General features: G+C 71.8%; 41 protein-coding genes, 1 tRNA gene, 1 pseudogene and 2 CRISPR repeat arrays. Of the genes and pseudogenes, 15 read left to right on the top strand and 28 right to left on the bottom strand.

What is annotated here, in order from left to right:
* The 6 genes from EIO00_RS20170 to EIO00_RS20195 form a co-directional block, all read left to right on the top strand.
* Window positions 1–838 (top strand): WD40 repeat domain-containing protein (locus EIO00_RS20170; protein ID WP_140181320.1); only part of this gene is annotated, 838 nt, incomplete at its 5' end.
* A 529-nt stretch (window positions 839–1,367) separates the two neighbouring features.
* A complete protein-coding gene (locus tag EIO00_RS20175) occupies window positions 1,368–1,595 on the top strand; it encodes a hypothetical protein (protein WP_140181322.1) in 228 nt (75 codons plus the stop codon).
* Between the two features lie 210 nt (window positions 1,596–1,805).
* Window positions 1,806–1,985: a hypothetical protein gene (locus tag EIO00_RS20180; protein WP_140181324.1), complete on the top strand. Its 180-nt coding sequence runs from the start codon at window positions 1,806–1,808 to the stop codon at window positions 1,983–1,985.
* Window positions 1,986–2,124: 139 nt separating this feature from the next.
* Window positions 2,125–4,002, top strand: coding sequence for an ABC transporter ATP-binding protein (locus EIO00_RS20185; RefSeq protein WP_140181326.1), 1,878 nt, complete (start codon window positions 2,125–2,127; stop codon window positions 4,000–4,002).
* 141 nt (window positions 4,003–4,143) lie between these two features.
* Window positions 4,144–4,704, top strand: a complete 561-nt coding sequence (locus EIO00_RS20190) for a hypothetical protein (protein WP_140181328.1) — start codon at window positions 4,144–4,146, stop codon at window positions 4,702–4,704.
* Window positions 4,705–4,900: 196 nt separating this feature from the next.
* Complete coding sequence (locus tag EIO00_RS20195) at window positions 4,901–5,674, top strand: SGNH/GDSL hydrolase family protein (RefSeq protein ID WP_140181330.1); 774 nt, start codon at window positions 4,901–4,903, stop codon at window positions 5,672–5,674.
* A 115-nt stretch (window positions 5,675–5,789) separates the two neighbouring features.
* Here EIO00_RS20195 and EIO00_RS20200 read toward each other — a convergent pair whose 3' ends face one another.
* Both EIO00_RS20200 and EIO00_RS20205 read right to left on the bottom strand, forming a co-directional pair.
* Entirely contained in the window at window positions 5,790–6,776 is a 987-nt protein-coding gene (locus tag EIO00_RS20200; RefSeq protein ID WP_140181332.1) for an asparaginase, read from the bottom strand.
* Window positions 6,773–8,170, bottom strand: a complete 1,398-nt coding sequence (locus tag EIO00_RS20205; protein ID WP_140181334.1) for a purine-cytosine permease family protein — start codon at window positions 8,168–8,170, stop codon at window positions 6,773–6,775. Before EIO00_RS20205 ends, EIO00_RS20200 begins: the two co-directional genes overlap by 4 nt.
* A gap of 94 nt (window positions 8,171–8,264) precedes the next feature.
* Here EIO00_RS20205 and EIO00_RS20210 point away from each other — a divergent pair, with 94 nt between their 5' ends.
* Complete coding sequence (locus EIO00_RS20210) at window positions 8,265–9,821, top strand: PucR family transcriptional regulator (RefSeq protein WP_206664211.1); 1,557 nt, start codon at window positions 8,265–8,267, stop codon at window positions 9,819–9,821.
* A gap of 21 nt (window positions 9,822–9,842) precedes the next feature.
* On the opposite strand, the gene EIO00_RS20215 is transcribed toward EIO00_RS20210, so the two are convergent.
* From EIO00_RS20215 to EIO00_RS20230, 4 genes are all read right to left on the bottom strand, one after another.
* Window positions 9,843–10,709, bottom strand: coding sequence for a polysaccharide deacetylase family protein (locus EIO00_RS20215; protein WP_140181336.1), 867 nt, complete (start codon window positions 10,707–10,709; stop codon window positions 9,843–9,845).
* Window positions 10,709–11,821, bottom strand: a complete 1,113-nt coding sequence (locus EIO00_RS20220; RefSeq protein WP_140181338.1) for an oxidoreductase — start codon at window positions 11,819–11,821, stop codon at window positions 10,709–10,711. Before EIO00_RS20220 ends, EIO00_RS20215 begins: the two co-directional genes overlap by 1 nt.
* Before the next feature lie 19 nt (window positions 11,822–11,840).
* Window positions 11,841–12,443: a DUF1989 domain-containing protein gene (locus tag EIO00_RS20225; RefSeq protein WP_140181340.1), complete on the bottom strand. Its 603-nt coding sequence runs from the start codon at window positions 12,441–12,443 to the stop codon at window positions 11,841–11,843.
* Between the two features lie 444 nt (window positions 12,444–12,887).
* A complete protein-coding gene (locus EIO00_RS20230; RefSeq protein WP_140181342.1) occupies window positions 12,888–13,586 on the bottom strand; it encodes a hypothetical protein in 699 nt (232 codons plus the stop codon).
* Between the two features lie 317 nt (window positions 13,587–13,903).
* Here EIO00_RS20230 and EIO00_RS20235 point away from each other — a divergent pair, with 317 nt between their 5' ends.
* The gene (locus EIO00_RS20235) at window positions 13,904–14,542 is read left to right on the top strand and encodes a GNAT family N-acetyltransferase (protein ID WP_140181344.1); all 639 of its coding nucleotides are present in this window, start codon (window positions 13,904–13,906) and stop codon (window positions 14,540–14,542) included.
* Window positions 14,543–14,789: 247 nt separating this feature from the next.
* Here the strand turns inward: EIO00_RS20235 and EIO00_RS20240 are convergent, their stop codons facing one another.
* From EIO00_RS20240 to abc-f, 3 genes are all read right to left on the bottom strand, one after another.
* On the bottom strand, window positions 14,790–15,686 hold the full coding sequence (locus EIO00_RS20240; RefSeq protein ID WP_161602759.1) for an oxygenase MpaB family protein: 897 nt from the start codon (window positions 15,684–15,686) through the stop codon (window positions 14,790–14,792).
* Window positions 15,687–15,828: 142 nt separating this feature from the next.
* On the bottom strand, window positions 15,829–16,851 hold the full coding sequence (locus EIO00_RS20245; protein ID WP_140181348.1) for a Vgb family protein: 1,023 nt from the start codon (window positions 16,849–16,851) through the stop codon (window positions 15,829–15,831).
* A gap of 126 nt (window positions 16,852–16,977) precedes the next feature.
* Complete coding sequence (gene abc-f, locus EIO00_RS20250) at window positions 16,978–18,603, bottom strand: ribosomal protection-like ABC-F family protein (protein ID WP_175596290.1); 1,626 nt, start codon at window positions 18,601–18,603, stop codon at window positions 16,978–16,980.
* Between the two features lie 106 nt (window positions 18,604–18,709).
* Between abc-f and EIO00_RS20255 the strand changes: the two genes are divergently transcribed.
* Window positions 18,710–19,342 (top strand): TetR/AcrR family transcriptional regulator, encoded by a 633-nt coding sequence (locus EIO00_RS20255; protein WP_140181352.1) that lies wholly within the window; start codon window positions 18,710–18,712, stop codon window positions 19,340–19,342.
* 161 nt (window positions 19,343–19,503) lie between these two features.
* Here the strand turns inward: EIO00_RS20255 and EIO00_RS20260 are convergent, their stop codons facing one another.
* Window positions 19,504–19,911, bottom strand: coding sequence for a MerR family transcriptional regulator (locus EIO00_RS20260; protein WP_140181354.1), 408 nt, complete (start codon window positions 19,909–19,911; stop codon window positions 19,504–19,506).
* A gap of 446 nt (window positions 19,912–20,357) precedes the next feature.
* Here EIO00_RS20260 and EIO00_RS24270 point away from each other — a divergent pair, with 446 nt between their 5' ends.
* Complete coding sequence (locus tag EIO00_RS24270) at window positions 20,358–20,498, top strand: hypothetical protein (RefSeq protein WP_161602760.1); 141 nt, start codon at window positions 20,358–20,360, stop codon at window positions 20,496–20,498.
* A 591-nt stretch (window positions 20,499–21,089) separates the two neighbouring features.
* On the opposite strand, the gene EIO00_RS20265 is transcribed toward EIO00_RS24270, so the two are convergent.
* On the bottom strand, window positions 21,090–21,311 hold the full coding sequence (locus tag EIO00_RS20265; protein WP_161602761.1) for a hypothetical protein: 222 nt from the start codon (window positions 21,309–21,311) through the stop codon (window positions 21,090–21,092).
* A gap of 262 nt (window positions 21,312–21,573) precedes the next feature.
* Window positions 21,574–22,533 carry a DUF1963 domain-containing protein gene (locus EIO00_RS20270; protein ID WP_206664212.1) on the bottom strand — a complete coding sequence of 320 codons (960 nt, stop codon included), beginning with the start codon at window positions 22,531–22,533 and terminating at the stop codon, window positions 21,574–21,576.
* 150 nt (window positions 22,534–22,683) lie between these two features.
* Between EIO00_RS20270 and EIO00_RS20275 the strand changes: the two genes are divergently transcribed.
* Complete coding sequence (locus EIO00_RS20275; RefSeq protein ID WP_140181358.1) at window positions 22,684–23,505, top strand: acyl-CoA thioesterase; 822 nt, start codon at window positions 22,684–22,686, stop codon at window positions 23,503–23,505.
* A 135-nt stretch (window positions 23,506–23,640) separates the two neighbouring features.
* Here the strand turns inward: EIO00_RS20275 and EIO00_RS20280 are convergent, their stop codons facing one another.
* The gene (locus EIO00_RS20280; protein ID WP_140181360.1) at window positions 23,641–24,915 is read right to left on the bottom strand and encodes a methyltransferase family protein; all 1,275 of its coding nucleotides are present in this window, start codon (window positions 24,913–24,915) and stop codon (window positions 23,641–23,643) included.
* On the bottom strand, window positions 24,912–25,808 hold the full coding sequence (locus EIO00_RS20285; protein ID WP_140181362.1) for a hypothetical protein: 897 nt from the start codon (window positions 25,806–25,808) through the stop codon (window positions 24,912–24,914). The genes EIO00_RS20280 and EIO00_RS20285 overlap by 4 nt, the downstream gene beginning before the upstream one ends.
* A 147-nt stretch (window positions 25,809–25,955) precedes the next feature.
* On the opposite strand from EIO00_RS20285, the gene EIO00_RS20290 reads away from it, so the two are divergent.
* Together EIO00_RS20290 and EIO00_RS20295 are read left to right on the top strand one after the other, a co-directional pair.
* Window positions 25,956–26,585, top strand: coding sequence for a TetR/AcrR family transcriptional regulator (locus EIO00_RS20290; RefSeq protein WP_140181364.1), 630 nt, complete (start codon window positions 25,956–25,958; stop codon window positions 26,583–26,585).
* Window positions 26,586–26,844: 259 nt separating this feature from the next.
* Window positions 26,845–27,384, top strand: coding sequence for a pyridoxamine 5'-phosphate oxidase family protein (locus tag EIO00_RS20295; RefSeq protein WP_140181366.1), 540 nt, complete (start codon window positions 26,845–26,847; stop codon window positions 27,382–27,384).
* A 207-nt stretch (window positions 27,385–27,591) separates the two neighbouring features.
* Window positions 27,592–28,841: a CRISPR direct-repeat array (repeat unit 29 nt; unit sequence CGGATCACCCCCGCTCGCGCGGGGAGGAC).
* A gap of 21 nt (window positions 28,842–28,862) precedes the next feature.
* Here the strand turns inward: EIO00_RS20295 and cas2e are convergent.
* The 9 genes from cas2e to EIO00_RS20340 all read right to left on the bottom strand — a co-directional run bounded on the left by cas2e (window position 28,863) and on the right by EIO00_RS20340 (window position 41,436).
* Window positions 28,863–29,177 (bottom strand): type I-E CRISPR-associated endoribonuclease Cas2e, encoded by a 315-nt coding sequence (cas2e, locus tag EIO00_RS20300; RefSeq protein ID WP_140181368.1) that lies wholly within the window; start codon window positions 29,175–29,177, stop codon window positions 28,863–28,865.
* A gap of 1 nt (window position 29,178) precedes the next feature.
* The gene (gene cas1e / locus EIO00_RS20305; protein WP_140181370.1) at window positions 29,179–30,162 is read right to left on the bottom strand and encodes a type I-E CRISPR-associated endonuclease Cas1e; all 984 of its coding nucleotides are present in this window, start codon (window positions 30,160–30,162) and stop codon (window positions 29,179–29,181) included.
* Complete coding sequence (cas6e, locus tag EIO00_RS20310) at window positions 30,159–30,803, bottom strand: type I-E CRISPR-associated protein Cas6/Cse3/CasE (protein ID WP_140181372.1); 645 nt, start codon at window positions 30,801–30,803, stop codon at window positions 30,159–30,161. The genes cas1e and cas6e overlap by 4 nt, the downstream gene beginning before the upstream one ends.
* A complete protein-coding gene (gene cas5e, locus EIO00_RS20315) occupies window positions 30,800–31,630 on the bottom strand; it encodes a type I-E CRISPR-associated protein Cas5/CasD (RefSeq protein WP_140181374.1) in 831 nt (276 codons plus the stop codon). Before cas5e ends, cas6e begins: the two co-directional genes overlap by 4 nt.
* Window positions 31,627–32,823, bottom strand: a complete 1,197-nt coding sequence (gene cas7e / locus EIO00_RS20320) for a type I-E CRISPR-associated protein Cas7/Cse4/CasC (protein WP_140181376.1) — start codon at window positions 32,821–32,823, stop codon at window positions 31,627–31,629. Before cas7e ends, cas5e begins: the two co-directional genes overlap by 4 nt.
* 35 nt (window positions 32,824–32,858) lie before the next feature.
* The gene (gene casA, locus EIO00_RS20325) at window positions 32,859–35,027 is read right to left on the bottom strand and encodes a type I-E CRISPR-associated protein Cse1/CasA (RefSeq protein ID WP_206664213.1); all 2,169 of its coding nucleotides are present in this window, start codon (window positions 35,025–35,027) and stop codon (window positions 32,859–32,861) included.
* 501 nt (window positions 35,028–35,528) lie between these two features.
* Window positions 35,529–38,375, bottom strand: a complete 2,847-nt coding sequence (cas3, locus tag EIO00_RS20330; protein ID WP_161602762.1) for a CRISPR-associated helicase Cas3' — start codon at window positions 38,373–38,375, stop codon at window positions 35,529–35,531.
* 172 nt (window positions 38,376–38,547) lie between these two features.
* Window positions 38,548–40,070: direct repeats of the CRISPR family, unit length 29 nt; unit sequence GTCCTCCCCGCGCGAGCGGGGGTGATCCG.
* 295 nt (window positions 40,071–40,365) lie between these two features.
* Window positions 40,366–40,439: transfer RNA gene (locus EIO00_RS20335), tRNA-Pro, on the bottom strand.
* A gap of 94 nt (window positions 40,440–40,533) precedes the next feature.
* Complete coding sequence (locus tag EIO00_RS20340; protein WP_241661485.1) at window positions 40,534–41,436, bottom strand: metallophosphoesterase; 903 nt, start codon at window positions 41,434–41,436, stop codon at window positions 40,534–40,536.
* A 131-nt stretch (window positions 41,437–41,567) separates the two neighbouring features.
* On the opposite strand from EIO00_RS20340, the gene EIO00_RS20345 reads away from it, so the two are divergent.
* The gene (locus EIO00_RS20345) at window positions 41,568–42,026 is read left to right on the top strand and encodes a GatB/YqeY domain-containing protein (RefSeq protein WP_140181384.1); all 459 of its coding nucleotides are present in this window, start codon (window positions 41,568–41,570) and stop codon (window positions 42,024–42,026) included.
* A gap of 168 nt (window positions 42,027–42,194) precedes the next feature.
* Here EIO00_RS20345 and EIO00_RS20350 read toward each other — a convergent pair whose 3' ends face one another.
* Window positions 42,195–44,444 (bottom strand): penicillin-binding protein, encoded by a 2,250-nt coding sequence (locus EIO00_RS20350; protein ID WP_140181386.1) that lies wholly within the window; start codon window positions 44,442–44,444, stop codon window positions 42,195–42,197.
* Window positions 44,445–44,980: 536 nt separating this feature from the next.
* On the opposite strand from EIO00_RS20350, the gene EIO00_RS20355 reads away from it, so the two are divergent.
* Entirely contained in the window at window positions 44,981–45,289 is a 309-nt protein-coding gene (locus EIO00_RS20355; protein ID WP_140181388.1) for a WhiB family transcriptional regulator, read from the top strand.
* 635 nt (window positions 45,290–45,924) lie between these two features.
* On the opposite strand, the gene bagB is transcribed toward EIO00_RS20355, so the two are convergent.
* The 4 genes and pseudogenes from bagB to EIO00_RS20375 form a co-directional block, all read right to left on the bottom strand.
* On the bottom strand, window positions 45,925–47,088 hold the full coding sequence (gene bagB / locus EIO00_RS20360; protein ID WP_140181390.1) for an ATPase BagB: 1,164 nt from the start codon (window positions 47,086–47,088) through the stop codon (window positions 45,925–45,927).
* Window positions 47,089–47,121: 33 nt separating this feature from the next.
* Window positions 47,122–48,117: an ATPase BagA gene (bagA, locus tag EIO00_RS20365; RefSeq protein WP_140181392.1), complete on the bottom strand. Its 996-nt coding sequence runs from the start codon at window positions 48,115–48,117 to the stop codon at window positions 47,122–47,124.
* Window positions 48,118–48,538: 421 nt separating this feature from the next.
* Window positions 48,539–49,558 carry a PLP-dependent cysteine synthase family protein gene (locus EIO00_RS20370; RefSeq protein WP_140181394.1) on the bottom strand — a complete coding sequence of 340 codons (1,020 nt, stop codon included), beginning with the start codon at window positions 49,556–49,558 and terminating at the stop codon, window positions 48,539–48,541.
* Between the two features lie 122 nt (window positions 49,559–49,680).
* A pseudogene (locus EIO00_RS20375) lies at window positions 49,681–50,314 on the bottom strand (DNA polymerase III subunit gamma and tau); the annotation flags it as partial.

Genomic DNA, 50,314 nt, shown 5'->3' on the forward strand with positions numbered 1-50,314 from the left:
CTCCCTCGCCACCGCCGGGTACGACGGCACCGCAAAGCTGTGGAACGCCAAGACCGGCGATCTCATCACCACCTTCACCGGGCATCGGGAGCGGGTGCTCTCGGTGGCGTTCAGCCCGGACGGCACCATCCTCGCCACCGCCAGCCACGACAGGACCGTGCGGCTGTGGGACACCGCGTCCGGGACGCTCATCACCACCTTGACCGGGCATCGGCGTTCGGTCGGCTCGGTGGCGTTCGGCGCGGACAGCGCCACCCTCGCCACCGCCGGTCACGACGGCGTGGTGCGGCTGTGGGCCATCAGGACGAGGAGGCTGTGGGGCGGCAGGATCGGCAAGGTCCTCGCCTCCTTCACCGCGCACAAGGACTCCATCCGTTCGGTGGCGTTCAGTCCCGACGGCGCCGCCCTGGTCACCACGAGCGAGGACGGCACCGCGAAGCTGTGGTCCGTGCGGCCCGGAGGGCTCATCACCACGTTCACCGGGCATCAGCATTGGGTCTTCTCTGCGGCGTTCAACCCCAACGGCGCCATCCTCGCCACCGGGGGCGGCGACAGGACCGCCAGGCTCTGGAACGTCCGGACCGGCGAGCTCTTGGCCACGTTGGCCGGGCATCGGGACTGGGTCCACTCGGTGGCGTTCAGCCCCGACGGCACCACCCTCGCCACCGCGGGTCATGACGGCGCCGTGCGGTTGTGGGACATCGCGACCGGGGCGCTCATCACCACTCTCATCGGGCATCAGAAGTGGGTCTTCTCGGTGGCGTTCAGCCCCGACGGCGCCTCCCTCGCCACCGCCGGCCAGGACAAGACCGTTCAGCTCTGGCAGCTGAGAGACTGAGGACGGTCCGCCGGCCCGGCGGGGCACGGCCCCGTTCGCCGCCGCGAACCCGGCCGCACCGCCCGTTCTCCACATCACATGTGGACAACCGTGCAGAATGCCCGGAGGTTATCCACAGTCTGTGACCGCATTCGGAGACTTCGTCACCCACCGCATATGCCCTCCCGTCCCCGTCACCGTGGGTCATCGCATCGCCGCCCGCGATATCCACAGCTTGTGGAAAACCCCCTTCACGGAGAGACGGGGCGGAAAGAGGGACCGCTCAAGCCCTCTCGCCCTCGCCGCCATATGAGCCGCCATACGATCGGCATCCTGCGAGGAACGCGGCAAGGAACGCGGCAAGGAATACGGCGCTCCCAGGGAACGGCGCGGTCTTTCTGCCCGTCTGAAGGGGGTCGTCACGTTCGGCCCCGGCCGGGCCGGGATGCGACCCATCGTGCTTCCCGATGCTGGCCGAGCCGATCATGTCGTGGTCCGTCCCGGCGATGACCCGCCGGGACGGCAGGGATGCAGGAGAAGGGGACAACAGATGCCCAAGGGCCGTCTGGCCGCGATGGCGGCGGTGTTGGCGCTGACCGGAACGGTGACCGCCTGCTCGTCGTCCGGCGGTCGATGGTGCGAGCACGACGCCACCGACACCAGGGTCGCCGACCGCTACTGCGAGCAGAACGTCCCCGGTTACGAGTGGGAGGGCGGCGGCAAGAGCAAGAAGAAGAACAAGGCCAAGCACCAGAAGGGGTACAAGCAGAAGTACTGACGAGGCGGCCGGCCTCGGGCGGCCGCCCCCGAGAGGGCCGGATCCTCGACGTCGCCGCGGCGGCTCACGGGCATGAGGACGGCCGCGCGGCGTTCGCCGCGCGGCACGGTCCGCCGCGGCCTCACGGCGCCGGCCGACGCCGAACCGATCCCGTCCACCCCGGCGACAAAAGGTAAGGACGGTGAAGAGACGGGGAGAAGGAAACGGCGGATGCCCAAAGGCCCTCTGGTCGCGACGGCGGCGGCGCTGGCGATGGTCTGCGGGACGCTGACCGCGTGCACGCATACGAGCGACGAGCCGATATGCCGGCGGAGCGCCACCGGCACCCAGGTCCCCGACCGGTACTGCGAGCGCAAAAGCCCCGGCTACGAATGGTGGGGCGGCGCCTGACGGGCGCGTGAAAGGCGCCTGAAGCAGGACGCGACCGGGGGCGGGAGCGTCCCGCTCCCCGCACACGAGTTGACCTCAACCATGGTTGAGGACGCATGCTGGGCCACGCCGGAGCGGCTCGATGTCGACGGAGTGGCCCATGAGCATGGAGATGGTCGCGTGGCGTTCGCTGCGCAACACGGTGACGGCCGAGGAGGCGAACCGGCCGTTCTCCTGGAGGACGCTGCGCCGCATCGGGGGGTTCGTCCGCGGACACCGCTCCAGGCTCGCGGCCTTCCTGCTGCTCAGCACCGTGATCGCGGTGCTGGGGGTGGCGACCCCGGTGCTGGCCGGGCGGGTGGTGAACGCGATCGTCGCGGGCGAGGACGCCGGCCTGGTCGTCGGGCTGGCGGTGCTGATCGCCGCGCTGGCCGTCGCGGAGGCCGGGCTGGGGCTGGTCAACCGGTGGCTGTCGGCGCGGATCGGCGAGGGCCTGATCCTGGATCTGCGCACCGCCGTGTACGACCACGTGCAGCGGATGCCGATCGCGTTCTTCACCCGCACCCGCACCGGCGCGCTGGTCAGCCGGCTGGGCAACGACGTGATCGGGGCGCAGCGGGCGTTCAGCTCCACGCTGTCGCAGGTGGTGGGCAACCTGGTGACGCTGGCCCTCACGCTGGCGGTGATGGTCCGCCTGTCGTGGCAGATCACGCTGCTGGCGCTGCTGATGCTGCCGGTGTTCATCGTGCCCGCCCGGCTGATGGGCCGGCGGCTGGCCCGGCTGGAGCGGGAGGCCGCCGCGCACAACGCCGCGATGAGCGACCGGATGACCGAGCGCTTCTCCGCCCCCGGAGCCACCCTGATCAAGCTGTTCGGCCGGCCCGAACGCGAGTCCGCCGAGTTCGCCGCCCGGGCCGGGCGGGTCGCCGACATCGGGGTCCGCACCGCGATGGTGCAGACCTCCTTCATCACCGCGCTGACGCTGGTGTCGTCGCTGGCCCTGGCCGTGGTGTACGGGCTGGGGGGACTGCACTCGCTGCACGGACGGCTGGACGCCGGCGCGGTGGTGGCGCTGGCGCTGCTGCTGACCCGCCTGTACGCGCCGCTGACCGCGCTGGCCACCGCCCGGGTGGAGGTGATGAGCGCGCTGGTGAGCTTCGAGCGGGTCTTCGAGGTGCTGGACCTGGAGCCGCTGATCGCCGAGCGGTCGGACGCCCGCCCGGTGCCGGACGGCCCGGTGTCGGTGGAGTTCGACCGGGTGGACTTCGCCTACCCGTCCGCCGACCGGGTCTCCCTGGCCTCCCTGGAGGAGGTCGCCGTGCTCGACACCCGGGGCGGGGAGCAGGTGCTGCACGAGGTGTCGTTCCGCGCCGAACCGGGGCAGATGGTGGCTCTGGTGGGCTCCTCCGGTGCGGGCAAGTCGACGATCGCGCAGCTCATCCCCCGGCTGTACGACGCAGACTCAGGAGCGGTGCGGCTGTCGGGGGTGGACGTGCGGGACCTGACGCTGGAGTCGATCCGCGACACGGTCGGGATGGTCACCCAGGACGGCCACCTGTTCCACGACACGATCCGGGAGAACCTGCTGCTGGCGCGGCCCGAGGCCACTGAGGAGGAGCTGTGGGAGGCGCTGCGCCGCGCCCGTCTCGCCGAGCTGGTGGCGTTGCTGCCGGACGGCCTGGACACCGTCGTCGGGGAACGCGGCTACCGGCTGTCGGGCGGGGAGCGGCAGCGGCTCACCATCGCCCGGATCCTGCTGGCCCGGCCCCGGGTGGTGATCCTGGACGAGGCCACCGCGCATCTGGACACCACCTCCGAGGCCGCCGTGCAGGAGGCGCTGACCGAGGCGCTGCGGGGCCGGACCGCGATCGTGATCGCGCATCGCCTGTCCACGATCCGCACCGCCGACCAGATCCTGGTGGTCGAGGGCGGCCGGATCGTCGAGCGCGGCACCCACGAGGAGCTGCTGGCCGCCGGCGGACGCTACAAGGAGCTGCACGACACCCAGTTCGACCGGTCCGCCCCCGCCGCCGCCTGACGCCTCCGGCGTCCCGACCCGGCGCACATTCCATCGCCCCGGCCGGGATGCCGGAATCGGTCAGCGGGAGGAATGCCCGAGGCCTCTTGCCCTATAGGTTTTCCGTACCCGATTCACGGAACCGTCGCGGCGGGGAACACGGTGAACGATCTCAGCGATCCTCCGGCGAGGACGCGGCTCACCACCGGGCCGGGTCCGCTCACCTGGATCAGTTTCGCCCTGATGTGCCTGGTGGGACTGCCTCTCTTCCTGCTCATGACGGCCATCGCGTTCGTATTGTTCGACCCCATGCCGCTCGTGGCGGTCCTCTCCTCGGCCACCGGGCTGCTGGGCCTGTACGCGCTCTACGACTTCGGCTCCCGGGCCTATCGGAAGAGGTACTGGCTGGAGGGCACCGTGCTCATCCAGCGGCGGCTGCACGGCTCACGGCGATGCGACCTGAGCAAGGCCCGCGTCACCATCGAATCCCTCTCGCCGTCGGGCATCCCCGTGCCGCTGCCCCGGCTGACCGCCGTGGAGCCGGGCGGGCGGCCGATCCGGCTGTGGCTGCGCGATCCCGACCGGCGGCAGATCCTGCTGCCGCCCGACGAACTGCGCGCCCTGGCCGCCGCGATCAGCCACGAACGCCCCGGCGTCGAGCAGGTCCGCTCCGTCGCCGAACGACTGCGCCGCATGGCCGACGGTCCCTTCGACATCGCATGAAACCCCGCCGGCGAATCCCGCAGAACGCGCTCAGCGATTTCCAGGAAAGCAAATCGTCGCAGTTCGGGCGGCGCCGACTGTGACGGTTCACCGTCCGGCCGCCGACGGCCGGGAGACACTCCCAATGCGCATCTCTTTTCGCGTCTCTATCACGCGGTAATAATTGCGGGCGATCCCACCCCCCATGGAGGATTCCATGCGTTTGTCCCGTGTCGTGTCCGCGGCCCTGGGGGCGCTCGCCACCGCCGCTCTCACCCTCGTCCCCAGCGGCGTGTCGCAGGCCGCGGTCACCGAATACGTCGCCCTCGGCGACTCCTACTCCTCCGGCACCGGAGCCGGGAACTACATCGACCTGCTCTGCACCAGGAGCGCCAACGCCTATCCGGCGCTGTGGGCGGCGGCCAACCGTCCCGGCTCGTTCAAGTTCGTGGCCTGCGGCGGCGCCAAGATCCCCGACGTGCGCTCCCGGCAGCTGTCGGCGCTCACCGCCAACACCGAGCTGGTCAGCATCAGCATCGGCGGCAACGACGCGGGGTTCGCCTCGACCATGCTGAACTGCAAGTACCTGACGACCTCGGCCTGCCGGCGGGCGATCGAGGACGGCCGCGAGTACGTCGAGGGGCGGCTCCCCGGCGAGCTGGCGTCGCTCTACCAGGAGATCCGCAACCGCGCTCCGCGCGCCAAGGTCGTCGTGCTGGGCTACCCGTACCTGTATGAGACCGGCGGCATCTGCCTGGAGATGAACTCCACCAAGCGGCAGCTGCTCAAGGACGGCGCCGACACCCTCAACAACGTGATCGCGGCCGCCGCCCGCGACGCCGGGTTCACCTTCGCCGACGCCCGCCCGGCCTTCGCCGGCCACGGCATCTGCGCCTCCCAGGAGTGGATCGACCCGGGCAACGTCCACCCGACCGCCACCGGTCACGCCCAGGGTTACCTGCCCCTCCTCACCGCCGCCGCCGGGGCGTGACGCTCCGGCCCACGACGTCCCCCCTCTGCGACTCGGCCCGCCACGGGCCGCATGACCCGGCCTGGCCGCGGACGCCCGCGGCCAGGCCGTTCCACGTTCCGGCGCGGATGAGGGGTCAGCGCAGGTGGGGGGCGATGCGGCGGAGCGCGGCGGCCGCATCCGGCTCGGCGGACAGCGCGGCCGCCAGCAGCAGCCGGGCCTTGGGCGCCCGGAGGGGCCCGGCGAAGACGGCGCCGGCCTCGGCCAGATCGGCGCCGCCGCCCGCCCCGTACACCGGCGCGCTCGGGCCGTCGAAGCAGCGCGAGGCGACCAGCACGGGGATCCCCTCGGCCGTGCAGACGCGCACCTCGCGCAGCACGCCGGGGGTGGGGTTGCCGGCGCCGAGGGCCTGCAGCACCAGGCCTTGTGCCCCCGCGGCGCGGCAGGCGGCGATCTGCACCCCGTCGGCGCCCAGATAGACCGGGACGATGTCCACCCGGGCCTCCAGCCCGCCCAGCTCCTCCAGGGCGAAGCCCGGCGGGCGGTGCGCGGGCGCGGTCACCTCCACCTCCTCCCCGTTCACCCGTCCCACCGGGCCGTGCCCGGGGGAGGCGAACGCGGCCGGGGCGAGCGTGTGGGCCTTGGTCGCGTGCCGGGCGGCGTGGATCGTCCCGCCCATCACGATGAGCGACCCCAGCGACCTGCTCTGCGGGGTGGCGGCCACCCGCACGGCGTCGGCGAGGTTGCCGGGGCCGTCCGCGTCGGGGGCGGAGGCGTGCCGCTGGGCGCCGGTGAAGACCACCGGCCGGTCGTCGTCGAGCACCAGGTCCACCAGGTAGGCGGTCTCCTCCATGGTGTCGGTGCCGTGCGTGACGACCACCCCGTCCACGGCGGGATCGGCCAGCTCGGCCAGGACGGCGGAGGCGATGCGCACCGCGTCGGCCGGGGCGAGGTTGAAGCTGTGGGCCAGCATGACCTCCCGCACCCGGGCGGCCCCGACGGAGGCGGCCAGTTCCCCGCCCGGCACGGCCACCCGCACCCCGCCCTCGGGGGCGGGACGGGAGGCGATCGTTCCTCCGGTGGTCAGCACGCTGACCCGCGCATCGGTCACGACGTCGATCATCGCACCACCGGCTCCGCCGCGCGTCCCGCCCGCACCCGGGCCCGGGCCCGGGTCGCCAGCAGGTAGTACAGCCCGCCCGCGACCAGGCCCCCCGACAGCCAGGAGAAGTCGGTGTCGCCCAGGGCCCGCGCGATCGGCCCCTGCAGGGCGGGCACCATGCCGTACTGCCAGGCCCATCCGGCGACCAGCCCGAGCCCCAGCCCGATCATCGCCGGGCGGTGCACCTCGTCGCCGTCCCGGTAGAGCTCGGCGACGTCGATCCGGCCGCGCTCGAGGACGAAGAAGTGCACCAGGACGATCGCCGCCCACGGGCTGATCCACACCAGGATCGACACCATCCAGTGGTCGAACGCCTGGGCGAAGCTGTCGGCCTGCACGAACACCGCCAGCACCGCCGAGGCCACCGCCCCGGCGATCGCGGTCAGCTTCCACCGCTCGATCCGGACGCCCACCGACAGGGCGGCCAGCGAGCACGAGTACAGGTTGAGGATGTTGGTGGCCACCGGCCCGTGCATGATCAGCAGCAGCACCGGCAGCGCCATCACCCCGAACGTCCCGGTCACCAGGCTGGAGGGGTCGCTGCCGGTGCCGGCGCTGGCCAGGCAGGCGCCCAGCGCCGCCAGCCACACCGTGGGCACGTACATCCCCAGCGCGGTGGCCCAGAACACGGTGCGGTCCGAGGCGTCGGGGCGCACGAAGCGGCTGTAGTCGGCCGAGTACGGCAGCCAGCTGATGCCCCAGCCGATGCCGATCGCGGTGAGGAGCTGGGTGACGGCGGTGAACTTCTCGGCCGGGCCCTCGGCGGTGGCGGCGGTCCAGTCCGGTTCGGCCTGGCCGAGTGCCAGCACCGTCATCACCGCCATCACCGCCACGGTGGCCGGAACGGTCCACTTCTCGAAGGTGCGGATCGCGTAGAAGCCGTAGAGCGCCAGGCCGAGCTGGACCGCCATGATCACCGCGGCGACCAGGTACTTCAGCCCGGTGCCGCCGTGCACGCCCAGCTGCGCGCAGATCTCGATGACCAGGTCGAGCACCACCCAGGTGTTGACCCCGACCCAGCCCATGGTGAGCAGCCCCTGCACGATGCCGGGGACGAGCGCGCCGCGCCGCCCGAACGGCCCGCGGGCCAGCACCATCTGGTTGACGCCGGTGCGGTGGCCCATCACGTTGAACAGGCCGAAGATCGCGCAGCCGACCAGGTTGCCCAGGGCCACCACGATCAGGGTCTCTACCAGGCTCAGTCCCAGCGTGACGCCCAGGGCGCCGAGCACCCAGTTGATCGGGGCGATGTTGGCCCCCGACCAGATCCAGAACTGCTGCCAGGGGGTGGAGTCCCGGGAGGCCGCCGGGATCGGCTCGATGCCGTGCTCGTCGAAGCGTGTGGTCGTGGACATGGCTTCCTCCGTCCGTGATGCGCACCACACAAGCAGCGGCCCGAGCCGCACTGAAGTGGAGGATCATCCACTGATCCGAGGTCTTTCTGGTTGAATGCACAAGGTGTTCACGGTGCGGACGCTGCTGGAGGACCCGGCGCTGGAGCTGCGGCTGCTGGTGCCCGGACCGGAGGGGGCGCTGGACGAGCCGGTCGCCTGGGTCCACAACACCGAGCTGCCCGATCCCTCGCGCTATGTGCGGCGGCGGGAACTGGTGCTGACCAACGGGCTGTGGGCCGACCGGGTCTCCCCCGAGGAGTTCGTGGCGAACGTCCGCCGCGCCGACGCCGCGGGCATCGTCTTCGGGCTCCGCCAGGAGACCCCCGCCACCCCGCCCGCCCTCATCGAGGCGTGCCGCACCGCCCGGGTGCCGCTGCTGGAGATCTCCCCCGCCGTCCCGTTCACCGCGATCTCCGAGAAGGTCGCCGCCCTCTACACCGAGGAGCGTCAGTCCGCCCTGGTCGGCATGGTGCGGCGCGGGGACGCGCTGGCCACCGCCATCTCCCGGGGCGCGGGCGCGTCCGGCGTCCTCCAGGTGCTCCGCCGGGAACACGAACTGCCGCTGGCGGTGGTCGACCGGATGGGCCGGCTGCTGGCCGCCGCCGGAGCCGACCTGGGCCCGGACGCGCTGCGCGCGGTGGCCGCCGGGCTGGCCCACCACCCCCCGCCGCTGGAACTGGACCTGGGATCCGCCGGTCGCGCCGCGTTGTTCCTGGTGGGCGCGGTGGGAGACGTGGACGCCGCGCTGGTGTGCCTGCGCCCGGTGCACGAGCTGTCCACCACCGAACAGGGCGCGTTGGAGCAGGCCGCCCGCTTCCTCAGCCTGGAGGTCGCCAAACAGCAGGCGGTGCAGGCGATCGAGATGCGCTTCGCCAGCGAGCTGCTGGAGATGGTGCTGTCGGGCGGCGCCCGGGCGGCCGAGGTCCCCGGACGGCTCCGCGCGTTCGGCGTGGACCCCGACGGGCCGCTGGCGGTGTGGGCGGTGGCGTTCGCCGGGGCGGAGGCGACGCTGCCGGGGCTGGCCGAAGTGGTGGGCGAGTTCTTCGCCGCCGAAGGCGTCCCCGCCGTGGTGACCGCGGGATCCCAGGACGTGGTGGCCGTGCTGTCCGGACGCGGCCCCGAGCACCCGCTGGCCGAACGGCTCGCCGCCGCCATCGGCGACCGGTTCGCCGACCGCCGCCCGGTCATCGGCCTGGGCGGCACCGCCCACGGCTCGGCCTCCCTCCGCGAACCCCTCGTGCGCTCCCGCGAGGTCTGCCGCACCCTGCGCCGCACCGCCGCCGGCCCCACCGTCCGCGCCTACGCCGATCTGGGCACCTACCGGCTGCTGCTGAGCACGCACAACCCCGACACCCTGCGCGTCCTCATCGACACCGTGCTGACCCCCATCCGCGACCACGACGCCGCCCGAGGCGGCGACCTGGAGAAGACCCTCCGCGCCTACCTGGACCACGACGGTCACTGGGCCGCCACCGCCGCGGCCCTCCACGTGCACGTCAACACCCTGCGCAACCGCCTGGCCAAGATCGCCGACCTCACCGGCCGCGACGTCAACCGCACCCCCGACCGGGTCGACCTCTTCCTCGCCCTGGAGGCCGCCGACCTGCTGTGACGGCCTCCAGGGCGGCGGACGTCAGTCGGGGTGGACGGCCGGATCGACCGCGGGCGGCCGATGCGGCCGGGAGGCGATCCCCTGGTCGGCCGCGGCCGCCGCGGCGATGTCACGGCAGCGGGCGAAGGAGACGTCGCCGCACTCGCGGGCGTACTCGATGAAGGACCGCAGCGCCCGGGCACGGCCCGGACGACCGGACAGGAACGGGTGCGCGCACAGGTTGAACAGGCAGCGGTAGTGCCGCATGCCGTCCAGCTCGGCCCGCCACAGCTCCAGCACCTTGGCCGGAGACTCGATGACGGACCCGATGTGCGGCTCGGGAAGGTAGGCGTACTGCTCCCAGTCGTCCAGCGACCAGTGCACCGGCAGCTCGATCACCTCGCCGGCGGCGGTGGGCACCCGGTACGGGCGGTCGTCCCCCATCAGGGAGGAGTCGTAGCGCAGGCCGTACTCGGCGACCAGCTCCGTGGTCAGCCAGGTGGCCTCCCACAGCGCCGCCCGATGCCCGACGATCTCGATGCCCTGGGCCTGGAAGACCTCCAGGGCGCGCTCGAAATCGGCCCGCTCCTCCTGCGGGGTCAGCGACGTGGGCGGCCGGTGGGAGTAGGAGTGGTGCGCCACCTCATGACCGCGTTCGACGATCGAGGCGGCCAGGCCGGGCCGATGCTCGGCCACCCAGCCCGGCACGAAGAACGTCGCCGGCACCTCCATCTCCTCCAGCAGGTCCAGGATGCGGGGCAACCCCACGTCCGGGCCGTAGGACTGGTGCGACATCGTGCCGGCGTGCCGACCGTACCGGCCGCCGTGGGCGAGGATCGGCGTCTCGGCGTCCACGTCGAAGGTCAGCGCGACCACCGCCGCCGCGCCGCCGTGCCAGGTGTCGTTCATTACTCGTCCCGTGTCATGAGCCGCCAGCGGCGGGCGTTGTCGAGGGTGACGAACGGCTCCAGCATCTCGCGGTCGAACGACCGGAGCGGCTGCCCGGCGGCCAGCCGGCGCGGCAGATCGGGGTTGGCCAACGCGCCGTGCCCCAGGGACAGGAAGTCGGCGTGCCCGTCGCCCAGGACCTGCGCGGCGCGCTGCGGGTCGTGCATGCCGCCGTTGGCGATCACCGGGACGCCGCCGACCCGGCGGGCCAGCCCGGTGACGGTGACGCCGCCGTCCAGCTGCGCCGTCTCCAGCCAGTCCCGGCCCTCGCTGGCGATGTGCAGATAGGAGGCGCCCGCGGCGGCCAGCGCGGAGAAGATGATCTCCGCGTCGTGGTTGCGGCCCGGCCAGCGGTACTCGAAGTCGTTCACCTTGGTCTGCGACAGCCGCACCCCGACCGTCCAGTCCTCGCCCACCTCGGTCCGGATCGCCGCGACCACCTCGGCGGTCAGCCTGATCCGGTTGGCGACCGGCCCGCCGTAGGCGTCCTCCCGCCGGTTGGTGTAGTCGGTGAGGAACTGGTCCAGCAGATAGCCGTTGGCGCCGTGCACCTCCACGCCGTCGAACCCGGCCTGACGCGCGTTCGCCGCCGCGGTGACGAAGCCGGTGACGGCCTCCTTGATGTCCACGGCGCTCATCTCCCGCGGCACCGGCCACGGCCCGTGCCCGCCGTAGGCGGGCATCATCTCCCCGCGCGGACGCACCGCCGACGGCCCGGCGGTCTGCGGGGTGTAGCGGTTGCCCTGCGACAGCGCGCCCGCGTGCATCAGCTGCAGGACGATCCGCCCGCCGGCCTCGTGCACCCGGCGGGTCACCTCCCGCCAGCCCTGGACGTGTCCTTCGTTCACGATGCCGGGCTGGTTGAGGTAGCCCTGGCTGTAGGCGGTGTCGGTGTAGGTGCCCTCGGTGACGATCAGGCCGAACCCGCCCTCGGCGTACTCGGCGTAGTACTCGGCCATCTCCTCGGTCGGCGTCCCGTCGGGCAGCGCCGACACCCGTGTCATCGGCGCCACCACCAGCCGGTTGGGCAGCTCCAGCTCACCGATCCGGCCCGGATCCAGCGCTGTGGTCATCTCGCGTCGTCTTCCTTCCTCACTGCAGTACGTCGATGGCCAGCGGCGAGGGGCCGCCGTCGTTGATGCCGACCAGGTCCTGCGGGCAGGCCGAGACCACCACCACGCAGTCCATGGCGGCCTCGAAGGTGATGGAGTCCCCCGCGCGGCTCGCGGCGGGCAGCCACTCCAGCCGGCCCGAGTCCGTCACCGGGATCCGCATGAACACGTTCACCGGCTGGGGCGTGACCGCGACGGCCATCCCCAGCCCGGCCAGCGCCCGGTCGAGGTTCTCGGCGCAGGAGGCGTGGCCGGGGGCCGCCCCGAGCGCCGCGTACCGGGCGGGGTCGCAGGCGGCGATGAGCATGTCGTGCTCACCCGGGGAGGTGTCCTCGACCAGGGTGAGGATCGGCCGCCGCCGATTGGTCACGAACGCCTCGCCCACCCGGGGGAACAGCCGGCTCGTCACGGCCCGGGTGTGGGAGGCCGACAGGTGCTCGGCGGCGTCGCCGTCCGCGAAGGCGAACAGGTCGCCCACCTGTCCGCCCTCCAGGTCGACCACCCGCACCCGCCGCCCGGCGGCCACCCGCACCGCCCGCCCCTCCCGGGCGGGCACCACCGTCCGGTGCGTCTTCAGCTCCATGCCGTCCAGCACAACACCGGCGACGCCACAGTGGCGATGGAGCTTCCTCCACGTTCAGCGGCGTCACATGGAGGTTTCTCCACACCCGGAGGGGTGTCCTTGCGGTTCGATCGCGCGCCGCCCACGGGCCGCAACGCCCGCGGCGAAGGCGAGAACACGGAACGACAGACGATGCGACGACGCGGAAGGAGAGCAAAACGCCTCTTCGGCGGAGGGCTCGGCCGGCCGTCCGGCCAGAGCACGACCGGCCGCCGGACACGGACGCCGCCCAGAACGCCCCGACGGCCCGCGGCCCTCCCTCACGACGGTGCCGCCCACCGACACGCGCGCCCGCGCCTCGGACGCACCGGAACGCCCCGACCGCGCTCGGGAGGACGACGCGATCGGGGGACGACGAGGAGAAGCCCCACCGGGACGGCGCGCTCCGGCCCGGTGAGGCCCGGCTCATCCTGAGGAGAGCTCGATCCAGATCTGGTCGGCCTGCCCCAGCAGCCGCCCGTCCTCTCCATAGGCGGTGCTGGCGGTGAACGTCTTGCGTCCCTCGCGCCGCAGCAGCCGCCCCAGCACGACGCAGCGTTCCCCCGCCTCGGGCACCGCGACCACCCGGACCGTCATCGTGCCCAGCAGCGAAGGACGCGTCAGCAGGTCGGTGGCCCAGCCGCCCGGGCAGTCCAGCGCCGCGCCGACGATCTCGGGCCCCGGCTCCGGCGACGCACCCGGCGTCCACGGGGTCGCCACCGTGTGCTCGCCCACCGGGCCCGGCGCCAGTCCCAGCCCGTCCGTGCGGGCGGGCCCGCACACGAAGCATTGCGCGAACGGGGTGTCCCCGCTCCGGCCCGGGTATCCGGCCGTCGCCGCGACCGCCGTCTCATACGGCACGGGCGGGATCGGCGCGGCCTCGACCTCGCCGGGCATCGCCTCGGCCAGCAGCCGTTCGCCCTCCTGCAGCCGCAACCGCCCCTCGGAGACGGTCACCTGCAGCGGCGCATCCAGCGGGATCGGGTTGCGCAGCACCACGGTCACGCCCTCGGCCACGCCCTGCGGCCCGGCGAGCCGCACCGCCAGCCGCCCCGTCACATAGCCCCCGTTCCCCGAGTCCGGCGGCCCGTTGAACCGGCGGGGGATGATCAGCGAATCCGTCACGCCGACGAGGGTAAATCCGGCATATCGATGGCCGGGAGCCGGGTGCCGCCTTCCGGTTCGGCGTCCCGCCCCGGCGCCGCCCCGGCCGGAACGCCTGCGACCCCCCGCGACCTCTCACGACCCCTCACGGCCTCTCACGGCCTCTCATGGCCTCTCATGGCCTCTCGCGGCTTCTCGCGGACTCCCGCGGTCTCCGCGGCGGCGATCCCGTGACAACGGGCCGATCCCCGCGTTCTTCCCTAGCCTGATCCCATCGCGGCGGCGCCCCGGCGAGCGCCGGGCGCGCCGCTCCTCCGGCCCGGACGATGGGAGAGGCGATGGAGATCCGGACGTTCACCGAAGCCGATCGCGAAGAGCTGCGGGAGCTGTTCGAACGGGCGGGCGAGGGCGCCCCCACCGCCTCCCTGTGGGGGCATCCGGAGTCTGAGGCGGAGGTCTACCTGTACCCCTACATGGAGCTGGAGCCGGAGTCGCTGTTCATCGCCGTGCGCGACGGCGCGATGGTCGGCTACCTGACCGGATGCCTGGACACCGCGGCGTTCCCCCGCGAGGACAAGCTGCTGGAACAGGCCGTCCGCAAGCACCGGCTGCTGCTGCGCCCCGGCCCGGTGGCCTTCTTCGCCCGCACCCTTCTCGACACGGCGTGGGCGGCGATCCGCCGGCGGCCGACCGCCTCGGGCTTCACCGACCCGCGCTGGCCCGCGCACCTGCACATCAACGTCGCCCCCGAGGCCCGCGGGACGGGCGCGGCGGACGGTCTGATGCGGGCCTGGCAGGACCGGCTCCGCGAGACCGGCTCCCCCGGATGCCATCTGCAGACCCTGGTGGAGAACACCCGCGCCGTCCGCTTCTTCGAACGCATGGGCTTCGTCAAGCACGGCCCGACCCCGGTCGTCGCCGGCATCCGCCACGAAGGCAGGCGCCTCCACCAGCAGACGATGGTCTGGTCCCCCTGACCGGGCCGCCCTCACCCGGCATCGGCCCCGAACGCGACGGGCCCGGTCGTCACCGCCGGCCGGATGCGGGGCGCGACGGCGATCCGGGTCCCACGGCGGCGTGCACGATCCCCGCACCGGCGTGCACGGACGGCGACGCAGAGCACGCGCCATCGCCTGCGGTCTCGCGCGGGGTCGCACGTGGTCGCGTGCGGAGTCGCCTGCGGTGTCGCCTGCGCGGTGTCGCCTGTGGTGCCGGGAGTGCTCCTCACAGGGCCGTGGGCGGGGTGTAGGGGGCGCCGACCCTAGCGTGGGCCTCCTCGATCGGACGCCAGCGGACGCCGGAGCGGAGGACGCGGGTGATGGCGATGCCGGCGGCGCGGGCCGCCAGGGGGCCGACGGGGGTGCGGGGGTGGAGCCCCAGCAGCCGCTTGGCCCACGGGGGCAACAGGTCGGTGGCGACCCGGCTGATGATCTGGCTGCCGACCCGCGCGGCCGGGTCGTTGCCGTAGGCGCCGCGCAGGAAGCGCACCGCCTCCAGCGTCTCCTCGCTGACGGTCAGGCGGGGGCGCATCATCGCGAAGTACTCCCGGACCTCCTCGCGGGTCCTGGGGATCCGGGCGGGGTCGGCGCCCAGCCGTTCGTTGATGACGGCGTAGTCGGCGAGGTAGCGGTCCAGGTCCTTGCCGCGCAGCGGCCTGGGGTGGTAGCGGACGTGGGCGCGCAGGGCCGAGTAGGCCTGGGTGACGCCGGTCCAGATGATGTCCTCGGACCGGGTGGCCGAGTACGGGCGGCCGTCGGGCATGGTGCCCTGTACGCGCTTGTGCATCGCGCGGACGGTGGCGCAGAGCTTGTCGGCGACCGGGGTGGAGCCGTAGGTCACGCCCATCACGAAGCTGGCGGTGAACCCGAGTCGCCGGATGGGGTCCTGCAGGTAGTCGGAGTGCCGGTTGGTGCCGTGCGTGACCGGCTCGTTCAGGGTGCCCAGGAGCAGGCCGGAGACGCCGCCCAGCACTCCGGACACGTCGCCGTGGACGTACCAGATGGCCGAGCCGGGGCCGAAGTAGCCGGGGTCGCCCACCGGCTCGGTGTACTGCTCTCCCGGCAGGTGGGCGGAGGCCAGCAGGGACCAGTAGGACTTGTCGATCGCATCGCGCAGCGTCATAAGCGCATGCTTACACCGCATGAGACAAGGAGCAAGCCTTGTCTCATGTAGCACCCATCACGCTTCTCTCCGCCGGGCGGACGCCGCGACCCCGCCGCCCTCCGTGCTCCTCGCGCCGCTCTCCCCCGGCGCCCTGCCGGGTTCAGCCCGGATCGGCCTCCAGACGCACGATCTCGCCGATCTCCAAGGCCACATAGCAGGCCCCGTCGGGCCCGACGGTGATGCCGTGCGGCTCACAGGAACGCGACGGAAGGTCATGCTCCCGGACCCGGCCGTCAGGGGCGATGAACCCGACGCGACCGGTCGCCCATGCGGTGAACCAGCAGCCGCCCGCCGCACCGGCCACGAGCGCATGCGGCCGGCAGGCCGGATCGGCGAGCGGGAACTCCTCGATGCTCCCGTCCACGGTGATGCGCCCGATCCGGCCGGCGCCGATCTCGGTGAACCACACCGCGCCGTCCCCGCCGCACGCGATCCCGACGGGTGCGGCGCCCTCGCTCGGAAGCGGATGGATCTCCACCTCCCCGCCGAGGTCGATCCGGCCGATGGCGTTCGCCCGGTTGAGGGTGAACCACAGCGCCCCGTCCGGACCGGCCGCGATCATCGACGGGCAGGCGCCGCCGCGCGGCAGCGGATGCTCGCTCACCCGGCCGTCGACGGTGATGCGCCCGATCCGGTCGGTGTGCATCTGGGTGAACCACAGCGCCCCGTCCGGACCGGCCGTGATCATCGACGGGAAGGCGCCGCCGAGCGGCAGCGGATGCTCGCTCACCCGGCCGTCGACGGTGATGCGCCCGATCCGGTCGGTGTGCATCTGGGTGAACCACAGCGCGCCGTCCCCGCCGCACGCGATCCCGAACGGGCCGCCCTCCGGAACGGCGAACGAGGACGCTTCCCCGTCGACGGTGATGCGCCCGATCCGATGGTCACGGCTGCGGGTGAACCACAACGCCCCGTCGGGCCCCGGCACGATCGACGACGGCCCGCAGTCCGCGCGGTCGAGCCGGTGCGACTCGACCCTCCCGTCGAGGGACAGCCGCCCGATCCGTCCCGCATGGACGAGCGTGAACCACAACGCCCCGTCCGGACCGGTCGTGATCGCATAGGGTCCCGCCTGCGCATCGCCCACGGGGAAACGCCGCATCGAGACGGGGGAAGCGGGCATGCGGTCTCCTTTCACGGTCGTGCGCTTTCCCGGTCGTGCGCTCAGAGCCGGCCGGCCCCGCCGCGGGCCGGACACCGGTGTCGTGCGGGTTTCGGGCCGCGCCCGCGGCCGCGTCAGAGGAAGGGGTCATGGGCCGTCCCGGCGCGCCGCGGCGCCGGGCGCGGACAGGTGACGGTGATCGCCGCGCCAGCGTCGGCGCAGCAGCCGGTCGTGGCTGACCACGACGAGGGCGCCGGGATAGGCGTCCAGGGCGGCCTCCAGCTCCTCGACCAGAGCGGGCGAGAGGTGATTGGTGGGCTCGTCGAGCAGCAGGACGTCGGCCGGTTCGACGACCAGGCGGGCCAGGGCCAGGCGTTGCCGCTGCCCCGCCGACAGCCGTCCCACCGGCACCGTCAGCAGATCGCGTCCGAACAATCCCAGCGACAGCAGCAGGTCGACGTGGTCGGCGGGCGGTCCGGGCCTGCCGCGCGCGAACGCGTGCAGCAACGGCTCGCCCGGCTCGGGGAACACCGGATCCTGCGGCAGATGGCCGACGCGCCCCCGGCGGGTCACCCGTCCGCCGTCCGCGGCCAGGTCCCCGGCCAGGACGCGCAACAGGGTGCTCTTGCCCGCCCCGTTCGGGCCGCTGATGAGGAGCCGCCCGCCCGCCTTGAGGGTCAGGCTCGTCGGCCCCAGCCGCCCGTCCACCCGCACGTCGGCGGCGTCGAGGACCACCCCCTCCGACCGCTCGGCGCGCAACGACGGCGTGAAGCGCAACGGCTCGGGCGGTGGGGGCACCGGATCGGCCAGCAGACGGCGCAGGCGCTCCTCGACGTTGCGCACCCGGCTCGCGACGGCCCGCTGGACCCGGCCCCCGGCCCGGTCGTAGGCCATCTTGTCGCCGTCCTTCCGCTCCCGGGCCGGGGCGACCCGGCGGGCCGTGGTCGCGGCGGCCTCACGGAGCCGCGCCACCTCCTCCCGCCACCGGTCGTGCTCCTGCTCCCGGCGCCGCCGGGCCGCCGCCTTCTCGGCCAGGTAGCCGGCATAGCCGTTGCCGTACCAGGCGACGTTCCGCCGATCGGCGTCCACCTCCACCAGGCCGGTCACGACGCGTTCCAGGAAGACCCGGTCGTGCGCGACCACGACGGTGGTGCCGCGGCGGGCCCGCAGATGCTCCTCCAGCCAGGTCAGTGCGTCGTCATCGAGGTGGTTGGTCGGCTCGTCCAGCAGCAGCGCCTCCGGCCCCGCCGCCAGGACGGCCGCCAGCCGCAGCCGGGCCCGTTCGCCGCCCGACAGGCCGCCCACCGCGCGGTCGCGGTCCAGCCCTCCCAGGCCGAGGCCGTGCAGGGCGCGTTCCACCCGGGCGTCGGCCTCATAGCCGCCGCGCAGTTCGAAGACCGTCAGCAGGTCGCCGTACTCGGCCAGGACCGATTCGTCACCGTCGGCCATCGCCGTCTCCAGACGGCGCATCCGTTCCTCGATCGACCGCAGCTCGTGCAGGGCGCGGTCGATGACCTGCCGCACGGTCAGCCGCGGATCCAGACGCCCGTCCTGGGCGAAGTGGCCGACGCCGCCGTCGGCCCGGACGATGACCTCCCCCTGGTCGGGGCGCTCCCGTCCGGCCAGCAGGCGGAGCAGGGTGGTCTTGCCGGAACCGTTCTCCCCGACGATCCCGGTGCGCTCGTTCACGGGGAACGAGCAGGTCACCCCGTCAAGGACGGGCCGCCCCCGGTACGCCTTGGTGACGGCGAGCAGGGTGAGCTGGGTGGGCATGGAGGCACTCCGAAGCATTCGAGGACGGGCACGAGACCGGGCGAACGCTTCGGAGGACCATCGGACGACTCCATTAATGCGACAACTGTTGCATTAAGATGATGGCATGTCGCCCGCCTCGAGCACAACCCCCGCCCGCCGCCCCGGAGGCCGCACCGCCCGCGTCCGCGCCCAGGTCCTCGCGGCGGTCCGCGCCCAGCTCGTCGAACACGGCTACGACGCGCTCACCATCGACGCCGTCGCCGCCCGCGCCGGCGTCCACCGGACGACCGTCTACCGCCGCTGGCGCGATGTGGGCGGCCTGCTCGCCGACGTCCTCGACGAGACGAGCGACGACGACTGGCGACCCCCGGACACCGGCTCCCTGGAAGACGACCTGACCGCCCTCAACCAGGAGATCTTCGACGCCCTCACCGCCGACCCCCCGATCACCACGGCCCTGATCGCCGCCTCGTTCCGCTCCGAGGAGGCCGCCCGCGCCCTCCGGCGCCTGTGGCAGGACCGCTACACCCGCTGCGAACCCCTGGTCGACCGCGCCGTCCGCCGGGGTGAGATCCCCCGGGACACCGACCCCCGCGCCCTCCTCATCGCCGCGACCGCCCCCCTCTACCACCACCTCGTCCTCCTGCGGACCCCGCCCGACCCCCGCCTCCCCGCTCAGACCGCCCGCTCCATCGCCAAGGCCGCCGCCGGCGGCGCCTTCAGCGTCTCCGCCCCGCCCGCCGAGGCCCGCCCCTGACCGCACGACGCCGCCGCCCCGCCGCGCCATGAGGACGCCATGAGGACGCCAGCCCCGCGGCGAGGCCGACGGCGCCCCGGACGGGCCGCCCGGGGCGCGGAAACGCGAAGATCAGAACGCAGACGGCCTCGGGCCGCCCGGAGGCCGTCTGGCGGCCGAGGTCACGACTCGCGGGCGGCCTCGACGTCGGCCTCGGAGTCGGGCCGGGGGAGGCCGCGCGAGGCCGCGGCGATCACCTCGTCCAGGACCTCCCGCGACCGGAGCAGGTCGTTGATCATCCGGTCGATGCGGGCGCGCTCTTCGATCAGATCGGCGACCAGCCGGGGCGTGGCGATCTCGGAGGGACCGCCGTCGGAGTCCCGCATGCAGGGCAGCAGCTGGGCGATCTTCTTGCTGCACAGCCCCGCCGCGAACAGCTCCTGGATGCGGATGACCCGGTCGACGGCGCTCTCGGGATACTCGCGATGACCGCCGGGAGTGCGCGTGGACGTCAACAGCCCCTGCTGCTCGTAGTAGCGCAGCGAACGCTCGCTCACCCCGGTCCGCCGGGCCAGCTCACCGATCCGCATCACCCGCTCCGCTCCCGTCCCCGGGCCCGAACCCGACACCCACGCCATTCTCCCCGGCGACTCTCCCCGGCGACCTCCCGGCGGTCGCGGGCCTCCCCGGGCCGAGGCGCCCCTCACCGCCTTCCGCCGAGGTCTCCCGGAGTCCTCGAAGCCGCGTCCGACGACCGGGCCCGCTTCGGGCGCCCGGCATGCCCCGCTCGATCCAGCCCGTCTCCAGGGGCCCGCAGGGGCCGATCGGCGCGCCGCATCCCGCCAGATCCTCTCCCGTTCGGAGCGCGATCCCACTCCCTTCTCACAAGGGAGCGACAGCGCAATCCATCATGCAAGTTTTCATGTAAACTCTCTTATGTGTCAGCGCTCCCTTCTCGGCCCTCCGGCGGTCACCGGAGGGCTGTAAGGCAGGCCTGCCGCCCCTTGAACCGGCCGGATGAGAGGAGGCGTCCGCCATGGGCGAGCCCGAGAAGAGGAGAGACAACGGGTCGGGCTGGTACTGGCGCATCCGGATCGGTCTTGAGGTGATCAAGACCGGTCTGTGGGTGGGCTTCCAGTGGCTCCGCTCCGGCGGGCCGTTCGGCCCTCTTCTGTGAACGCCAAGGGCCTCACACCCCAGAAGACCTGAGCAGGTCGGGGGGCTGGGGCCCTTCCACCCCGCTCACCTGCGGCCATCGAGAACATCCGCGGGCCACGCATGCGCGCTCGCATGCAGGCACGCAGAACCCGGCGGGCCGGGCCTCACCGGCTCGGCGGCCTGAGGGCGCCTCAGGCGGCTCCGACTGCACCGGAAGCCGTTCCCGCCGGCCGGAAGCGCGCAAGAGCCTCATGCTCCGGGTCGAACACGGGAACGCCTCTCACCCGCACCATCGGCACGGCGCCCGCATCCCTCGATCACCCGGCCGCAACGCCACGCCCACACCCCCGCAGCCGCGCCTCCCGGCGCCGACGCCTCCTCGGCCGAACGGCCCGCCCGGCACACCGAACGATGGAGGGCCCGAACGGGCGAGACACCCCCGCAAAAGGGGGGGCCGGCGAGAAAAGGAGGCCGACCCCGACCTATTTCTGCACGCCCCTTTCACGGGCTTCGCCCTCGCCCCGCGACCGCCCCTTCGGCCACCCTTCGACCTGCGGAAACCCCACCCCGGCCGCACCTGGCACTTTGATTTCTCGTTCTCCGCCGAGACCTAATCTGCCGTGCGCGAAATTCCCGGCAGGCGGAGTGGCATGTTGCAGAATTCAAGGGTTTTTTTTGTTACCGACGCCTGAGAGGCCGCCAGGATGCTGTAGCCGGCCAGGCCGCTGCTCCCGAGCGCAGCGACCACCTGATGCAGGGAAGGCATCTCAGAGAAACCCGACAGCATCGACAACAGCACCGACATGGCGCTGGTGATCGCGGCGACGACCACGGGGCGCCGCTCGCATCGCGGGGGACGGTCGGCTCGTCGATCCCGCCTGGGTGCAGGTCGCCTGCTCACCGTTCGCTCCACAGGAGTACGCGCTGCACCCGGTACGACGAGACTCCCCCGCCCGCAGTTCCGCTACGGCAGCATGCGGTAACACGGTGCTATCGCAGCAGATAGACGACAGCGCCTCCCCCGCATCGCCCACAGCCTCTCCGGCAGGCCGCCGCGCCCGCCCCGCCGGGACGGGACGCCACACCGACGCGCCCTAGTAGACCCACGCCTCCGTGCCGGACCAGCGCCCCTCGCCGGCGGGCGGAGGGATCGTGGCGTCCGCCGTGAACACCAAAGGACCGTCGCCCCACAGGTCATAGAGCACGAGCAGGGCCTCCTTCGCCCACGCGCACGGCCCCTCCACCGTGTCGTAACCGGGGGTGTCGCCCGGGGCGAAGCGGCCGCAGGGGCAAAAGCCGCCGGGCGGCGGGCAGGGGGTGGGGCGCCCCACCAGCATGGCGTCCCACGGCCGGTCCCCCACCGCCGCATGCCGCAGCCGCCGCTGGACGTCGTAGAGCAGCTCGAACCCGATCCCGTCCTCGCCGAGACGCTCATCCAGCTCCTCGGCGAGCCGCTCATAGGCCTCGCCGTGCCATCCGGTCTGGTGGTTCCCGATCAGGAACACCGACCGATGCGGCCGCACGGGCACCGGACGGTCCAGGTCGGGGCCGGTGTCGGCCTCGTTGAGACATCTCAGGCCGGCCGGCGGGCGAGTGGGCCGCAGCCGTTCCGGGGGCGCGTCGGAGTACAGCACGACATGGTCGGGCTCGACACCGGTGCGGTCCTCGTCGAAGAAGAACCACAACCGGCCCGTGGCCGGCAGCCACCCCGCGTCCGCCGCGCCGGGCACCTCGGCCAGGTCGATCTGCGCCGTGAAGGCGAGCGCGACCTCCTCGCCGGGGGCGACGCGGACGGTGGGCCAGGACATGTCCTCGGGCAGATCCGGCAGCCCGCCGATGCGCGAGCCGCCGACGGCCGGCGGGTCCTGCGCGTCGTGCCCCGGGCCGAGCAGCCAGGCCGGGCGCGCGAGGGCGCGGATCCGGTCGGTGAGATCGGCGACCTCGCGGTCGGGCAGTTCGATCTCCTCGCGCACGGCCGCAACGAGCATCGCGTCCAGATCCCGCGGCAGCAGATGACCGTTGCCGGCCGAGGGCGAGGAGGGGGAGATCGACATGACCGCAGACTAAGCCCGCCGCGCCCCGAGGCAGGCATGCGCCGAACGGCCGGCGCACCGGCCCGCTCCCCCTCCCGAGATCGGTCCTATGTAGGTTGTCATACATAAATCCGGCATGACCGGAACCCCGTGCCGCCGTGAGGAGACCACGTGACCGAGACCGACGCCCCACCGCACCCGTTCGACGCGGCCATCGCGCTCACCCCCGTGGCCGACGACCGCATGCGGGGTCGGACCCGGCCGGAGTACGCGAACATGGTCGGCCCCTTCGGCGGCATCACCGCCGCCGCCTTCGTGCACGCCGTCCAGCAGCGCCCCGACCGGCTCGGCGACCCGGTCGCCCTCACCGTCAACTACGCCGCCCCCATCGCCGACGGCGACTTCGACATCACCGTGCGGGCCGCGCGCACCAACCGCACCACCCAGCACTGGACGCTCGAACTGACGCAGAACGGCAACGTCACGACCACCGCCACCGCGGTGTTCGGCACCCGCCGCGACACCTGGTCGGACACCGAGCCCGCCATGCCCTCGGCGCCGCCGCCGGACGCCGTCCCCGTGGGAGGCTTCCCCGACTTCATCGCCTGGGCCCGCAACTACGAGATGCGGTTCGTCGACGGCGCCGTCCCGGAGCAGGAGGGCGCCGAGCACCCGGACTCCACCACGACCCTGTGGGTGCGCGACACCCCGGCCCGCCCCCTGGACTTCCCGGCGCTGACGGCGCTGGCCGACGTGTTCTACCCGCGGGTGTTCCTGCGCCGCGGCCGGTTCATGGCCGCCGGCACCATCTCCCTCACCGTCTACTTCCACGCCGACGCCGAAGAGATCGCGGCCCAGGGCGACGAGCACATCCTGGCCACCGCACGCGCCCACCGCTTCTCGCGCGGCTACTTCGACCAGACGGCCCACCTGTGGGGCCGCGACGGCACCCTGCTGGCCTCCACCCACCAGCTGGTCTACTTCAAGGACTGACCACCCGCCCGCCCTCGCCGCCCCCGGCCGCCGAGGGCGGCGTCACGGCGATCGCACGGCATCCGCGCGCCGCACACCGCCGCCCGCCCGCGCCGGTCAGCGGACCGGACGCCGCCGGACACGCCGACCCTCTGCTCAGGACGCCCCGTCGGCGGCGCCCGACGGGCCTTCGGACACCGCCCCCACAGGGTGCAGGGCGGGTCCGGCGCCGAAGGCGTCGGCGCACAGCTGCGCGAACTGGAGAACGCCGGGCAGCAGCAGGATCCAGCCGAGCAGGGCCCAGCCCAGGTGGAGATGGCCGACGGCACGGGCCCATGCGGCGACGCCCTCGGCCCGGACCCCGTCGAGGCGTTCGTAGGCCATGCGACGAAGTCCCCGCGGGTGGGTCTCGGCGTCCCGAACCTCCAGGGCGACCGGGGAGCGGCGGGCGATCCAGGCGGCGAGCGGGCTGCACCGGTCGCACCCGCCGGCGATCCACAGCACGGCGGGAGCGGTGTCCAGGCAGGGGCGCGGCCGCGGCAGCCAGGGCCGGACGGCGGCGCGGTAACGGGTCCAGGCCGGGCCGTGCAGAGCGCGCAACTGCTCCTCCTCGTGCCAGGCGGCCAGGCCTGCGCCGTAGGACACGGCGACCGCCGCGCCGAGCAGGAAGACCGGATCGAGCGGAGCGACGATCAAGTAGGTCAAGGTCATGGCGGTCTGCATGGGGTTGCGCAGATAGGCGTAAGGGCCGGTGGTGACCAGGCGGGAGGGCGGATCGTACGGCAGCGGGGTGCCGCGGCCGGCGCGGGCGAACTCGCCCACGGCCGCGGCGGCCACGGCGGCCGGCACGAGCAGCGCCTGCGCGACGAGGCCGAGCGCCCAGACGGGGCGTTCGGGGACATCGCTCAACGCGATCGGCAGCGCCGCCATCAGCCCGACCGCCACGACGCCCTGCATGGCCACCCGTGCCATCAGGCGGCGCCCGGTCAGCGTCCACCGCGCCAGGAGCAGCCCCGGCGCCAGCGCGAGCAGGGCCGCCACCGCCTCCCCGGTCAGCCAGGACGGCCCCAGCAGCACGACCGGTTCCCCCAGCGGCATCACCGCCAGATCCAGCCACACGGCCAGAGCACCGACCAGCAGCGGATGCAGCCGACGCAGGGCCAGGACCGCGACGCCGCCCCACAGCACGGCCCAGCCCAGCAGCAGATCGACCGGGACGCCCGCGACGGCGCCGCCCTCGACGTGGAAACGCCACCAGCCGACGCGCAGCGCCACGGCGTTGACCACGGCCAGCGCCAGAACGTTCCAGCCCGTTCCCAGGATCACAGCGGCGATCTCGGCCCGCCCGGGCGGCCGCCACCGCAACAGCGCCGCCACGGCCAGCACCGGAACGAACAGGGCGACGGCACGGACGAGCGCGGGGTCGGTCACGGCAGGCCCGCCGGGGCGGTGAAGGTCTCGGCCAGGTAGGCGGCGGCCTCCCGCATGGCGTACCGCTGGAGGGGGCCGAAGTACCAGGCGGGGTCAAACGTTCGCTGGTAGCGCAGGGTGACGGTCAGGCGGGGGCCGTTCCAGCGGAACTCGGCCTCGGTGAGCCGGATCCAGCGGGCCAGGGTGGTGTCGGCGGTGACGGTGAAGACGGCCAGGCCCGGAGCGGTGCGGGCGACGGTCAGCTCCATGGAACGAGGAGTGGGGCGGGAGCCGATGCCGAGGGATCGGCGGGGGGTGAAGGTGATGCGGCGGACGTCGCCGGGGCGCAGTCCGGTGCCGGTGGCCTGCAGGGGGCGGGGGAACCCCCGGCGCAGCAGGCGGGAGCGGACGGGCCCGAAACGGGGGGCGGCGGCCAGAGCGGCGTGCAGGTCGGTGCCGGCGGGGGCGGTGCGGCTGACGGTGACCTCTCCCCCGCGGGGCAGGGAGGCCTCGGCGCCCTCGACACCGGCCAGCAGCAGCGGCAGCACCAGCAGGGCCTGCATGCCGCGCCGCCGGCGGACGTAGTCGGCCGCGAGACCCACGAGAACGCCGACCAGGTAGAACAGCGGGGCGGAGAAGACGAGGCAGACGACCCCCTCGTCGAGCAGGGGTCCGGCCAGGGCCAGGCCGACGGTGATGGCGGCGGTGATGGTGCCGGTCGTGCTGCGGGGCCGGGCGGTGGTCACGACGGTCAACGCGATCAGGGCGGGGATGCCGACGTAGAACAGGGCGGTCTGCTCCAGCCGGCCGGCGTGAAGGATCTTGTAGGCGAGGATCGCGGCGAACAGGGCGGCCACGACGGCGGCGAGGGTGCGGCGAGCGGACCGCCGACTGCGGGGATCGGGCACGACCACGGACGTCTCCCTTCACGGGCCAGGGCCGTGGCGCGGCCGGAAGATCCGGGCGTGCGGCGGCCGGGGCACTGATTGATCGATCGATTTAATCAGTCGATTAAACCGTATGATGAAGGAGGCCCCGACCACCGGTCCAGGAGAGAGCGTTTGAGCGGGAAGAACAGCGCCGAGACCCGAGAGCGCCTGCTGCAGGCCGCCGCCGACACGCTGCGCACCGAGGGGTACGCCGGCACCAGCGCCCGCACGATCGCCAAGGCCGCCGGCTGCAACTCGGCGCTGATCTTCTACCACTTCGGCGGGGTCGACCAGTTGCTGCTCGCCGCGCTCGACCGTTCCGCCCAGGAACGCATGGAGGCCTATCGCCCGCTGGTCGCCGCCGCGCACACCCTGGAAGACCTCGTCGAGGCCGCCACCGCCATCTACCGCGCCGATCTGGAGGGCGGCCACATCACCCTGTTCACCGAACTGGTCGGCGCCGCCATCAGCCGCCCCGAACTGCGCGCCGAGATCACCGCCCGGGCCGAACCGTGGATCGACTTCATCGAGGAGAACCTGGAGCGGGTCATCGGCGGCACCCCGCTGGGCAGGCTGCTGCCCCCGCGCGAACTGGCCTACGCCGCCCTCACCTTCTACATGGGCGTCAACCTGTTCACCCACCTGGACGCCGACCGCACCCGCACCGACGCCCTGTTCTCCCTGGCCGCCCGCGTCGCCCCCCGCGCCCGCCTGCTCACCATGCGCCTTCCCCGCCGCTCCAAAGGCTCTGGTTCCCCGTGAAACATCCGCGCCGCCGCCCGGCGCTCCACCCCGTCCGGGCACGCCCCGGCCGCGCCGCCGGCGCATGCGCCGCAACGGCCGATCGCGCGGAGGGCCGCCGGGCCCGCATGTGACACCGGCCCTCGAAACGGCGCCCTCCGGGTTCCGGTCCCGCCCTCAGGGAAGGACCAGCACGTCACTGTTGTCGAGAACGCACGGCCGGACCATCCGGACCGGCGACCGTGCCGGACGGAGGGGCCGACCGACGAGGGAGGCGGGCATGAACCGCCACGACGTCGCCGAGGTGCTGGCCAGCCCGATCTCACGCGAGCTGCTGGACTCGCCGATCCCCGCACGACTGGCCTACATCGGCCTCGACGGTGCGCCCCGGGTGATCCCGGTCGGGTTCTGGTGGACCGGCGAGCACATGGTCATGGCCACCGTGCCGGCATCGCCGAAGGTGCAGGCGCTGCGGCGGAACCCGCATGTGGCGCTCACCATCGACACCGAACGGGAATGGCCGCCGCGGGCGCTGCTGATCCGCGGCACGGCACGGGTCGAGATGGTCGACGAGGTGCCGGACTCCTACATCGACGCGGCCCGGAAGTCGGTCCCGGCCGAGCATTTCGAGAGCTGGGAGCAGGGAGTGCGGGACCTGTACGACCGGATGGCCGTCATCACCGTCGAACCGGACTGGGCGAAGCTGCTGGACTTCGAGACCACCCTCCCCCAGGCCGTCGAGGACCTGATGCGGGAACGCCAGGGCGCGAACGGCGCCGACGGACGGCACGCGGCCGACGATGGGTTGCGGGAGAGCTGAGGGACGACCTGCATCCAAATGGATGCCGCGCAACGTTCAACTCAAGGCTGCCTACGTACAGCAAGGCCACAGAGCCACCAGAACCGGCACCTACTGGGTCATCTCTCTGAACTCTCCCTCCCCAGAGCGAAAGCTGAGACCGCTTATCGGCCCATTCCGCTCACGCAGGGAGGCCAGCTTGAGCCGCCGGATCGGCTCGTCGACGGCCGGATCACCCCCGCTCGCGCGGGGAGGACAGGTCGGAGTGCTGCTCCCAGCACGGTGGGATCGGATCACCTCCGCTCGCGCGGGGAGGACGCCAGGTCCGCCGCCGCCCGCACCAGCCGGTACGGATCACCCCCGCTCGCGCGGGGAGGACCCGCTGCTGGGGGTCAAAGCCCTCCCCAACCCCGGATCACCCCCGCTCGCGCGGGGAGGACGCCTCGACTAAGCAAGCAAGCTTGGAAGCTTGCGGATCACCCCCGCTCGCGCGGGGAGGACACGCCCATTGGCGTCTACCCGCGCCAGCATGGAGGATCACCCCCGCTCGCGCGGGGAGGACCGGCGCGGATCTGCTCGGCGATGGCGGGCTGGCGGATCACCCCCGCTCGCGCGGGGAGGACCGCCTTCGTGACTACGCTCCGTGACAAGTTCGCGGATCACCCCCGCTCGCGCGGGGAGGACGACGGCCAGGTGAAATATTCGCCCGGCCTCGGCGGATCACCCCCGCTCGCGCGGGGAGGACTGCCGTTGCTGGTGCGGCGGAGGCGGATGAGGCGGATCACCCCCGCTCGCGCGGGGAGGACCGGAGTGACATCCAGCGCGAACGCGACCGGATCGGATCACCCCCGCTCGCGCGGGGAGGACGGGGAATTCATACACGCTCATGTCTGCTGGTCCGGATCACCCCCGCTCGCGCGGGGAGGACAGCAGCTCCTGCTCGCTGCCCGCCAGCTGCTCCGGATCACCCCCGCTCGCGCGGGGAGGACGGAACTCCGACCCGGCCGATCATCCACGTAGACGGATCACCCCCGCTCGCGCGGGGAGGACTGGCTCGCCGAACGGACGGAGTCCGGTCGGCACGGATCACCCCCGCTCGCGCGGGGAGGACCTGCGGTGTACCGCCTTAACGCGGCTGCGGAGACGGATCACCCCCGCTCGCGCGGGGAGGACAGGGCATGGCGAGCGGTGCGCTCGGTGATGTGCGGATCACCCCCGCTCGCGCGGGGAGGACGCGCCGGTGGACACAGCTGGAGCGACTCACCGCGGATCACCCCCGCTCGCGCGGGGAGGACCACCCGCCGGACAGGTCGCGGCCCTGCGCCCCCGGATCACCCCCGCTCGCGCGGGGAGGACCGCTGAGGAATCGAGCTTGACGTTTTATGCGAGGGATCACCCCCGCTCGCGCGGGGAGGACAGGAAGCTCCAAGACCCGCTAGTCAGGCGGAACGGATCACCCCCGCTCGCGCGGGGAGGACACTTTCTGACCTGGGACGATGCTAGAGGTTTACTGATTCGTTATCCGGCTCGGCGGGGTTGAGGGCAATGAGGGTCAAGCCATCGAAGTCGATGGGGGTTCGACGGCGTTGGCCGGCGGTGCGGAGGGTGTAACCCTGCTCGTTGGCATCGGGATGGAGAAGAACGGCAGCGCCATCACCGACAGATGCGGCGACGGCCGCCCACAGCTCAGTGCGCACGCGGGCGGAGAGGCTGCCTACATAGAGGCCGGGTGCTGGTTCGATCATCCAGCGAGTGAGGGCCCCGCGTAGGTGGTCGGGGATGGCGGTGGTGGCGATGACGGTCATGGTGGCCATGTCAGTCGTCGTAGTCGTGTCCGTAATTGGTACCGCCGGCCAGGCGCCCGAAGTCGGGGTCCCACAGGTCGACGAGTTCCTCGGCGGCCTCCTCGGCGTCTTCCCGGCGAGTGCCGTCATCGGGGTCCAGAAGGGATTGGATGTCGGCGACGATGCGCGGGAGAAGGCGAAAGAGACGCAGGCCGTCGCGGAAAGACCGGCGGGCCTGACCTTCGGGGTCTGAGGCGTCGTGGAGAGAGAAAGCGAGAGGAACGGTCAGCTCGGCCTTATAGAGGTCGGCGATGTCGTAGACGAACGAGTGAGAGGTGCCGGTGTGGATGAAGCCGAGGCCCGGTGAGCAGCCGATGGCGTTGATGGCGGCGTGGACGATGCCGTACAGGCAGGCGTTGGCAGCCGAGAAGGCCCGGTTGACGGGGTCCTGGCCGTCCCAGTCCTCGGGGTTGTAGGAGCGTTTGAAGGGGCGGAGCCCGTGCTGTCGGGCGTGCAGGCGGTAGAGGGCCTTCATGCGTTGCCCCTCCATGCCGCGCAGCCGGGCGATGGGAGCGTCGGCAGGGGCTGTCTCACCGAACCGGCGCAGATACATGCGATGAGCGACGGCGGTGCGTTCGGCGTCGTCGGCCCAGGCCCGGGCTTGGAGTTCCAGCCAGCGGGTGGGCAGGGAGTCGGGGACGTTGGCTGCGTAGCAGCGCACTCCTGCAGTCCCGGTGCAGACAACGGTCGTGCCGTGGCGGGCCAGGGTGGAGAGGGCACGGGCGGTGATGGAGACACCCGGGCCGAGCAGGAGGCAGCCCAGCGCGGCGGTGGGCAGGGCGACTCGGCGTTGCTCCTCGCCGAGTTGGAAGAAGGCTTTGACGCCGGTGTCGTCTTGGACGATGCGGGCGACATCGATGTAGAGGAACGACAGCGAGTCGCCGATGCGCGGCAGCATGGCTGCGGTGGGTGCGGCCAGCCGCTGACGGGCGTTGCGTGGCGGGGTGATGCTCATGGTGCTGGGGCGATGGTCAAAAGTCCGCAGCCGTAGGCTTTGCCGCGTCCGATCCCGGTGCAGATCCGGTCGATAAGGGCTTTGGGATCGGTGACGGTGGCGGTGCCGTCGAACTGGGTGCGGGCGTGGGTGACGCGGCTGTTGTCCGGGCGCCTGCCGGTGCCGTCGTCGAGCCGCCTGCTGTGCAGGCTGCGCAGGACGAGGCCGGCGGTGTCGGCTTGGCGTCGCCACCATTCGTCGGCCTCGGCGCCTTGAAGCGGAACGACCTGTTTGGGACGGCCGGCGGTGGTGTTCCTGCCGAGCTTGCGGGTGGCGTTGGCAACGATCCGGTAGTGGACGTTCGCCCCTTCATGGAGTCTGCTCAGCAGCGGGTTCAGGGATTTGCAGCGAGCGGTTCCGTAGGAGGCGGGAAGCTTTTCCAGAGCGGGTTCGATGGCGCTCTGCATCAGGATCATGGCCCCGGCGGGCCGTGTTTCCAGGCGGAACAGGACGGCGGCCCGTCGGCGGGCGTCGGGGCCCAGACCGTCCGGGAACAGACTCATGATGCGCCGGTGCAGGCGGACGACGTCCCGCAGGTCATCGAGGGCGGCGCGGTCGCGTGGGTCGGGGATGATCTGAGTGATCCACAGTTCGGTGTTCATGGCGACGTCGGGGGATCTTCGCTGGGCTGCTCGGACTCGAGGTGGTCAATGATCTTGGTGAGGTAGTCGAGGCCTCGTCCCGCGCACTGCCGTGCGGGCAGACGCAGGTGCCGTCGGTGGACGGGGCGGCTCTGGAATCGCCGGTGGTGGGGTTCGAAGGAGATCGGCTCGTCCTGGGCTTCGGTGTAGACCTGTTCGTCCTCCGGGACGATGAGGTCGGCGGGCCACGCGGGAGCGTCGAACGGGGTGTCGCTGCGGAACTCGATCAGGACGTCGCTTCGGTCATGCGGGGCCGTCCGGGCGAGGGGAAAGCCGATCAAGGCTGCGGTCGGGTCTGTGCGCAGGACGGTGAGCAGGAGCGGAGCGTTGGGCGGGCAGGACCGGCGGCCCAGGTAGAGCGGCCAGCACGGGGCGCGAAGGGCCTGGGCGCAGCGGTCCAGCAGGGCCGGGTCATCCGCGGTGACGACGACGGTGAACGCGGCGTCCTGCAGGTAGTAGCGCTCCGAGATGACGGTGGTTTTTCCCCGCTCACGCCGCTTGCCCTCGGCGGTGATCACCGTGAGGTCGCGAGGCATCCCGCCGCCGATGGTGTGGAAATCGCGCAGCAGCGTCCCGGGACGGTCGATCCGTACGGTGAACCGTAGGGCCGCCAGGTCGGCCACAGCCTCCTCACGGCGCCGACCGAAGGCAGCGGCGATCATGCCGATGAGTCCGGAGCGGGTGGGGGCGGTGGCGGTGTCCCGCCGGCTGAAGCGGGAGCGCTCCCCCCACGACTGCAGCGGCCCGCTCAGGTGCAGCAGAAAGCCCGTCGTGGGAGGTGCGTTCACTTGGTCTCCCGCACACCCAGAGCGGTGGCCAGCGCCCCTTCGATCAGCTCGTCGAAGGAGTCGACCCTTTCCCCCAGCGCTTCGGTTTCCTCCTGCGAGAGGGTCGCGTGGGCCGCATACCGGCATCCGCTCGTCCCCAGCAGCCTCTGCACGGCAGCGGCGTAGTCGTTCAAGGCGACGACCGACGGATCGCTGTGCCCGCCGTGCCGGTCGGCGCGCACCGGCTTTTCGAAGGCGCCGGCGTAGGAGACCGGCCGGTCGGTACGGACGGTCAGGTGCGCCAGATGCGGGATGGTGTTGGGGGCGGTGGAGTTCTTCTTGGCCCGGGGCAGGGACAGCAGCGCCGCCTTGAGGAGACCGGCCGCCAGCTCCCGGGTGTCGTCGAGCCCTTCGCCGAGGCCGGCGTGCAGGTCGCTCACGTCGAGAACGATGTAGCGGTAGAGCACTCCGGCGCTGTGCTCGGCATAGCCCGTGTGGGCACTGCCGGTGGTGTCGCCCCAGATGTCGGTAACGTCGTCCACCGCGCTGAAGTAGTCGATCTCGGCGCTGACGGCGTGCGTGGTGAACGCGTGGGCGACCTGGACGGCGCCGTCGACCTGGGCGTCGTCAACCTGGGCGAGCATTCGGCCGAACAGCTTGATGATGCCGTTGCGGCGGCAGAGGATCTCATCGACCTCGCTGGTGGGGATGACGCTGTTCTTGCGGCTGAACTTGGCCGAGTCCTTGGGCTCTTCGGCGTTCTCCAGCGCTTCGCGGTACTGAATGGCCAGCTCGGCCAGTTCGGCGATGGCCGAGACGGGGATGTAGACCATCGCGGCCGTGGACCAGTGCTCACTGGTGCCGCCGGTCTCCTTGTCGGCCTTCTTCTTGGGGGCCTCGCCGCCGACGCTGCTGGCGACCGCCACGTGCCGTCCTGCGCGTTCGGCCAGGTCGGAGGGCCAGTTGTGCTTCTCCTGCAGGTGGCGGGCGAGGTATTCGGGCAGCCGGCGGGTGCGCAGCGTGGCCTCGTGCCCGAGGGAGGTCTGCAGGTACAGGCGCATGGCCCGCTTCCAGCATTGGCTGCTGACCCGGGTGCGCTCCTTGCCGCCCCACGTGACGGTCTTGACGGCATTGGTGTCGTCCCGGTTGAGGTTGGCGAAGGGGATGGCCTGGATGATGTGCGCTTCAATGAAACGGCCGGGGATCGTGGTCATGAAGGGCTCCAGTCTTCAGGGATTCGGAAAAGGGGTCACTGAGCGTCGTGTCCGCCGTCGTCCGTTTCCTGGGCGGCTGCGAGTTCGTCCTTGAAGCGGGTGCGGTAGAACGCCTGCAGCCAGCGGCGCGTGATCCGGTCGCGATCGTCCTCCCACCTGGCCAGATCCAGCAGGAGCTGAGCCCAGTCGACGGCCGAGGACCGGTCCGCCAGGATCCGGACCACCGCGGGCAGGTGGCGGTGCAGGCCGTCCACGCTCTGGCGGGTGAGCAGGTCCAGCCGGGCTTCGGCGGCGCTTTCGCGGAGGGCTCCACGGTTGACGCCCTCGGCGAGGCACTGTCCGAGGTTGCGGCCGGTGAGGGCGTCGGCGGGCGGTTCGCCTCGGGCCTGTGGTGGAAGTGAGGCGATCATGGCGGCGATCGCGTAGTAAGCGCGCTGGACGGTCTCCCTTTCTTCGGGCACCCTCGCGGCGATCACCTTGTGCATGCGGTGGCACTCGTCCAGGGGGCGGCCCAGGCCGCTGCGCAGGGCGGCGCGTTTCCCGGGGTCCTCGCACAGTCTGAAGACCTCGGCGACAAACCGGCGGGGCCTCTCCAAGGAGGGATGGACGGTGGTCGTCTGCTGAGCGGTCATGGTTTCCTGCCGAGCGGTCGAGGGTGGTGGGGTGGAGCGGCGGTTCTTCCTGTTGGCCTTGCGGGCACCGCCGTAAAGCTCCAAGCGGGCTTTCTCGATGGCGCGGGCGGTGCGGACACCGCGGATGTGGCTCTGAGTGACCTGCTCGAAGGCGAAGGTGGCCGCACTGAGGAACGACTGCCTGTACCGGTCGTAGTCCTGGTTGCGCATCCGCGTCCAGAAGATCTCTTCCGCCTTCGGCCAGTACACGGCGGCGGCTTGCTCCGCCCAGGCGTACTCCTCGGGCTCGTCTTTGACGATGGCCTTCCAGGCTTGTTTGACAGCTTTGTCGAGGCGGTCGCCGTATAGCTCGCCCGCTGTCCGCATGTCGCCGATGCGGCGAGCGGTGGCGGGGTCCTCGTCGTTGATGCGGAAGAGCAGCGGCGGGGTGACGGCCGAGACGAACTGGGTGTCTTCGGTCTTGCCGTCCTGTTCAAAACCCAGGGCACGGACCTTGAAGGAGCCGAGCTCGTCCAGATCGGTGCCGAACACGGCAGGGCGCCGCGGGCGCGTGCCGGTGGCGGTGGTGGGCAGATCCAGCAGGCCGTCCAGGTCGCGCCACAGAGCTCGTCCAGAATCGGCGGGGCGTGCATAGAGATTGCCCTGCTTGCTGGTCTGGAGGATCACGTAGGCGTCACCGGTGGGGGGTTGCTTCTCGCGGCGGCCCCAGGTGATGTAGGCGTCGGTGACGTGCTGCCCGGTGGTGTCGGGGATCAACAGCAGCGCGTGTTGCCAGCCACCGGTCAGACGGCTGCAGGGCCCCGGGTAAGGGTCGGGGGTGCGCGGCGGCGCCAGCGGGTCGGGCAGCTCGGGCACTTCCCAGGGGCAGGGGTCGTCTGTCCTGCGAAGCCCGTCGGGCGGTGGAGTCAGCCCGGCCAGCAGGGTCTCCAAAAGGGTGCCGCCCTCCGGGTGGTAGGACAGGCTCTTTCGCAAGGGGCCGGCGTGCACATCCGCCGCGGTGACGTCGGCATGTGTGCGGGTGGAGCATCGGCCGGCGGGGCCGTAGTAGAGCCAGACCAGTAGTGACAGGAACGCTTCAGGCGTTGACAGGGGGACAGGCGAGTCGTCCCAGTGATGGCCGAACCACACCGGGTTGTTGCCCGCAGGGCGCCCCAGGGCCAGTTTGTTCACTCCGGCGCTCTTCGGGCACACCTTCGGGTCGGCCAGCCTGGGGTCCTGCAGGAACGGCCGCTCCGGGTGGAACAGGTCGAACCTGCCTTCGTACTTTGCGAAGTAGGCGTCAACGGCGGCGGGATCCAAGGGCTCGCCGAAGATCTCCACACGCCGGTCCAGCCAGTCATCGAGCCCGTCAGGGCTTTCGTCCAGCCCGGTGACGCGGGCGGTGAGCGCGTACAGCAGGCGGTACACCGCCGACAGGGCGGGCGGAGGGGTGATGGCCAGCGCCTCTATCTCATGGGCGTGCACGAGCAGGTCCCGCAGGCCGAGTCGGGACGGGCGATCGGGACCTGCCTCCTTCCAGCGGACATCCGCCCACGGGCCCAGGGCCACGTCGAAACTGACGTCCGATGACACGAACGCCCCCTTCCTTGTGCAGGGGCCGATCAGTGGGCCCTTTTCAATGCTTGTCGCAGACCCGGGAGCGTCGTGCCTCGCAGTGCACGGTTCGTACGGCATTCCAGTCACCGCAGCGTCGTGGCCGCAGGCTCTCTCCCGTGATCTGCAGAAATGGCGGACCGAAAAAGGTCCAGTAAGCTGGTCTGGAACCTCCCGTTCGTGCGGGAGACGGCTCATCCGGTGGACGTCGTCCGAGTCCTTGGACGGAAAGCCCAGGTCACCGGTGGGCAGAGCTTTCCGCGCAGGCACGGCTCGCGGGCGGTCGCCGCCCGTGAGGGTCAGGTGCGGCGCCACCGGCCGAAGTCTCGAATTCCCTGCTCAGCGGGGGTGGCCCGGTTGTCATGGGCAGAGAATCCGCAGTCGCAACACTTCCCCGCGAAGGCGGGGGTGCACCGAGGTGCCTAGAGGGGGCACACCCCGATGACCTCGGTCGCTTTTACGCTAGCAAGGTTGTTATGGTTAGATGAGTTGAAGTCCCGAATCCGCACGATAAGTCACCCGCCCTGGCCGCATCCGGCCATACCAGCCGCCATCGGAGGCACGTCGCATCGGCAGCAGTTTCCAGTCACGCAGGACGACGTTCTTCTTCCACGAGGGCGGTGTCTTCAGCAGTTCGGTTCCCTCGCCGAAGTACCGCCCAGGGACCGGGATCATGTACTCGGCGATCACGCGCGCCTGATCACGGGTCACCCGTGACCGCCCCTTCATCCCGGGCACGGGCACCTGGCCTGCTTCATCCAGCGTCCACTCGCCGGGGCGTTGCTCATAGACGCACACCACGCGTTCGGAGTCGGCACCCAGCCGAGTGGTGAGCAGTGCGGGGTCCATCTCGACCTGCGTCTCGATGAGGTTGTGCAGGTTGCGAAGCCGCCCGTCGTCGGGTGAAGGGATCGCGACCAGCTTCACGGTCCCTCGCTGAGCGGCCTCATCGGCGAGGCGTCGCGCGTCCGCTCGAGCGATCCGGCGTGCAGTGGCGTCGTTCAGCGGAGTCACCGTCGCGAAGTTCTCGGCGTAGACCGCGTCGACAAGCTCCTGCACGTCGCCTGGGATCTTGACCGGTTCGCCGCCGCGTTCGCGCAGCAGCTCACTCGTGCGATGCAGGAGGGATTCGTCGTAGACCTCGCCCCACTCCTCGGGCACCGTGAATTCCCCCCGTTCATCCACCGGATCCAGCACGATCACACGGGGTTGCGAGCCGACCCACTCGGGACGGCGGGCGTGATGGAGGTCGGCGCGCTCGTCGCGATGCCGCTGGCATCTGCCCGAGCGTTGCAACAGCAGCGCCATGGGCGCCAAGTCGGTGATGAGCAGATCGAAGTCCAAATCCAGCGACTGTTCGACGATCTGTGTGGAGACCAGGACCGTGCGGGGACGCGCCCCTTTCTTGCCGAAGTCCCGCTCACAGGCGTCAAGGATCGCGGCCCGGTCGCGTTCCCGGTATCGGGAGTGCAGCAGCCGTAGCGCAGGGGGTCGTCCACCGCTCTCCTCCACCCGGCGGAACCAGTCGGCGAGGTGGCGGTATGTGTCCTGGGCCTCGGTAACGGTGGTGCAGCACACCAGGACGCATCCGCGGTCGCCGTCGACCACGTTTTCCAGCAGCTTCCTGATGACCGCGAGCCGGTGCTCGGGCTGAGCCGCATCCCCGCCCCGACACACCGGCACCGTCTCGAAGGCGACGACGCGCTCCCGCTCGCTGGTCACCTCCCGGGGAGAGTGCACGGTCCCGGTCACAGCGTCGGCGAACAGCCATCCCGGATAGCGAGGCCGCAGCTCTTGAGAGATCGTGTGTCCGGCCCCGAGCATGTAGGCCTCGACCAGCGAACGCGCCGTTTCACCGGTGAGCGTGGCCGACAGCAGGATCACGGGTGCCCGCAGCGCCCCCAGCCACTCCAGCCATCGCAACAGCAGGGCGTGCATCCAGGCGTCATAGGAGTGGGCCTCGTCGATCACCATGACCTTGCCCGCTGTCGCCATCAGACGCAGGGCGTTGTATTCCACCGGCAGCACCCCGGCCAGCCCCTGATCGATGGTGAACGTGCTCAGCGGTGCGAGCAGGCCCCGCCGGCCGGCGTGCAGCCATTGCGCCGCCTCGGTCGAGGCCTGCGCATCGGTGATCACCTCGCCGCCGTCGGCCGCGCCGGCGGCCGCATCGCCTGCCGAGCCTGACGACAGCCACGCCATGCTGTGAACCTTGGTCAGCGCGGCGTCCCCTAGCAGAGCCCGCTCGGCGAATCGCGCGACCCGCTTGTGCATCGCGTCGGTCGTCGCCATCGTCGGCAGGCAGAACCCCAGTCCGTTGGCGTCACTGGCTCGGGCCAGCACCCCTGCCGCGTACAGCGCCGTCTCCGTCTTGCCGTCGCCCGGAGGGGCTGTGCACAGCAGCAGGCCGGGGCCGTTGACCAGGTCGGGCAACTCCTTCATGACCGACGCCTGCAAAGAATTCGGCTCATCGAAGCCGAAAAGCTCCTTGAAGGTCCGATCCGCCAGCAGGCCACGCCCCAACCCGGCCTCCTGCACCACCCGCGGGGCATCGGCCACCGCCCGCTCCCAATGCGCGCGCAACTCATCCGGAGAAGCCGTCCAGGTCGGACCCGGCATCCGTGCGGTGATGAACGATTCTTGGCTGGCCAGCCAGTCCGCCACGATCACGATGCCGAGCACCACGATCGCCGCCGGCACGGGGAGGCGTTCATGCAGCACCTCACGAGCACCGGTCAGTTCTCGGAGCACGACCGCATGCGCGCGGCACTGCTCTTCCCAGACGCCTTTGCCTATGCCGGGACGAGAAGATCGGGGGGCACGCAGCTCCGAGCGGCGCCCTATCGCAGGACAGAACCGCCCGTGATGCCCGCCGAGGAGCTGTGCGATCTGATGCCCGACGTCCCGGCGCACGCTGTCGTCAGCGCGATAGCCCAGCTCTCGGAAGATCTCGACCAGCACCCACTGCGTCACCTCGTTATGACGCAGGCCGGGTTCCGCGTGGTCTTCGCCGTATTCAGGGGACTCTGTGACCAGCCTCTGATAAAGGTCATCGACCAGGACCTGAAACGACGGCGATATCTTGCCTATATCGTGCAAACCAGCCCAAAAGCATACAAGGCTCCTCATGTGCGCAGCGATGCGTTCGCCGAGCACATCCGCACGCAGAACTCCCAGCCCTGCGGCCCATGCATCCCAGAGCGCCCCGGCCATCGCCGCCGTGTCGATGAGATGGCAGACCACCGGGTAAGGCCCTGGCAGCCCGTCACACTTGCCCCACAGCCGCGCATCAACAGGCCGCAGAGAATCTCCGTCGAGATCATCCATAGGAACGAACCCCGCCGCACAAGTCGCAACTTTGACTGCAGGGCAACTAGACCACACACCACCGACAAAATCGCCGGGGCGCATAGACTCCCCTCGTGCCAGACCGCCCACCGCTCTGCCCCACAAAGGTCACAGATCAGTAAAATCGATCTGGAGGCCCAGGTCAGCAAGTGTCCTCCCCGCGCGAGCGGGGGTGATCCGCCCCGGATCTCTCCGGTTGCGTGGTTGTGGTCGTCCTCCCCGCGCGAGCGGGGGTGATCCGGCGATTCCGGCGAGCGCGTCAAGGCGCTTCAGGTCCTCCCCGCGCGAGCGGGGGTGATCCGACGCTGAACGACAACGCCCAGCACGGCATAGAGTCCTCCCCGCGCGAGCGGGGGTGATCCGTCCGCCGAGGAGCTGGCCGCGCAGGCCGTTCCGTCCTCCCCGCGCGAGCGGGGGTGATCCCGCGCCGGACAGCGGAGCAGCTTGCGCGCGCCGTCCTCCCCGCGCGAGCGGGGGTGATCCATGAACAGGAACGCCGGGTCGTCGGACAAGCCGGTCCTCCCCGCGCGAGCGGGGGTGATCCGATGCCTAGGTGTATGGGGACTTGGAGAGGGAGGTCCTCCCCGCGCGAGCGGGGGTGATCCGCCGGGTGGCGATCTGCATCTGGGTCTCCGGCTGTCCTCCCCGCGCGAGCGGGGGTGATCCGACACCGGCGATATCCACGCGTGGCCGTGCGTTGTCCTCCCCGCGCGAGCGGGGGTGATCCGGTGGAGAAGATCACCGGCCTGGCCCGCACGATGTCCTCCCCGCGCGAGCGGGGGTGATCCGTCCACCTGCATCAACACCATCCTCTGCTCGGTGTCCTCCCCGCGCGAGCGGGGGTGATCCGCCGCCACACGCTCGACCTGCGGCCCAAGAGGCGTCCTCCCCGCGCGAGCGGGGGTGATCCGCCCTTGCCGCGCAGCCAGGCGCGCAGCTCCTTGGTCCTCCCCGCGCGAGCGGGGGTGATCCGGCCGCGGCCGATGAGCGGCTGCTGGCCGCCCTGTCCTCCCCGCGCGAGCGGGGGTGATCCGGGCCAGGGCTGGCAGCTCCCTCCCGGCCAGCACGTCCTCCCCGCGCGAGCGGGGGTGATCCGTCGCCCTCCCATGAGTCGATGTGGGCGGGCTGGTCCTCCCCGCGCGAGCGGGGGTGATCCGAGACGTTCGACCGGCAGCAGGGGGGCCGAGGTGTCCTCCCCGCGCGAGCGGGGGTGATCCGACGCGATCCTCGCCGCCGACGACCTGGCCTACGTCCTCCCCGCGCGAGCGGGGGTGATCCGTGCGCCTGGTTGTCTCCGCCCTCGATCCGGTGGTCCTCCCCGCCCGAGCGGGGGTGATCCTCCCACGTTCAGGTCTCGGCGGATCTCGTTCACNTGGTTGTCTCCGCCCTCGATCCGGTGGTCCTCCCCGCCCGAGCGGGGGTGATCCTCCCACGTTCAGGTCTCGGCGGATCTCGTTCACGTCCTCCCCGCGCGAGCGGGGGTGATCCGGCGGCGTCGGCGGCGCGGGCGACCTCCCCCAGCCGTCCTCCCCGCGCGAGCGGGGGTGATCCGCCGCTGGTCCTGCCGGACGTCTATGCCGCTCCGTCCTCCCCGCGCGAGCGGGGGTGATCCGGTTGCAGGTACGAGGCCCCTGCACAAGGCATTGTCCTCCCCGCGCGAGCGGGGGTGATCCGCCGGTCATGCCGCCCAGCTCCACCCAGCCGGAGTTCTCTCTGTTCGGGCGGGAGTGGTCTGGACGTGCGCATCACCGCTGGGTCGTCTTCCCACGGGAACAGAGCTGCCGGCGGCTTCAGAGCATTGAGCGGAACCGCCCCGGCACCAAAGGAGCTGCCCGCACAAACGTCCAAGCTTCCCTGAGCCTGTCGGCGAGCAGTCCGGCCAACAGGCGGTGGCGATCAGCACCCACGGTCGTCGCCGCACGCAAAGCGAGAGGCCGGCTCCCGTCAGGGAACCGGCCTCTCACCAGTGTCGGGGTGGCGGGATTTGAACCCACGACCTCTTCGTCCCGAACGAAGCGCGCTGCCAAGCTGCGCTACACCCCGGTGGTCGCTACGGGAGAGCTTCGTCCTCCCGTCGCCTCGTCGAGTCTAGCGGATGGTTGGGGGTGGTGCGTTCCGATTTTCGGGGGGAGGTGGATCAGGAGGTGCGGGGGACGAGGGTGAGCAGGGAGGCCTCGGGAGGACAGCAGAAGCGGAACGGGGCCTTCGGGGAGGTGCCCAGCCCGGCGGAGACATGGAGCCAGGCGCCGTTGTGGCGGTGCAGGCCCTTCACCCGGAGGCGGTCGATGCCGCAGTTGGTGGCCAGCGCCCCGTAGAAGGGGACGCAGACCTGCCCGCCGTGGGTGTGGCCCGCCAGGAGCAGGTCGTAGCCGTCGGCGGCGAAGCGGTCGAGGTTGCGGGGCTCCGGGGAGTGCATGACGCCGATGTGGACGTCGGCGCGGGGGTCGACCGGGCCGGCGATCTTGTCGTACCGGTCGCGGTCGATGTGGGAGTCGTCGATGCCGCCGAACTCCACGTCCAGGTCGCCGATCTTGAGGCGGCCGATGCGGTTGTTGAGCTCCAGCCAGCCCGCCGCCGTCAGGGCCGCGCCCAGTTCGCGGTAGGGCAGGTCGGGGGTGCGGCGTTCGCGGGCGTAGTCCTGCTTGCTGGTGCGCCAGATGTAGCGCAGGGGGTTCTTCAGGGCCGGCGAGTACAGGTCGTTGGAGCCGTACACGAAGACGCCGGGGCGGTCCAGCAGGGGGCCGAGGGCGTCCAGGAACGGCCCGATGGCGTCGGGGTGGGAGATGGTGTCGCCGGTGTTGACGACCAGGTCGGGCTCGAGGGCGGCCAGGGAGCGCACCCAGCGCATCAGCCGCTTGCGGCCGGGGGTGAGGTGCGCGTCGGAGATGTGCAGCACCTTGATCGACGGCTTGCCCTTGTCGAGCACGGGCACGGTGAAGCGCCGCAGGCGGAACCAGTTCCGCTCAGCCACCGACGCATAGCCGAACGTGGCGGCTCCCGCGGCCGCCACTCCCAGCGGTACGGCGTGTAGCTTGCGCACGGTCTCTCCTACGGGCCGGCACCTTCCCGACCCTCCCATGCTGTCAGAGATGTGGTGTTCTGCCGAACGGTGCGGCACAACAGATCAAATACAGATGAGACCGCCGTGTCCCCCTGGGCATGATGTGGGGCATGAGTGCCCTCAAGGAGAGGCTGGAAGCCGACCTCGCGGCCGCGATGAAGGCCCGTGACCCGGTGCGGACCCGGGCCCTGCGGATGGCCCTGACCTCGGTGCGCAATGAGGAGGTTTCCGGCGACAAGGTCCGGGAGCTCACCGACGACGAGATCATCAAGGTGCTCACCAGTGAGGCCAAGAAGCGCCGGGAGGCCGCCGACGCGTTCGCCAAGGCGGGGCGCGAGGAGCAGGCCGAGGCCGAGCGGGCCGAGCACGAGGTGCTGTCGGCCTACCTTCCCGCCCAGCTGACCGATGAGGAGCTGAGCGCCCTGGTGGCCTCCGTCATCGCGGAGCTCGGCGTCTCCGGCCCGCGCGCCATGGGTCAGGTCATGAAGGCCGTCAATCCCAAGGTCGCCGGTCGTGCCGAGGGCGCCCGGGTGGCCGCGGAGGTCAAGCGTCAGCTCGCCTCCTCCTGACCGGGTGCGGACGCGCCGCCGCGGGCGCCGGTCCGGTGTTCCGCTCCGTCGGCGGCTCCGGCGGGCCGGTGCGGGCGCGCCGTCGTAGGTGAACGGACTCTGTGAGCGTGGCCGGGCGCCGCATCGCGGCGCCCGGCCATCGGTGCGGCTCGAGGTCGGTCCTCGAGGTCAGTCGCCGAACGGCCAGGGGAAGTCGTCGCGGCGCGGGCGACGGGGACGGTCGTCGCGGTCCCGGCCGTTGCTGACGTAGATCATGACCTTGGCGCCGGGTTCGGCCTCCTGCCGGGGTCCCGGCGAGGTGTTGGCCACGGTGCCCGGCGGGCGGTTGGAGGCGATCGGGCGCGACACGACCTCGGGGTTGAAGCCGGCCCGCCGCAGGATGTCCATCGCCTCGTGGATGGGGCGTCCGCGCACGTCGGGGACGTCGGTGAGGTCGCCGAAGTCGCCGACGGGGGCGGTGAAGTCCGGGGCGGGCTCACCGGCGAGGGCGCCGCGCATGCTCTGGGCCCAGATCGGTGCGGGGATCGTCGCGCCGTACACGCCGTAGACCTTGTACCGCCAGGGGCCGCGCAGGTCCCAGTAGGCGACGGCGGCGGCCAGGTTGGGGGTGTGGCCGGCGAACACGGCGCAGGTGAAGTCCTCACAGGTGCCGGTCTTGCCGGCGGCCGGGCGGCCGATGCTGCCGATGTTCTTGGCGGTGCCGCGGGTCAGCACGCCGCGCAGGATCTCGTTGACCTGGTCGGCCACGTTCTGCGCGATGACCTGCTTGCACTTCTTCTCCGGCAGCTTGAGCTTGGTGCCGTCGGGGGTGACGACGTCGGTGACGGCGACCGGTTCGCAGTACTTGCCGCGGGCGGCGAAGCCGGCGTACGCGGCGGCCAGGTGCACCATGTCGACGTCGTTCACGCCCAGCACCTGGGAGGGGACCTGCTGGAGCGGTTGGCCGTTACCGCGCTTCATGCCGAAGCGTTCGGCCATCTTGACCGCGTCGCACAGGCCGACCCGCTTCTCCAGCTGGGCGTAGAAGGTGTTGACCGACAGCCAGGTGCCGTTCTTGAGGTTGTAGGGCCCGTTCTCGGCGGGGTCGGAGTTCTTGACGGTCCAGGGGCCGTAGTACTGGCCCTTGCAGTCGGTGAAGCCGCTGACGGTCATGCGGCTGGGCGAGTGGATGGAGGTGCGGATGGGGATCCGCTTCTCCAGCGCCACCGCCAGGGTGAAGGTCTTGAAGGTCGATCCGGCCGACACGCCGATGCCGCCGCCGTGCCGGCTGTCGGCGGCCAGGTTGAGGGAGGTCTTGCCGGGGCCGGCGCCGAAGAGCTTGCTCTGTCCGATCGCCTTGATGTGGCCGGTGCCCGGTTCCACCATCGCCTCGGCGGCGACCTTGTTGCCGGTGGGCGAGACCCGGGAGCGCACCGCCTTGTCGAGGGCGTTCTGGGCCTTCATGTCCAGGGTGGTGCGGATGACGTAGCCGCCGCGGCGGAGCTTGCTCTCGATCTCGGCCTGGCGGTCCTTGGGCATGTCCCAGTACTTGCCGCCGGAGAGGATCTGGTACATCTCGTACTTGACGTACTCGCAGAAGAACGGCGCCTTGCTGGTCTCGCAGCCGCCGATCGGCTTGTCCTCGTTCAGCTTGATCGGCTGGGCGGCCGCCGCGTCCGCCTGCGCCTTGGTGATCATGCCGAGCTGGGCCATCCGGTACAGCACGGTGTCGCGGCGCTTGCGGGCGTCCCGGGGGTGCTGCACCGGGTCGTAGGCGCTGGGGTTCTGGGTGATGCCGGCCAGCAGCGCCGCCTCGGGGAGGATGAGCTCCTTGGCGGTCTTGCCGAACCACCGTTTGGCCGCCGCCTGCACGCCGTAGGCCCCGCCGCCGAAGTAGGCGATGTTGAGGTAGCCCTCGAGGATCTGGTTCTTGGACATGGTCTCCTCGAGCCGCAGCGCGTAGCGCAGCTCGCGGATCTTGCGGTCGAGGGTGGGGGCGGTGACCTTGCGGTACTCCTCTTCGCTCTTGGCGTTCTCGACGAGGAGGTTCTTGACGTACTGCTGGGTCAGGGTCGATCCGCCCTGGGTGCTGTCGCTGCTGGCGTTGTTGACCAGTGCGCGCAGGGTGCCTTTGAGGTCCAGTGCGCCGTGCTGGTAGAAGCGCGAGTCCTCGATGGCGATGACCGCCTTCTGCATGATCGGCGCGATCTGGTCCAGTCGTACCGACTCGCGGTACTTGTCGAAGAACACCGCGATCTGCTCGCCCTTGGCGTCGTACACCACCGTCTTCTCCGGTGGCGGCGCCGTGTTGAGCTCGGCGTCCATCTTCTGGAAGTCGTTGACGGCGTCCCGTGCGGTCAGGCCGACGCCTCCGACTCCGGGCAGCGCGATGAACGCGACCAGCACGCCGGCCACCGCCGCTGCCGCGAGCAGGCGCACGAGCTGGATGATCGCGGTCCTTCGCCCCTGGTTTTGCGCAAGCACGACTTCTACCGTACCTGCGGTTGACCACCGGGAACGGGGTCTGCGCCCACGTCGTGGCCGTGGTGCCGGGCGGCGGGCGGGCCGGGGACGGGAGGCGGGTGTTGCGCCGGTAAGGGGGACTCAACCGCGGCCCCATGGGCGGGTCCTACTCCGGCGAACGGCCCGCAGCAGTCCGTTGCCGCAGGTCGCCACAGGGGTTTCGGACAGTACACAACTGGACGGAACCGGCTCGCGGGCGGCGGGGCGAGACGCGCGGAGCCCCCGTCCCGTCGGGGCGGACACGCAGCGCGACCCCAATACCACAAGAAGGTAACTAGTCCGCTCCGGAGGGATGGTCCGGGCGGGCTATATCGAGAATGGGCCCATCGGGGGCTGTTGAAACCCCTCCTACTTCCGTAAGTTCTTCCCCACGGCTTTCGTTTGGCGGCCTGACGTCCGCGCCCGTCCGGCCAAGGAGCGCAATCGACAGACCCTAGGGGAGTGGGGCCAAGATGTGGATCACGGATTGGACCGCCCGCGCCGCCTGCCGTAACGCGGACCCGGACGCACTGTTCGTCCAGGGCGCGGCCCAGAACCGGGCGAAGCTGATCTGCCGCGGCTGCCCGGTTCGGACCGAGTGCCTGGCGGACGCGCTCGACAACCGCATCGAGTTCGGTGTCTGGGGCGGCATGACGGAGCGCGAGCGACGCGCTCTGCTGCGCCGCCGGCCGGACGTGTCCTCGTGGCGCGAGCTGCTGTCGGCGGCCAAGGAGAAGTACGAGCGGTCCAAGGAGGAGCGGGGCGAGCTGGTGGCCGGCTAGCGCGCCCGATCCCTGATCAGGCGGCTCGCGACCGAACCGCACGCCCCCGCCCGCGGCCGGTGGGCCGCGGTGCGCGTTCCGTCGCGAGGTGGTACGGCGATGCGTGACGAGGCCGCACCCCCTGTGGGTGCGGCCTCGTCGTGTTCCAGGCGTCTTCCAGACGTCGTGCCTCGGGTGTCGTGTCTTGGGCGTCGCGCCTCGGGTGTCGTGCCTCGGCTCGTCTCGGTTCGTGTCCCAGGGGTCGCGTCCGGGGCCCGCTCGCTCGTGGTGCGGCCGCTGAGCGGCGCATCGCGGCGGGTGCGCGTTTCCCCCTGTGTCCGGAGGTCTTCCTTGCGTATCGCGCGTTCGGGGCGCGTCGACGCCGGTGTGCGGGCGGCCGTGGCCGGCGTCGGATGCGGCGGGGTATGCGGGCGCGTGGGCGCGGCCCGGTGGCCGGTCGTCGCCGGGCCCGTCGCGCTGTGCCCCCGCGAGGCGTCGACGCCGGCCGTGTCCGGCCGCGCGACACGACGTCGATCCGGGGGTTGGCCACATGTGGCCAACCCGTTCCGCGGGGGTTTGGGCGGGCGGAGCGGATGGGCGGAAGTGACTAGGTAATTTCGGCCAACTGTGCCGGGTAGGGGCGGTGTGCCCGAGGTTCAGGCCGAACGGGCGGGAGGCGGAGTGACGTTCGCCGCCAGGTCGGCGCCGACGCGGCGGAGCCCGTCCAGGTCGTGGACGTCCTCGGGCTGGGCGGGAACGGCGGCCACGGGGACGGTGGGGTGGGCCGAGGTGAAGTGCTCGCGGAGGCGGTCCTCGCGGGCGGCCCGGTTGCGGCGGTCGGCGTGCAGGCGCAGCAGGGCGGCGGTGAGCGGATGCTCGCCGCGTTCCTCCAGCGTCTCGGCGGCGGCCTGGCTGCGGGCGGCGGTGGGGGTGCCGGGGGCGACCCGGTGGACCCGGTTGACGATCAGGCCGGCCAGCGGCATCCGCTCCCCGGCCAGGCGTTCCACGAAGTAGGAGGCCTCGCGCAGCGCGTCCGGCTCGGGCGCCGCCACCACCAGGAAGGCGGTGCCGGGGGTCTGCAGCAGGCGGTAGGTCTTCTCGGCCCGCTCCCGGAAGCCGCCGAACATGGTCTCGAAGGCCGCCACGAACGTCTGCACGTCCCGCAGCAGCTGCACCCCGATCACCTTGTTGAGCACGTTGGTGAACATCCCGAACCCGGCGGTCAGCATCTTCACGCCGATCCGTCCTCCGGTCCGGGCGGGGGCGGACAGCATCTTCATCAGGCGGCTGTCCAGGAAGCGGCCCATCCGTTCCGGAGCGTCCAAAAAGTCGAGCGCGTTCCGGGAGGGCGGGGTGTCCACGACGATCAGGTCCCAGGCGCCGGAGCGGTGCAGCTGCCCCAGCTTCTCCATCGCCATGTACTCCTGCGTCCCCGACAGGCTGGAGGACAGGGACTGGTAGAACGGGTTGGCCAGGATCTGCTTGGCGCGGTCGGGGTCGGAGTGGGCCTCGACGATCTCGTCGAAGGTCCGCTTCATGTCGAGCATCATGGCGTGCAGCTCGCCGTCGCCTTCGATGCCGTCGATGCGCCGGGGGTTGTTGTCCAGCTCGGTCAGCCCCATCGACTGCGCCAGCCGTTTGGCCGGGTCGACGGTCAGCACGACCACGTCGCGGCCGCGTTCGGCGGCCCGCAGGCCCAGCGCGGCGGCGGTGGTGGTCTTGCCCACGCCGCCGGAGCCGCAGCAGACGATGATCTTCGTTCGGGGGTCGTCGATCAGGGCGTCGACGTCCAGCACCGGCGGGGTCCGCAGCGCGCTCATCTCGTCCTTCCCCTCGGTCGGCGGGCCGGCGGGTCAGGCCGCGCCCTGCTCGCGCAGCGTCTCGGCCAGCTCGTACAGGCCCGCCAGGTCCACCCCGTCCGGCAGCAGCGGCAGCACGTACTGGGGGTGCGGCAGTTCGGCGAGCCGTTCCCGTTCACGGGCTTCCATGGCGGTGTGCCGGGCGTGCTCGGCGGCCTCGGCGACCAGCGCTCGGGCGGTCTCCTCGACGTCGTGTTCCAGGCCGGCCGCCTTGAGGCCGCGGACGATCTCCGCCACGTCCAGTTCCCCGGCCTGGGCGGCGGCCAGGTCCTCGGGGCTCAGCATCGGCGCGTGCACCATGTTGATCATGATTCCGCCGGTGGGCAGGCCGATCTCGGTGAGCTCGGCGATCCCGTCCAGGGTCTCCTGGACGGGCATCTCCTCCAGCAGGGTCACGAAGTGCACCGCGGTCTCGGGGCTGCGCACCACCCGCATCACCGTGTCGGCGTGGTTGCGGATGGGGCCGACCTTGGCCAGTCCGGAGACCTCGCTGTTGACGTTGAGGAACTTGGCGATCCGGCCGGTCGGCGGGGCGTCCATCACCACCGCGTCGTAGACGAACGAGTCGTCGGGGTTCTTGCGGCGCACGGCCTCGCTGGTCTTGCCGGTCAGGATCACATCGCGCAGGCCCGGGGCGATGGCGGTCACGAAGTCGACGACGCCCAGCTTGGTCATCGCCTTGCCGGCCCGCTTGAGGTTGTAGAACATCTCCAGGTATTCGATGAGCGCCTCTTCGGTGTCCACCGCCAGGGCGTAGACGTCGCCTCCGTCCGGGGCGACGGCGACCTTGCGCTCCTCGTACGGCAGCGGAGGGCAGTCGAACAGCTGGGCGATCCCCTGCCGGCCCTCGACCTCGACCAGCAGCACTTTCCGCCCTCCGGCGGCCAGCGCCAGCGCCAGCGCGGCCGCCACGGTGGTCTTACCGGTTCCGCCTTTCCCCGTGACGACGTGCAGCCGCACCCCGTCCCAATCGGTGTCTCTGGCGCTCACCCGACTCACAATATCGTTCGCTCAGCAAGGACTTCCGTTCCCGGCCCGCCCTGTGCAAGTGATCCCTGACACGGCTTCTCATCAGGGCGGGGACCGCCTGCGGGCGCATCGCCCCACCGCGACGCGCCCGGCAGGACCGTCGAAACCGCCCTTGCCCGGCCGGGTGCGCCCTCAACCCTCCGATGGACGAACGGACGTCCCGCGGCGGCGCGGCGACGCTCGCCGGTGCGGGCGACCGGACGCGGGGAGCGCGCCGGGGGAGGCGTCTCGCCGGAGGCCTCCCCGAGGCCCCTTCACAGACCCCCGTCACGAGGACGTCACGGAATCTCCCGAGGCCTTTCCAGGGTGCTCACGCGAAGCCCGCGTGCGGCCTCGCAAGGCCCTCACGCAGCGGGCTCCGCGGGCCTTCTCCGCGGAGCCTTCACGGGGTCTCGAGGCGACCGGTGGTCAGGAAGCGCTCGACGGCCTCGGCGTAGGCCGTCCCGTCCAGCCCGGGGGCGGCGCCGGCGTCGCCCATCACGACGACCACATCGCCGCTCTCGCCCTCGCTCAGCATCCGGTCGATCAGCCGCCAGGCCGCCCACAGGCACGCGCCGGTGCTGCCGCCCGCCGTGATCCCCGCCAGCGACCGCAGATGCGTCAGCGCTCCCACGGCGGCCGCGTCGGGCACGGGCACCACGAGGTCGATCGCCGAGGCCAGGAAGCCCGGTTCCATCCGCGGCCGCCCGATGCCCTCGATGCGCGAGGGCATGCCCGTGGCGTAGTCGGGGGCGCCGCTCGCCCATCCCGGGAAGTACGCCGAGTTCTCCGGGTCGGCCACCGCCAGGCGGGTCCGGTATCCCCGGTAGCGCAGGAAGCGTCCTATGGTCCCGGAGGTCGCGCCCGTGCCCGCGCCGGTCACGATCCATGCGGGCGGACGTCCGAGCTGAGCGACGATCTCCGCGCCGATGTGGTGCTCCCGGTCTCCCCGCCAGTCCATCACGCGCGCCGCGGCGGCGAAGTGGTCCAGGTAGAAGCCGCCGCCGTCGGCGGCCAGCCGCTGCGCCTCCTGGTAGATGGCCGCGGGCGGGTGGTACGGGTGGCAGCGCCCGCCCACCGCCTCGATCGCGGCGATCTTCTCGGGCTTGGTGGAGCGGGGCACGACCGTCATGAACTCCACCCCGATCAGCCGGGCGAAGTGGGCTCCCGCCACCGCGGCGGGGCCGGCCGTGGCCATGACGACGGTGGTGTCCTCGGTGATCTGCCCGGACGCCAGGGCGTCGGCGTAGGCGGCGCCCAGCAGGCGGTGCTTGACGCTGCCCGAGGGCTGCGCCGACTCGTCCTTGAGGTGCAGCCTGACGCCCCAGTCCGGAGGCAGCTTCACCTCGCGCAGGGGCGTGATGACCGCGTCCCGTTCCACCGTGGCGATCGCCTCGGCCGCCCATGCCCGAGAAGTCCCCATGGGCCCGCACCCTAGCCGCAGGGACCGGCGTCGAGCGCGCGATCGCCGGTGCGCGGCCGATACCGGCCGCGGGACGGCGACGGCCCGGCGGCCGAGGGCTGGGCGGCGCTCGGCGCGGGCGGTCAGGAGTTGTCGATCTCGCGGATGACCTGGCCGCCCAGTTCGCGTTTGATGAGCTCCACGCCGCTGATCGCCGCCTCGTGGTCGTCCATGGTGGCGTCGCCCTCGGGGTCCACCTCGTCGGTCTCGTCGATCGGCACGGGAGGCGGGGGCGGCTCCGGCGGAGGCGGCGGAGGCGGCTCGGGCGGCTGGTGGGCCGCCGAGGGGCGTTCGGGGGGCGGGGGCTGCGCGGCGGCCAGGCGGGGCCGCGGGGATGCGGCCGGGGCCGCGGACGCCCGGGCGGCGGCCTGCGGGGTGCCGGCCAGGACCGTGTCGATGCGCAGGTCCACGCCCAGCGTCTCCCGGAGGACCTCGCGCAGCACGACGTCCCGGTTGCCGTTGGTGAAGTTGGTGCGCGCGCCCTCGCCCTCGAAGGCCAGGGTGAGCAGGTTGCCCTCCAGGGACAACGGCTGCACCCCGGACATGATCACCATCCAGGCGACCTTGCTCTTGCGTTTGACGCCCTCGACGATGTTCGGCCACGCCCGCTGAATCGTCGCCATGTCGGGTCCGCCGCCGGACGCCGCCGCGGGAGCCGGCCGGGCGGCGGGCGCCGGGGCGGAGGCGGCGGGCGGCCGGGCGGCGGGGCGCTGCCGT

This window comes from Thermomonospora catenispora (genome assembly GCF_006363815.1).
Taxonomy (GTDB): Bacteria; Actinomycetota; Actinomycetes; order Streptosporangiales; family Streptosporangiaceae; genus Thermomonospora; species Thermomonospora catenispora.

Bases quoted from the DNA above. Each gene is read 5' to 3' on its own strand.
- EIO00_RS20220 (WP_140181338.1), bottom strand. From the start codon at position 11,821: ATGACCACAGCGCTGGATCCGGGCCGGATCGGTGAGCTGGAGCTGCCC.
- EIO00_RS20185 (WP_140181326.1), top strand. From the start codon at position 2,125: ATGAGCATGGAGATGGTCGCGTGGCGTTCGCTGCGCAACACGGTGACG.
- EIO00_RS20295 (WP_140181366.1), top strand. From the start codon at position 26,845: ATGAACCGCCACGACGTCGCCGAGGTGCTGGCCAGCCCGATCTCACGC.
- cas1e (WP_140181370.1), bottom strand. From the start codon at position 30,162: ATGAGCATCACCCCGCCACGCAACGCCCGTCAGCGGCTGGCCGCACCC.
- cas6e (WP_140181372.1), bottom strand. From the start codon at position 30,803: ATGAACACCGAACTGTGGATCACTCAGATCATCCCCGACCCACGCGAC.
- EIO00_RS20205 (WP_140181334.1), bottom strand. From the start codon at position 8,170: ATGTCCACGACCACACGCTTCGACGAGCACGGCATCGAGCCGATCCCG.
- cas7e (WP_140181376.1), bottom strand. From the start codon at position 32,823: ATGACCACGATCCCCGGCCGTTTCATTGAAGCGCACATCATCCAGGCC.
- abc-f (WP_175596290.1), bottom strand. From the start codon at position 18,603: ATGCCCACCCAGCTCACCCTGCTCGCCGTCACCAAGGCGTACCGGGGG.
- EIO00_RS20245 (WP_140181348.1), bottom strand. From the start codon at position 16,851: ATGCCCGCTTCCCCCGTCTCGATGCGGCGTTTCCCCGTGGGCGATGCG.
- bagB (WP_140181390.1), bottom strand. From the start codon at position 47,088: ATGAGCGCGCTGCGGACCCCGCCGGTGCTGGACGTCGACGCCCTGATC.
- EIO00_RS20175 (WP_140181322.1), top strand. From the start codon at position 1,368: ATGCCCAAGGGCCGTCTGGCCGCGATGGCGGCGGTGTTGGCGCTGACC.
- cas2e (WP_140181368.1), bottom strand. From the start codon at position 29,177: ATGGCCACCATGACCGTCATCGCCACCACCGCCATCCCCGACCACCTA.
- EIO00_RS20255 (WP_140181352.1), top strand. From the start codon at position 18,710: ATGTCGCCCGCCTCGAGCACAACCCCCGCCCGCCGCCCCGGAGGCCGC.
- cas3 (WP_161602762.1), bottom strand. From the start codon at position 38,375: ATGGATGATCTCGACGGAGATTCTCTGCGGCCTGTTGATGCGCGGCTG.
- EIO00_RS20260 (WP_140181354.1), bottom strand. From the start codon at position 19,911: ATGCGGATCGGTGAGCTGGCCCGGCGGACCGGGGTGAGCGAGCGTTCG.
- EIO00_RS20355 (WP_140181388.1), top strand. From the start codon at position 44,981: ATGTGGATCACGGATTGGACCGCCCGCGCCGCCTGCCGTAACGCGGAC.
- EIO00_RS20210 (WP_206664211.1), top strand. From the start codon at position 8,265: ATGCACAAGGTGTTCACGGTGCGGACGCTGCTGGAGGACCCGGCGCTG.
- EIO00_RS24270 (WP_161602760.1), top strand. From the start codon at position 20,358: ATGGGCGAGCCCGAGAAGAGGAGAGACAACGGGTCGGGCTGGTACTGG.
- EIO00_RS20370 (WP_140181394.1), bottom strand. From the start codon at position 49,558: ATGGGGACTTCTCGGGCATGGGCGGCCGAGGCGATCGCCACGGTGGAA.
- EIO00_RS20235 (WP_140181344.1), top strand. From the start codon at position 13,904: ATGGAGATCCGGACGTTCACCGAAGCCGATCGCGAAGAGCTGCGGGAG.
- EIO00_RS20225 (WP_140181340.1), bottom strand. From the start codon at position 12,443: ATGGAGCTGAAGACGCACCGGACGGTGGTGCCCGCCCGGGAGGGGCGG.
- EIO00_RS20200 (WP_140181332.1), bottom strand. From the start codon at position 6,776: ATGATCGACGTCGTGACCGATGCGCGGGTCAGCGTGCTGACCACCGGA.
- EIO00_RS20215 (WP_140181336.1), bottom strand. From the start codon at position 10,709: ATGAACGACACCTGGCACGGCGGCGCGGCGGCGGTGGTCGCGCTGACC.
- EIO00_RS20270 (WP_206664212.1), bottom strand. From the start codon at position 22,533: ATGTCGATCTCCCCCTCCTCGCCCTCGGCCGGCAACGGTCATCTGCTG.
- EIO00_RS20345 (WP_140181384.1), top strand. From the start codon at position 41,568: ATGAGTGCCCTCAAGGAGAGGCTGGAAGCCGACCTCGCGGCCGCGATG.
- EIO00_RS20180 (WP_140181324.1), top strand. From the start codon at position 1,806: ATGCCCAAAGGCCCTCTGGTCGCGACGGCGGCGGCGCTGGCGATGGTC.
- EIO00_RS20195 (WP_140181330.1), top strand. From the start codon at position 4,901: ATGCGTTTGTCCCGTGTCGTGTCCGCGGCCCTGGGGGCGCTCGCCACC.
- EIO00_RS20240 (WP_161602759.1), bottom strand. From the start codon at position 15,686: ATGACGCTGCGCGATGCGATCGACAAGTCCTACTGGTCCCTGCTGGCC.